Genomic DNA, 55,817 nt, shown 5'->3' with positions numbered 1-55,817 from the left:
CCCTTAATATCGTATCGGCTTGCCTTGGAAATCAAAAAGGCATCTGTCAAATGATCGATATGCTTGGAGATGGTTTTATTAGCATAAATCATCTGGCGCTCACTGGCAAAGGTATTGGCAATCTTTGAAGGGTTGGTCGGTGATGCAAGCACATCAACCAGAATCCCAATCTCATCCACGTTCTGAATCTTATTTCTTTCAATAACATCCTTCAGATAGACATTTGCAAAGATGTTCTTCAGATAGTCCGCTTTCTGTCGTTCGCTCTGGAAACTTACGATCTGCGGCAATCCTCCGTAGATCATGTAGTCATCCCAGGCATCATCATAATCGCCGTCATAGACAGAATAAAACTCTGCAAAGGAGAGAGGATAGATTCTAATCTCATCACCTCTGCCACGGAACTCGGTCACAATGTCGCTGGACAGAAACTTGGAATTACTTCCGGTGACATACACATCAATATTGCTCATGCGGAGCAGGCTGTTCAGCACTTCCTCAAATCGTGGCATGAACTGCACTTCATCCAAAAGGAGATAATACTTCCCGTCGTCTTTCATGGCATCCTTGATGTACTTGAAGCATACCTTGGGATCTCTTAATTCCTCGTTCTCAATACCATCCAATGCAATTTCAATAATATGATCAACATCAACGCCGTTCTCCAGTAAGTATCTCTTAAAGATGGTAAACAGCAAAAAGGATTTGCCACATCTACGAATGCCGGTAATCACCTTTATCATTCCATTATCTTTTCGCTCGATCAGCTGCTGTAGGTAAGCGTCTCTTTTAATCTCCATCGTTACACTCCCCATTTCCGTGTATCTACACACTTTTTAGTAATGAGATTCTATCACAGAACGACCTGATTTTCAATATGTATTCCCATTTTATGTGCATCTACACACTTTTATGTAATGCTGATAAATATAGTTTCAGATTTTTTTGATTGCAGTGTCTATAATCGATTACTCCAATCGTTATTATAGGTAGACAACAAAAAGAAGATGGTTCCGATGTTTCATTAAATATGTTCGTTAGTCTTTTACGCAAAGGATTCTATCTCCTCTGCGCCCTAATGCTTTTCGGATTCAGTTCAACAAACTGGATTTTGTTTTTTGATACTTATTACACTTTTGCTTTTTTTCTTAATCATACATATTGCTGCTAAAGTAACTATAACATAACCTAATAGTGCAATAATTGATGATTCAATTCCAAATTCTCCACCAGTGAAAACAAAGTCTTTTGAATCAAGTACATATGTCATAACCGAATATTCATCTGCCTTTTCGCTTATTGATAAACCGCCGCCAATAATTAAAATATTCCAAAGTGAATGGACAATTCCGCTGTTCCAAACAGAACCACTTTCAATAGCAACCATTGAGAACATTATTCCCACCATTGTTCCTACAATAAGAACCAACAGGCTAGTTATAATGGAAAAATCCATTCCTATAATATGTATTAATCCAAATAAAACTGATGGAATTAATACAGCTACTTTAATATTCCATTTCTCTTTTGTCCCATTTGCTTTGCAACTCTGGATGTCTGTCGTAAATCATTAGCGTGCTTTTCCCTTTTAAATATCCCATAAAATCTGAAATACTTTCTTTCGGCGGAATTGCTACGCTTAAATTTACATGATCCTTACATACTGCACCCGCTATAATATCCACTTTTCGGTACTTGCATAATGTACTTATGATTTCCTTCACATCTTCTCTTAATCTTCCATACAGAATTCTTTTTCTGTATTTCGGTATAAATACTATGTGATACTGGCATTTCCATCGGGTATGTGATAAACTTCTATTGTCCATTTGGACCGTCTCCACTTATTCCATTCTCCCCAGCATAGCTGGGGGATTAGACTTTTCATTCATATCCGATATATTTACAATTCCCATCCAACTGACTATAATAAAGAATGTCCGTTTGCCTGCAAAGGCGCGGAACTATATCCATCTGCATCAGGGCGATATGACAGAAAAATGAACTTAAAAGAATGGAAGAAAGAACAATGGATGTAATTGAAAAATTTGGAAATAGGGTGAGCAGCCAGGCGCTTAAGGATCCGGAAAAAGCGCGTCGGCTGCTTCTTGCGGGATACCGCCTGCAGGAAAAGAAGCTTCAGTTTTTGCCGGATCGGGGGCTGCCGTCGTCGGGACAGTATGTGGCGCGGGTGGTTATGAAAAATATCATTCAGTCGCTGTCGGAACCGGAGAATGCGGCGATGGTCAGCATATTTGTGCCGGGAGAGCTGGTGATGGCGGCAGGGCTGACGCCGTACTCAGTGGAGGCGATGTCCTGTTTTATGGCGGGAACGAAGTGTGAGCAGACGTTTCTTCGGAAAACGGAGGAAGAAGGATTTCCGGAGACGATGTGTTCGTACCACAGGGTGTTTCTGGGGGCGGCGCTGACGGGGATTCTGCCAAAACCGAACTGCATGATTTATACGAACCTTGCGTGTGATGGAAATATGATGACGTTTCCGTATTTAAAGGATAAATTTGAATGTCCAGGCTTTTATATTGATGTTCCGTATGAGAAAAACCGGGAATCGGTTCTGTATGTGGCGGATCAGCTGCGGAAATTAAAACGGTTTCTGGAGGAGACGACGGACAGACGGATTTCGGAGGAAACAGTGCGGAGTGCGGTAGATAACAGCCGGAAAGCGGCAGCGAATTATAAAAAACAGCTTGCCCTGCGGTGTGCGCATGACCCAGTGACCTCTCTGACGAATGAATTGTATGCGCTTTTTATGTGCCATCTGATGGCTGGCTCAGAGACGGCGGTTACCTATACGGAAAAACTTCTGCGCGATGTGCGGATGTCACCGAGGGGAGATGGTCTTTCGGTAATCTGGATGCACATCATGCCATTTTTACAGGAGCCGGTTAAGGATATTTTTAATTATAGTAAGAAAATGCACATCCGCGCTTGTGATTTCATCGCAGATGGTTTTCAGGAGATGCATGCGGAAGACCCGTATGAGGCGATGGCAGAGAAAATGGTCCACTGCATTTACAATGGCAGTGTGAAACAGAGAATTGAGGAAGCGGAACGACTTGCCAGAATCACGGAATCGGATGGTGCTGTTTTATTTGCCCACTGGGGCTGTAAGGGAACGATTGGTGCATCCAGCCTGATTAAGCAGTCCTTAGAAAAGACAGGACTTCCGACGATGATTCTCGACGGTGACGGCTGCAACCCCGCCAATACCAGCGACGGTCAAGTATCGACGCGGCTTCAGGCGTTTGTGGAAATGCTGGAAAAGGGCAAGGAGGAGAAACACGCATGATTTATTACGTCTGTAAGTACACCCCGATCGAGCTGTTCCGGGGGTTTGGAGAAGAATGTTCTGTTTTGGAGGAAATGCCGGAAAATTTCGAACAATCTGATCAAATTGCACATGCAAATCTGTGCGGCTTTGGAAAATCGGTCATTCAGGCAGTGCTGGAAGGAAAGGTTGAGCAGCTGGTGCTGGTAAACTGCTGCGATTCGATGCGGCGCGTTTACGATATCGTGGAGAGCACGGGAAAATGTAAGTTTTTATATATGCTGGATCTGCCGCATGATGATAATGAATGTGAAAAAGTGAAATTTGCGGGCACGATCCGGATGCTTAAAAAGGCATATGAGGCATATTCCGGGAAAGTGTTTGATAAACGCGCTTTTATCAAGTCCTTTATTACGCCGGAAATGAACACGGAGCCGTACATTGGTGTGCTGGGCGTGCGGGTCAGCGGCATTCTGGAGGATATGATCCGGGACAATATCCAGATGGATGTGGAAAATCTGACCTGTACGGGTGGTCGGAAACTGTCGGTCGTACAGGATGAAATGTGGAATATGGAGGAAGAGGAGCTGTTTCTTTCTTACGCGGACGTCCTGCTGGGACAGATGCCGTGTTTCCGCATGAACCGTTCGATCCGCAGAAACCGTCTGTATCTGGATCCGAATTTAAAGGGAATTATTTATCACACGATCAAGTTCTGTGATTATTATGGATTTGAGTATGCGAGTATCAAGCGGGATATCAAGGTTCCGCTCCTTAAGATTGAGACTGATTTTACGAGCCAGAGCGCGGGGCAGCTTTTGACGCGCATTCAGGCATTTGAGGAGACGATCGAGGGATCAGAGGATATGGATCCGGGAAAAGGTATCAGTGAGGAGGCAAGAAAGAAGATGGAGTCGGGCATTTTTTATGTAGCGGGAATCGACAGCGGTTCGACAAGTACTGATGTGGTCATACTGGATCAGGATGGAAAAATTAAATCGACGATGATTATTCCGACCGGCGGCGGTGCGATGATGAGCGCCGAGAAGAGTCTGGATCTGGCGATTGAGAAAGCGGGAATTAAGAAAGAGGAGATTGTGCGGATCGATACGACCGGATATGGACGATCCTACATTGACAGCGGGGATGACAGCATCACGGAGATTACCTGCCATGCCAAGGGCGCAAATTATCTGAATCCGAATGTCCGCACTATCATCGACATTGGCGGGCAGGATATCAAGGCGATCAGCATCGACGGGCAGGGAGCCGTGAAAAATTTCCTGATGAATGACAAATGTGCCGCCGGAACGGGACGTTTTCTGGAAATGATGGCGAAAACGCTGGGACTTTCCCTGGAGGAAATGAGCGTGAAAGGGCTGGAATGGAAGCATAATATCGTGATTTCCAGCATGTGTACGGTGTTTGCAGAGTCGGAGGTCGTGTCGCTGGTGGCACAGAATAAGGATGTGACAGATATTATCCACGGTTTAAATGTGTCAGTTGCCTCAAAAGTCGGCGCGTTGGCAGCCCGCCTTGGAAAGGATCATCCAGGCGAATATATGATGACCGGCGGTGTGGCGAAGAACCGGGGTATCATCCAGGCATTGGAAGAGAAGCTTGGTGCTAAACTTTATATCTGTGATGAGGCGCAGCTCTGCGGTGCGCTGGGAGCGGCGCTATTTGCTTATGAGAAATGTAAAGGCAGTGCGGAGGAAACGCGATGAAGCGGCAGGGTTAAAACACTTGTATCGACATTTTCGTCAGATATTCACTGGGAGAGGCTGTGGCCAATTCGTCGAGACTGTGAGAAAAAGTCTGTAAATAAGATTCTTCTATGATATGCAAGGGTGGCAAGCCTGAAAATCAGGCTTCTCACCCTTGTTTTATATATAACAGTTGTTGAATGGCATGTCAAGAGCAGGCGGTTTTCCGCCCGTCTTATTCGCCTGTTTATTCGTTACTCTGGGAGGCGTCCTTCGTACATAATACTCAGCTCACCATACACCTGTGCCCAGTTGCGGATCGTACTGGTCCATTTCTTCGTAGATTCAAATGTGGCAAGATACAGTGCCTTTAATAGAGCTGTATCGCTTGGAAATACGCTTCTCTGGCGATTCAGTTGCCGGTAGGTAGAATTCAGGGATTCAATAGCATTTGTAGTATAAATCACCGTTCTGACCGTCGTTGAAAATTTAAAGATCGGCGAGATTGCGTCCCAGTTATCCTTCCAGCGCTTCATGGAATTCGGATATTTCGGTGTCCATTTTTCTGTTACACGCTCTAAGGCTACCAGAGCTTTCTTTTCATCTGTGGCCTGATAAATGGTTTTCAGATCCGTAGCGAAGGCTTTTCTGTCTTTATCCGGGACATATTTCAACGTGTTTCTTACCTGGTGTACAATACAGCGCTGGTATTCCGTCTTTGGAAAAGCTGCTGCGATCGCTTCTTTGATTCCGGTTAAACCATCGGCACAGATGATTAATACATCTTTGACACCACGATTTTTCAGTTCATTCATAACGGAAAGCCAGTATTTTGCGCTTTCGTTATCGCCAACACTGATGGTTAAAACTTCTTTTTTTCCTTCCGTGTTGATTCCCAGAATCACGTAAGCAGCAAGCTTTCGGATCACGCCATTATCCCTTACAGAATAATGGATTGCATCAATGTAGAGAATGGGATAGACCTCGTCCAGTGGCCGGTTCTGCCAGTCTTCGATCTGTGGCAGGATCTTATCAGTCACATCAGAAATAAAGCTTTCAGAAGTTTCAAAGCCATAAATATCTTCGATGGTTTCGGAAATCTGCCGGGTAGTCATTCCTTTGGCATACATGGAAATGATCTTCTGATCAATATCGGAAATATCTTTCTGACGTTTTTTTACAACCTGTGGTTCAAACGTTGATTTGCGATCCTGTGGCACTTCGATTTCCATCGAGCCATACCGGCTGTTGACCTGTTTCCGCTTATAACCATTGCGATAATCATCATTATCTGAGCGTTCGGATTTTTCGTAACCAAGATGATCATCCATTTCAGCTTCCATCATTTCCTTAATGGTGCCGCCTAAAAGATCCTTGAGCGCATCCTGAATGTCTTCTGCAGACTGGATATCGTACTCTTCCAGGAGCTGATGGATGATGTTTCGTTTTCCTTCTGTCATTTGTACACGATGTACAGGTTTCTTTTGTCTTGCCATAATAAAAGGCCCTCCTAATGATATTTATTGTATCATAGAAGAACCTTATAAACATTATTTTACAGAAAAAGTTTCATACTCTCTTTTTCACGTCCCCTTATCATCTACTTGTTCACCGATTCATTTATCCATTTGCACACCTGTTCATATGCTGCATAAGATTCTGGAAATCCATAGAACATAAAATCATGTGGTACACCTTTATACACCACATATTCTACCGGAACTCCTGCTTCTTTTAATCTCATCACATACTCCATTCCCTGATCTACCAGACAGTCACATTGTGCAAAAATTATTTTACATGGCGGAAGGTCTTCCAATGATTCAGCCAATAATGGAGAAGCGTACGGATTGTAGATATCTTCTTCCTTTTCCACATAGGCAAGTGTATAGGATTCCATATGTTTCAAATCTAAATTGTAATGTTCTCCATATAATTTTTCAGATTCCCTATTCATGCCAATTCGATTGTCAACCACTGGATAAGCCAGTATCTGAAGCTTTGGCATCCGCACACCTCTGTCCCGACACATCATGGAAATAACTGTGGATAAATTACCTCCGGCACTGTCCCCTGTAACCACATCTTTTTCTGGATTCGCTTGGTATTCTTCTGCATGAGCTCTGGCCCATAACAAAGCCGCGTAACACTGTTCTACCTGAGTCGGGAACTTTTTCTCTGGTGCCAGATCATATTCCGGTGTAACAATCACTGCTGGTGTATGAATACAGTAATATTGACTGATAAACTCAAAACATTCGATATCACGAATTGCAAATCCACCCCCATGATAATGTAAAATCAATGGAAATGGACCTTCACCTTCCGGGATATAGACCCTTGCTTTTATATTTCCATATTCACACGGTATTTCAACATCCCTGGTTTCTGTGTGTAATTCCTCTCGGATTTCTTTTTGCAAGGCAAGAGATGCTGCTGTTAACTCATTTAAAATGTAGCCAGTTCCCCTCATGCGTTGATTTTACTGGGTTTAACTGTATACAAAACTGTGTTTACTGTTACTATCTTTCATTCTTTTCCAAAATAGCTTTGAAGCATAGGCCACATTATTTTCATATATGACACAAAGCTCAGCTCTACTTGTGCTTCATTAAACCATCCAACCATAAAGCTATTTATCTCTTCAAATAATACTTTTGAAAGTTTCTGAATAATAATTGTGTTATCCACTTCTTCAGTATAATCTTTCGCATACATTTTACATATAGAACGCACTCCAAAATAATTATATAGCACACCTACCGTTGTTTTTAATGCTTCAATATCTCTTGGAAAATCTGTTCTATTCATCATATTCACTACTAATTGATGTCTTGAGTTTAGGTAATTCCTAACTGTACTATTACCTATTTCAACATCAACTGTAAATGAAAAATCTTGAGTTTGTATACTATCTGCTCCTAACATTATCATCAATTCAACTTGTGCTGCATGATATTCTGTATAACCAGACAAAGCCATATATTTCCAAGAATCTTGCTTTGCATACATTTCCGTATCTAAAATATGCGTAAATTCATGAAACACAATATACCTTGGTATTTCCGAACTTTTGCATATCCTTAATATATGTTCATCTGTTTTCGTATTATAGTAAGCTTGGGCGGCTGAAGCGAATCCTGCTGCATCGCTTTCCTCAACATTAATTTCAAAAAAATCTATCTTATACTGTGGTAATTTCTCAATTTCCATAAACTCAATATATTCTTTTTCATATTCTTTAATTAAATTTTTAATTTGTATTTCTGTCATATTGTTTTATACCTCATATCAAAGTTAGCATTTCACTTTTAGTATACCATAAAACAATCCCATTCTCATTCTATATATTTTATCCTCAACGATGAAAAGATGTGTCTGCACACATCTCTTCCATCTTATTATTTTCAATGTTATAAGTTCTTAATAAAATTCAAATCCTGTTTCCGTAATGCCTTCTGTAACTTTTCGTTCTTTCTCTTCAGTTCCTTATTTTCTCTGCTCAGAGCTGCCACCTTCTGGTTCAACAGTTCAATCTGTTTTTCCATCGCCATGTTCAGAATTTCTCTTCTTGGATCTATCATTCCGGCCTGTTGCTCTACTGCTTGGTTCAATGTATCCCGGACGGTTGGATTTTTATAAAAGAATCCTCTCGACAATCCAGTTTTCTTCATCAGCTTTGGAACGCTGATACGTTCTTTATTTGCCAGCATATCTTGTATTGCTTGCAATGCCAGTTCAATTTTCTCTTTACTTTTTCTCTGATTTTCCTCAATCATCTTGTCGTATTTGCTCATATTCTTCACCCCATCTTGCCAGACTCATATATATGATGTCACTCATCCTCTGTCTTACTTCTCTGGTTTCGTCTGCCATTCTTTGATTGCTCATTTTCCGGTAATGCTGTACATTATTCAGTCTTTTATGCCCCAATAGTCTCGCTATCGTCCAGTCATCCAGATGCATTTCTGTAAGTTTGACGCCATAGTAGTGCCGGAACATGTGCGTTCCAAACCCGAATAATTCGCCATGATCATCTTTCAACTGCTTTTCCTGTATCATGGACATGACTTTTGTTTTTATAGCCATATACTGCATCGGGCGGTCAGGTTCTTTTTCATTAACAAATATGTATTCTGTATCACCGAACTTTTCCTGTGTATATTCAATAGAACTCTGTAACAGTTTTGCAAGTTCTTTACTGATCGGTTTTTTATATCTTTTAGTTTTAACTTGATATATTTCAATCATATCTTGGCCATTTTCTCTCGTCAGACAATCTGGTCTCAGTGTAAGGGTATCTGATATCCTAGTTCCAAGCATCTGATGTATCAGAAGACATCTTGCAATCTGTACATCCATCTGTGTAATTTCCGCATTCAGTCGTTTCATTTCATCATCAGAATACACTCTAAATTCTGCATTTACTTCCGGTGGAATATCCGTATTAATAAATAAATGCTCCAATCTTTCATAGCTGTAAATTTTTCCGATTGTCTCTAACTGTCGTCTTAATGAAATTACATAAGAACTATTCGCACTATGGGAAGTATCTTTTGTTGACAGATGTATCAAAAATTCTTCCAACACTTCTCTGTCTATTTCACTGCAGCTTTTTATTTTGGAATACTCTTTTTGGAGATATTCTGAGAATATCCTCATTATTGTCAATTCTCCCTGTACAGTTCCTATTGCTTCATACTGCAGATTCATATAAACAGCTTTCTTACATTCTTCCCTGATATCTGGCTGATATATTTTTCTGAAATCCAGTGTTTTTACATTATAAATTGGATTGGATCTGATTTTAATATCCAGATTTTTTAGTTCCCAAACATCTTTTTCTATCTCATCCCGTAAATCTTCTGGCCCTAAAAATTTCAGTACGTTTCTGAAATATAATATCGTCACTGCTTCGCCATAGCTTACTGTACCATACACACTCTTCTTTTCTTTTACAATAGTTATTCCCTGTTCTAACATCCAGCCTTTTAAAAGTGATATCCATTTTTCTGGATTTCTATCTCCAAGGCTTTTGATTCTCCGATTTATTCTGCTGTTCAAAAACTTTGCAATATGATTATAAGCTGTTCGATCCTGAATCAATGCTCTAAACGTTCCGTTTTTGCAGCGATACATAATATAACCTCGAAACTCTTCCTTTAATTCTTGCGTTGGAAGCAACGTTAAATCAAATTTTCCATTATCCTTACGTGTCCCTGTTTCTTGTAAATTGGGGAAATCGCTGAAGTATATAATATCATTTTCCATCTTTTTCCTCTTTCTTTAGCCATGATGCTAAACTACTTCCTTGCATTTCAAAGAACTCATCATTTGCTTTTGCAATCCTTTGCGGCATATAATCAATATACTGTCTTGTCATCTCTTCATAAGTATGTCCAAGATAATCCCTGATACTTTGCAGTGATACATGACTGTCATAAAACATAGTTGCTACTGTATGTCGATAATCGTGTGATTGAAATAAATATTCTCCATTTGCAATCTTATTTTCCCGGCACGCTTCTATCATCTGAGTTCGGAATGTACCATATAGACAAGCACCACCTCTGCTGTTTTTAAAAATGAATTCTTCAGGCTGAATTTCATGTTTTTTCAAGTATACTTTCATAATCTGATAAAGTGCCTGTGGGATTGGAATCCTTTTATAATTCTTCATTTTGACCTGATACACCTGAATCCAATAATCCTCGCCCTGCTGATAATAAGCATTTCCTTTCAATGTACACACTTCACTCGCCCGTAATCCTAGACACCACAGATGTAGGAACATACATCGTAATCGCTCTGGAAAAAGATATAATTTTTTCAAAATTTCCATATATACTGTTTCCTCAACGCTACGATCATGATGTACTATTACTTCTTTTTGTTGGAAATATTCAATTCGGAATGGCATTCTTGTAATATACTGTTTAACTTCCATGAATTTATAAAAATGACCGATACCGAAAATTCTTTCATTAAATCCCTTTGCCTGTATTCCCCGTTCTCGCAAGCCGTCTGCATACTTTTTTACTTCTGCGACAGTTGCATGAATCGCCAGTATCTTTTCTTGTTCCAGCAGTTCAATAAAATTTCTAATACATACAAATCTTCGTACAATCGTGCTGACTGCCTGTCCAGTAATTCCCAGTTCATATTTCATGTATGCCTGTAAAATTTCTCGATTCTGTATTTCCTTGACTTCCATAAAAGAAATGCTAATTAAGGATTTACTTTCGTCTATCCGATGTTTTCCAAGATGTAATCGTTCCAGATACCATACATTTGCTTCCCATTGGATCTGTTCCTGCTGCATAAACGCATCTCTTCTGCATTCACCTAAAATACTTCGTTGACTCGTTTCGGGAAAATTCTTTAAAATAGTTTCCACTTGTTCCATTTCCAGCAATCCAATATCCGTAATATTTAACTGAACACAAGAATCATAAAGAAGTTTTAAGGATTTTAACCTGACATTTCTATAAGCCTTAGACATTGAAGTATTGGCAATGATACGACTCAACGTATAAAAAATTTGTTTCTTTAAAACTTCTGAACAATTTTGTGTAAAATCCCACACCAATAGGTTTGTTTTATAAGAAGTTTCAAAGGTCTCAGCTATTTCCTTTTCCGGATAATACTTCAGAAAATAAATTTTATTTTGATATTTCCATTCATATATCCGCTTTCCATTTAGCGTCTGCATTTGTTGATAGATATGTTGTTGTTTTACCGTATCATATATTTTCAAATAGAAAGATACAATTTGTGATCGTATCTGTCCTCTTAAATATTGTTCATACGAATTTCGCAAAGGATAATCCATTTCTTCCAGATGCCAGATTTTTCTATCTGCCAAGAACTTTTTCAATTTGTTAATTCTTGAATCGCTTTTTATTCCAAGTGCATCAATTTCTGAATATAGTTCCTGCTTTTTCTTCTCAATATCTACTTCAGATTCTGTTATGTGTTCTGCCTGTTGCAATAAATATATAGGTATTTCTCACACCTCCCTACTCCAGCAGACGTTCCGCCCCATAAATAGCAGTGTGTTGTGCATAAAACTCATTACTTGCTTCTATCAGTTCATCATCCTGCCAGTCCAGATACTTTATAGTCGTATCCAAATGTTTATGCCCCAATGCCTGACTGATCATTTCCAGTTCCCATCCTGCCTGCTTTCGCATATTTGCAAAATAGTGACGTAACATGTGGGGTGTGATTTTAACTCCGGTTTTCTTTTCCATTCGGTCCAACATATCATATACACTGTCCACTCTTAATGGCTTTCCAATGTTCTCACCCATGATATTCACAAACAGGTAATCCTGATGTTGCAGGATTTTCCGATATTTTGCCAGATAATCCATGAGAAATTCAAACGTATCATTACTTATCTTGGCACTTCTGTATTCCGCATTTTTGGCTCTCGCTTCATTTTCATTATCTTCCCGGAAGCATACCCTTATCATGTGATTCCTATAATCAATATCTTTGACATATTTTACTCCCAGTAGTTCCCCAATTCTGTATCCGGTTTCTGCTAACATAAGTAACAGAAGCTGATCTCTTCGGTTCGTACAGGCCTGTAAAATTGTAATAATCTGATTTTCTTTTGCTGTTCTCCCACGATGTTCCTCTTCCTTCAGATAGGCTTTAAAAGAATGATTCCGCAGTACCTTTTTTACTCCCACCTGATTAACCGCTATAATCTGGTTATACGATAAGGTTTTGAGACTTCCGTACTGTTCATATTCTGCCTCTATAAATAAATAGAACCTGAACACATCTTTTAAGTATGCGTTGCAGGTTCCTTCATTCGGACACTTCTTTTCTCCAGCCGTTTGCTCTGTATGGTTTCCGGCTTTAAGCCAGTATAAAAATTCCACAAAGTGTTCTGTCTGTTTTTCATAATCTAACTGATAGACTTCTGTGAGTTCCATTTCTTTCTCTGCCATATATTTCATATAATAGCAGATTGAAAATGCTGTGCGTTTCACTGTATTTGGTGAACGTTTACATTTAATCTTATGCATTAGATATTTACTTGGCAGTTCTTCAATACTCATTGTTTCCAGATTTCTGATGAAAAAATATTTTTCTGTTCCATCTTTTATCGTTTCCACCTTGTATATCATAAGCTGCCTCCTTTCCTCTAACGCTATACACAGTATACCCACTTCATGCCGAAATAGCTATTCATCAATACCAACAATCCCACCGAAAACGCCCTTGAAATACCACCAAACTTTTCGTGCAAAATCTGCTTTTTCTGTAGCAGAACCACGAACGGTTACAGGTAGTATTCCACGCCTTTCCGGTTTCGAATAAAGTGCTGGACATCCTTGATATCTTTTGCCATCTTGCAGCTCGGAAGCGCACACATTACTTCCTCATGATACCTGCCACCTTCTCCTGCACGCTCGTCTAAAATGGACACGACACAAGTATCTGTCTCGGTGCGGAGAGCACGTCCGAATCCCTGTCTTAGTTTTTTCTGCATGTCTGGAACAATCACTGCCTGAATATAATCTTTCAGGCTGGCATATTCCTTCTTCTGTGCTTCACTGATGGGATCAGGAACAGCAAAGGGCAGTTTTACTATAATCAGCGAAGATACCATATCTCCAGGGAAGTCTACTCCTTCCCAACAGGAGCCGGCTGCAAAAAGGACAGCATTGTCCATCTGTTTAAATCTTGTGATCTCTTCCGGTGAATGTCTCCACACCTCTATCATCGGGAACGGAATTTCATCCCTTAACATCTGGTAAACGTTTCCCATCAAATGATAAGATGTAAACAGCACTAGCGTATGCCCGTAAGTCGAACAGATCAGTGAATGGATATGGCCTGCTATCATCTCTGCCTCTTCCTGACTTTCTCTTCTGCATGTCTTCAAATTCTTTGGCAGATATAACAGACAGTTCTTCTGATATTCAAACGGGGAGTCTGCCACATATTCCCGGGCTCTCCGCACTCTCTGTAATCCTGTCATTTTCCGAATGTGGGAAAATCCCTGTCCGGTTTTTAAAGTTCCGCTTGTCAGAATCGCTCCCATTCCTCTGCTCCATAACATCTGGTCCAGATACTGTGGAATCCGTCTGCTGGATGCACACAATATAATCCGGTGGTCATGGTCCTGCTTCAGATGCAGCACATACTTCTTATCCTGATGGAAAAAGCATTCCAGCACACTTTTGGTTTCTTCCAGCTTGTTTCTGATCCACTTTGGAATCTTCTTTTCTAATTTTTCTATGATCTTATTCATGGTCTGTATCCCCTCATATAAATACATTGCACACTCTTCTGTCATGTGGAATTCTTCTTTTATCCCATATCTGGTTCTGTGGTTTTCTCCTATGATGTCCAGCACCATCCGGATCGTCCCGGACAGTTTTCTTATCTCCGGGCCTTGGTACTCATTCCCAAGATAAAAGCAGATTTCTCGGATATCGTCATAACAGAGGCTCTTCCCAAACATCTGCTTTGCCGCATCCGGCAGCTTATGTGCTTCATCGACAATCAATGCTCGGTAGTCTTTTAATAACGGGCGGTAATCCTGCAGCCTGTGATAACCATCAGCCAGCAGATAATTGTGATTACAGATCTGAATGAACATTTCATGATCTCTGGAACGCTCCAGATACTGCTGATACCTGCATGAGCCTCTTTTCGGGCAGTCTCCCGAACAGAACTTCGGTACACTCACCATCCTTCTGTCAAACCCACTTAAGTTGGACACTTCGTCCATATCATAATGTTCTTTCAACGACAGCAGAGCTTCTTTCTGCAACGCATTTTTGTTTTTTTCTTCGATTGCAACGATTCGGTGCTCCAACCTCTCATCGCAGACAAAATGCTCTTTCCCTTTTCGTATCACAGCTTTAATAGGGGCCTGAATCGTCCCGTTCTCCTGAAGAATCCGGGAGAGAAAAGGGATATATTCTGTAAGAATTGCTTTCTGGAGTGCAATGCTGGAAGTGGATATCACGACCGGACGCTGCTCATAAGGGGAACATCCTTCTGCAAGGAGGGAATATTTTCTCATCAGAACACAGGCCACCAGATAGGCATACGTCTTGCCGATACCGACACCCGCGTCACACAGTGCTATGTTTCTTCCCAGCAGGTTATCCAGCATTTTGTGGCATAACATAATCTGTTCTTCCCTTACTGCCATTCCATGTTCCGGGAACAGCACTCGGAAAATAGTATCAATTTCTCGATGCGCTCTATTGAGATATTCTCTTGTGTAATACATAATTTGTTACCTGATATGCGTGCTGATATCACATCAATACGGCTGTAAAGGATTTCTCCCTACAGCCGTATGTATCTGATATCAACGACACATTCTTCCTTGATTTCTTATACTTTTGATTTTTGGCGTTGTATTTGTCCTCGACTCCCCCATTGCCTTACGGGAACATTACAGGCGGATGCTTGGCATTGCACCGCTCACGGATTTTCTAAAAGTCTTGCTGATTACAACCCAAAGTCCATCCTCTGCTCACTGGCAGTTCCTATGTATCATTATCCCCTCGTAAGTGATCCTCGCAAAAGACCGCCACGGTCCTGTTTCAGTTAAAGATGATTCGCTCGAAACGAAAACGCCACAAAAGAACTCTGCCTCTCACTTTCTGGTCTAATTTCTTCCATGCCCTTTTCATCTGTCCTCGCGTCTTCCTGCCACGCTTCTACTTACGGGAACGTACCTGTAATGCTGGTATGAGGTTGTCAAAGTACACTGGCAAAATTTACCTGCCTATTAAATAGCCGACGAAAAACGCCATAATTATTCAATTTTTGATAAATTTTTTAATTTTTTTCTCAAACGGTTTCTTTTGGTATAAATCGTCTGTTCTGCCATTCCCATAATCTTAGCAACTTCTCTTCCAGAATATCCCCATGTACTGAGTAAGAGGATTTCCAGTGTCTGATGCTCCGTTTCTTTCAATAGTTCATAGATTCGCTTATCACCTATGTGATCCAGAAGCTCCTTTACATCCCTTGCAAACAGCTCGCTGTCCTTTTCTTTTATGGAATCCATATCCTGCATCGTTTCATCCAGATGTTCCCGGTATCTGCGCTCTTCCAGAAAGTCTTCCCTGTCCATCTGGCGCAGCTTTTGGATCTTCTCTTCTTCCATTCCCAGTTCACGCAATTTCTTTTCTTCCTGTTCTTTCCAATAATTCCACTTTCGTTCTTCACTTGTCTTGTTATAAGCCATTTATCTTTCCTCCGATCTGATTTTTGATATAGAAATCAAATCGGAGCATGGCGGTGACCGGATAGGTACGTTATAATGTTCGAAAAATGTCGAAGAAAAAAATGCTGCAACCTCTTCGATTACAGCACTTTTTTCCATCTTACGTGAATATTTCTTGTTGGTTCATAGGAGATTCCTTCTTTTTCTCATAATGAATAAAAGACTCTTGTCATCCATTATTTATTATAATTTTTCTACTATTACAATAGCTTTTTTAACAAGTTTTCTTGTCTTGGAGTTTAAAAGAAAGCTACCAGTTTTTTTCCTCTGATAGCTTTCCATTCATTCTTATTCTGTTGGGAACATCGCTGCTTCCAACTTATTCATCTCTGTATCCAAAAGACCATATTTTCCTGAGTTATCTTTTTCCACGGATACGTTTACAGTAACAGCTTTTCCATATCTGTTCTTTTCAAGACTCTTCTGGACACTTTCTGTTAATACAGCTGCAAAGACTTCCGGATCATTTCCATCCAATCCCTGCTTTATTTTTTCATTGCTTACCTCTGTAGAGCTTTGTTGCAATGTCTGAAATACATTGGATGGTTCAACTTGTACACTTACTGTATAGACTCCATCCTCTTCTTTCACATCTTGTACTTTGTATTTTGCCAGTTTCTTTACTTCTGTCAGTTTTTCCGCATAATCAGCAATTCCTTTATCCGTAATGTTATCGGAATCATCAAATTGCTGTTGGATACTCTCATTAAAATCCTCTTCGATTTCTTTCTTGGCATCTTTTTCCGAGATTTCTAACAGATTCGCATAGTCCTTATATTCTCCATGATAGTGTGCATCAAGAGAACTTTGGACGTAGGATTTGGCATCAAAGTCTGGTTGTCTGGAGCAAGCTGATAACAATATACATACTATAATTCCTATACTTATGCACAAAACACAATTCTTCTTTTGCATATTCTCTCCTTCACGCTTTATTTATCTTCAATTTTTATCGAAAATAACATTTTTAAATACTGTTCTATTGACTCCTTTTGAACTTTTCTTTCAATATTATATGGAATGCACATAAAAAACTCCACATAACCATTATCAATAAAACTCAGCAATACTTCTCCATTTTCTGTTAAAAAATGTACATATTTTTTATTACATTTACTTTCAAATTTAATATTCGACATTTGCTTGTATATTTTTTTGTAATGATTTTTTATGCTTACTTCATCTGTACAATCAGTTCCATCACCTATCAAAAAAGAAATATACAACTTATCATAATCTTCATTTCTATATGTCATATAAGAATCTGTATGACCATCACCAATATTTTTATAATGCTCATTTGGAATCGAATAACTAATTATTTTCCCCTCTAATGTTTCAAATCTTTCTGTTTCATCAATTCTAATTTCACATGGTTCAAACATTTTTTTTATAAACAAGCCCAATTCATAATCCGACATTTCTATAAAATTAATATAATCTTTTTCTTCCGTTTTTCGCGAATATCCCCCTCTATTATTCCGTTCCCATCTTCTAATTTCTAATTCATCTCCATTTTGTTTCAAATCAATTCTTTGATAATTCTTGGAAAATGTTGGAAAACTTTTATATTTTGTTTGTTTCCAAAAATTGTTTAATTGAGATTCGTCTACTTTTGGGGAACTTTCTGCAATTTTTATTCCTTTTCTAATTGCACAGCCTATCTTATCTATTGTTTCTTCAGCCATAATTTCAATTGTAGGTTCGATAGAAATATAACATCCCATAAACCTTTCAATGGCATTAGGCACAATTAAGAAACCATATTTTTGATTATAATATACAGAAATCATATCCGTTTTCTCCTCTCTATTACTTAAGGGGAATAAAATATTCCCCTTAAGCTATTTACTTTGCTATTATTTTCCTACTGTAATAATGAGTTTAACACCTTTATCAATACCATGTTTTGTAGCATTATTAACTGCATTTATCTGAGCTTCGCTTAATGTTACATTTGGAACAACTACTTGTAATTGTCTACCCACTATTTCTTCCGCATTAACAAATTTACCATTAAATGTTTCTCCTATAAATCCTGAAACTTTATTAATGTCCTTGACAATTACCTTTTCCAATTTATTACCATTTTGATAAGTCTTTGCACCTAAGTCTCGGCTTTTAACACTAGTCACAACACCATTTTCTACTTTATCTATGGTCGGGAAATTGTGTCCCAAGTTATTTCCCATAGCTTTGTCAATAATATCTCCTCGCTCTAATGGTGGTTTTTCCCAAGTGCCTTCTGGCAATTTTGTTTCGGTTACTTCTGCAACCAATTTTTTAAACGATTTATCAATCCCATCATTATGGGTACTTCCTGCACTCCTTACTACATTCAAAAGTTTCCCAGCCCCATAACTAAGGCCACCCATAACGCCACCTGTCACTGCTCCTGCAATACCACCGACTAACGTATCTTTTGCTACTTGTTTCAGACTATTTCCAGACAAACCTGAATTCACTGCACTATATGAAGCTCCACCAATAGCTCCAATAACTGCTCCTGAAACCATCGCCGTTCCTAAGCCACCCATTGCTGGCAATGCTGCCAGAACTGCTCCTGCAGCCAAACCGCCTGTTGCAGCAACTACAAGACCAGAAACTGTAACCGCAGTTATACCAATGGCTACTTTTTTCACCGCATTCCAGTCTACTTTTCCAAGCTTATCTGTAATACGATTTGTTGTCGTACACATATGTCGTACCACTTCTGAGCGGATTTCTGCCGTTCTTTCTGAAACATAGGATTTGAAAGATGTATAAGTTTTTCCAATTTTCTGTACCCCATTGCTTACAGAACGAATAAACTGACTTCCTCTGGATGTGATCTTTTGATATGTACTGCTACTGGTTACACGATTTTTCACAGATTGATATGTCTGTTTTGCATGTTTAGCTGCATTTTTGGCAGTTTTTGCTACCCCCTTCACTGTGTTAACAATAGTTTTTGCTGCTTTCTTAGCTGTATTTACTACTGTTTTGACTACCTTTTTCGCAGTATTAACGATTTTCTTGCCGACACTCTTGACTGCTTTCGCTGCTTTTTTAGCTGTACTCTTAATCCTGCTCCACAATGAATGTCCTGTCGGATCACTGTAATTCAGCGGATTATTGGTCGTATAATCGTAGCGGTTTCTGGTCAATGGATTTTCTGTCGTTCCAAGGTCACTATCTTCAGTTGTAAAGGTTCCGTTCTCTGCGTTATAGTATCTTGCCCGCAGATACTGAAGTCCTGTTTTTACATTTGTGGACTCCCCATTGTAACCGTAGTAATTGACACCGTCTGCTGTTCCTGATGTAAGGTTACCGTATGAATCATACTGATAACTGTTCGTCAGATTAGCTGTTTCGGTCAGGATTCCGGTCACGCTGTTTCTTCCGTCATATAAATAATAACTGCTTTCTTCCGATTTATCAACGCTTACCCGTTCTCCGATTCCACTTTCTCCATAAGTATAAGCCTGACGTACTTTCTCGTCTGCTCCATACTCTGCAAGGACTTCTGTATTCTCGCGATTGATATCGTTGATATACTCTGTCAGTGTGTATCCTTTGGCATTGGAACCGCCTTTTACCAGAGAGGCAAGCTGCTCTTTCGGGCTGTTTCCATCTTCGGTACGCTGGTTCGCCGGGATCAGGACTTATCAAGGAATAACATATCGTAGGATTCTTCTTCCAGCCTGTTAAGAAGCTGCTCCGCAGAATAGTATATTTCTATAGATATCTGACAGTCATTCGCTTTCCCATAATGGAGCAGCTTCTGTTCTAACCAATTACATAGGATGATGTCATCATCACAGATTGCAAGTTCTAGCATATTTTCTTACCCTCAGTCTTTCGTAACACGACAAATGGGGAAAAGAATCCCCTTCAATTCTTTTCCCGAATGGACATCACTAATTTTGTGTCATTTTTCCGATGCAACAGCACCACTTCCTTTGCTGTCTTATTTTGTCCTCTATATAATAAACACTTGAACAAGAAAAAACTGTCGCCATTTTATAATTTATTTATATTTTTTATGTTTTATTTATATTTTATCCAAATATTACAGCGATAACTAATAATGTCACCCCCTGCATTATTCTTTTTATTTTTAGCGTCATTTGATAAAACATCAACGTTTTTGATGGCAAAAAGGGAACCTGCAAAACCAGATTCCCTTTAAAATACATGCTCTTCTCTAAAAGGATGATAAATCCACCATCCTCTGCTTATTTTTAAAAACTTTTTCCTTTTTTACAATACTTATAAATATTAAATGGTTTTTCTTTTTTTTCAAATAAAATCCCTGTTGTTTTAATAATTTTTATAAGTTCATCCGACTCCATATCTGTCGTTTTAAATATAAATATTTTCTTTTCATTTGTTATGAAAAAAAAGAAGTTTTTATATAAGAACATTCTATCAATATTTTTAAATTCATAAATTTGATCTTCATCTATTTTAATTGCGTTTTCATCGATATCCACCGTTTCATATCCTGATCTACCCCAGACAAATTCATGAACATTTTTTTCAAAATTTTTACCAATCATTTGATACCAAATAATCCAAGCCACACAAGCCACACAAGTTCCAATCCCTATTCCAAACATCAAATAACTTTCCGACAGATAACAATTAATCGACAGTAAAAATTCTACAGGTGTAAAAATATAGATAATCATTCTACTTTTCTGTCTTGTTTTAAATAATTGATTAGGAATTATAAACCCAAGCGAAAGCATTCTTTCTAATTCTTCCCTATCCTCATCTGACACAATTGATTTAATATGCATTCTTCTTAATCCCCCTTTTGCCAGAGGTCCTCTTTATAAAATCGAACCTCTGGCCATTGTCTCTTTTATTCTTTTACAATTTACAGCGCTTGAATCAACAAACCAAAAACAGTACCTGCTCCAGCTGAAAATAAAGCAATAATTGACGGAATTGCATTTACAACTAATGCACCCGCAAGAACTAATATTACGGCTCCTGCCAGTATATTACTATGCTCTTTTGTGAATTCTACAACATTAAATTCAAGACCACTATTAGAATTTAATGTCATTGTAAAAATCAAAGCAACCGATATTGTCCACTCTTTTTCCTCTTCTGGCAGCAAATCTGATGTACTAAATACAATGGAAAACTCTACACTATTGGCAAAAACATTATTTATTTCAAAAGCAATATTACCAGATTTAACCGATAAAGCAATTTTTTCTATCGTATTTCCAAAGTTATCTGCTCCCTCTATACCTGTATCTGATAAATTTGATGAAATCTCCATAATTTGATTTTTGCAAGTTTGTGTCAATTCTCCATCATTTCCTATATCCACTTTTATATTATAAATTTTACCAGTTGAACTTTCAAGCGATGTGGATATTTTAGTAGAAATATCAATTGCTCCTTGAGGACTCATCATTGTTCCCAGTGAAATTTCCTTATCATACTCCACACCCACATCCATAATTTTATTCAGATAACCAAGCGGCTCCATTACATTATAGACATATTGATTTCGTGCTATTTTTACCTTTGCCCGAAGATTTTCTTGCGCTATTTCCTCATCTGTTTTTGTCGATACGGCATCGAACTTTTTAAATCCAGTATCTCTCCCTGAATATGCATCTTTATCCAGTGGGAACGAAGGTGATGAAGAAAATGAGTTCAACTCACAAAATTGATCAAATGCCCAGTTCTTCGGCATCGAATATCCCAAATTACAGCTAAATCCAGTTGACATATCTGCCACAAATGATTTACTTGCCAATCCTGCTTCATAAACTTTAGTACATACATATCTTGGTGCATAAATGCCGACTTTATAATTTTTATCATTTGTCGAACTGAAAAAGATCATGTGAATCTGTTCAAAATAAGGTATAATAAATGTATCAATCTGATATGAATAACAATCAAAATCCACTGCAAAGTATATAGTCGTTCCACTTGGTATACCGATTCTCTCGGCTGCTAAAATTGCTGTCTGTGCATCAACACTTCCCTGGGACGGATCCTTAAAATAGTTTAATTCATATCCTCCATCCTGATATATCGGGAATACCGATAATCCTGCATTTTCAATGTTTTTCACTTCTGTTGATGTCAAATATTTCGGTGTATGTTCTTTTCCAACAGAACCTGTCAGATAACGTCCTACATGAGTATACCCTGCATTTTTTATATCTAATGCCTGTTGTTTATTTAATACTGTTGCACAGTCACACGCTTTTGCTGCCCTGTTTGTATCGCCTTTACTCGTAAGCAATGATTTCATAGTAGAAACATTTACTTTTCCTTTTGTTACAAGTCCAATTCCTGTCAGACCATAAAACTCCTGAAATTCTGACACCTTTGACTCTGTAGTCGAATCAAACACGCCATCGAATCTTCCCGGATTATATCCGTTAAAATATAGTCCGTATTGAGCAATCTTATTAAATGGAACATATTTCGTCGAGTTCTGTCCGTTCTGTAATGTACCCGGAAACGCATTTGTTGTTGCATCGCCAAAATTAACTGAATTCAAATCTGTAATTAATTCAGTTGTAACTCCTTCAGCCGCCTGCAATGCACCAACTAAAGACAAAATTGTCTGTCTTGAGGCAATTCCATCACAAGGTCCAACACCAATAACATCTGACCAGTCACTATTTAATTGCTGTTGAATAAGAACAATATTGGAATCCCCACCAGAAACCTTTGTAAACCAGTTTAGGGATAACAATCCAGACCAAACTTTCCAATCAATTTTGCCCGTAACTTCCAGTCCTGCATTTTCCTGCATCTTTTTAACTGCATTTACTCCTGATGTATAATAAATTCCAGTAATTCCTCCAGCAGCATATCCTTTGCAAAACAGAGCACACTGAATCAAGCATACATTAACCTGCGGAGTATCATTCGGATCCATTTTTGTAATAATGGCTAACTTCTTCATGGTATTAATAGTAAGTGGTCCAACCGTTCCTGTAATCGTTGAGATTCCATTCTGAATCTGAAATGCACGAATGATTCCCTGCATCACGGCTGTTCCGGTCTTTCCATCTTCATCCAGTTTTACCCAATCCTTATGTCCACCAAACATCGCATTTAAATATTTTTGTGCTGCTTTTACATTCTGATCACTCATATTCACTACCTCCTAATTCAAGTCAATTATAAAGATTTCTAACTCTTTATATGTCTATCACTAAAAGTTACAATAACAATTTATCAATCAACTGTGACTATTTTGTGACTATTTTCCAAAGGATTCATTAACTCCCTTATAAAATCCTTAACAAATTATGAAAGAAACCATCAATTTATCACCCCATATCCCATTATAGAACTGTAATCTACTGCATAATTTCTCTGCCGTACCTGATCACTGGAATTTCCCTCAATCGTGTAAACTCTTCCACCTTCACACTTTTCTACTATTCCTACATGATCCGATGTTCCATCATGATCCCAGTCAAAAAAGATGATCATTCCAGCTGTCGGAGTTGTTCCGCCACTCTGCCACTTATTCTTTCCCTGAAACCAGGACACTCCATCACTGCACAATGAGAATTTAGGAACATTCCCACTTGCAATCAGACCGCTCTGATCCGCACACCAGCTTACAAAACAGGCACACCATTCTACCCGACTGTCAAATCCGTACCAGCTCCAGAACTTCTGACCGCCACTGTTTCCAAGCTGCCCCATTGCAACCGACACAATCTGCTGATTACCAAACAAACCAGCAAACAGGCTGCCACCGGAATAATACCGCATCACATGGGGAACGTATTGGGGATCTCCGTAACTGCTCCATCCATGCGAAGCTGCCTGTTCCTGTGAAAACTGCAATGCATTGGCTTCTGTATAACCGCCTCTTTGCAATGCCCATCCTATGTAGCCATTTCCATAGTTATATCCCTGCCATGCAAGTTTCAGCTTGTCCAGATCCTGTGGACTGCTGCATCCTGCCTGTCTGATACAGTCTGCAAAGGTCTGTACTCCAACCTCTATCGAATAATCCGGATCAGTAATAGAACCAGGAGTGTGTGGGAATCTTGTATTATATGGACTTTCCGAACACTGCATCGGGTCTGTTCCCCTGCCTCCAGATTCCTGCATCATGATGGCCTGTATCGCAGACACATATTCCGGAATGCCGTATTGGGATGCATACTGCTGTATCACAGAAGTATACGCAAGCACTTCTTCACTTAGGGATTCGGAGCTTTCCGAATTACTGCTGAAAGCTGCTCCTGCAATGATTCCCACAATCAGAATAAATACCAGAAGAAATGCACTACCTCCGGCAGCAATCCATTTTCCCATTTTTTCAAGAGCTACTACCCCTTTTTGAATCGCTGCTGTAATTCCCTGTACGGATAACTTTGAACCCTTTCCAGTTACCTGAAGGACTGCTTTTCCACTTTCTGCCGATGCCTGTGCTGACTTTCTTGCCATCTGGGCTGCTCTTGCTTTCTGCATCGCCTGAAGACTTTTTTCCATCTGCTGTTTCTGCATGGATGCCTGTGTCTTTATTTTTTCTTGAGACAGACCGGATACTTTTACCACTCTCGGTGCTGCTTTCACCTGCCGTTTACCATTCTCCTTGGCAAGTGCTGCCTGCTCCGGTTTCAACTTGATTAATTTCTTTCCGCTTTCTGCCCCCTGCTCCATTGCTTCTTCGGCAGCTTTCGCTTCTTCCTGTCTGCTTTTTCTTTCTTTTATCTTCCTGTAGGTCACTCCGGCAAGTTTTTTCCCACCTCGATATGTGGTTTTCCCTATGGTTTTTCCTGTCACACTCGCCGCCCTGTACTGTACGGATTCTATTTTTTCAATGCCATACTGTGTTGGAGAGTCTGACTGACCACTGCTTTTCTCATGTAGTTCCCTTGGCTTTTCTTTTGCTTCCAGTACAGCCGAGCGAATCAGTTCTTTCGGAAGCCGGGCAGCCGGATTTCGAATCTTCGGATTCTTATCCCTTACCCGTTCCTTGATATCTTTCATCCGGTCACCCTCTTTCCGTAGTTTTTATCTCATCGGGCAACATCCCGATGTTTCTTTTTTTCCTGCTGTTTCTGTAACTTTTCCAACTGTCTGATTGCTTCATTTACCAACGGATGCTCGTTGTAATATGGCACAAGTTCCAAATCCCCCCTGTCTTTGGATGACAACGGCAATGGATATTCCATATCCGAATAAATAGAGTCCGGATCATGGATAGAAAATTCAATAGCCGGACACATATTGGCAGATGTTCTACAATACTTCTGGTACTTTTTATATGCCTCTTCCAGCGTTCTGCATTTTGTATATTCTCCTAAATCATGGAACTCACCGCACTCTGCAGCATAAAAAGTTATCGTTACTTCTTCTTTTTTCTTCATTATGATTCTCCCGGTTTTGTTGTCATTAGTTTATAAAGGTCTGTATTCTTTGGGAACGTATTCTCAAATGGTACGATATTTCCAGAGCAACGGATCAGACCACTGCCAACCGATACATTTGTAATATAGGACAGTTGGTTTTCGGAAATATTCAAAAGAGCTGCCAATTCTTCCCTGTCTGTACTTGCCTGATTCAAAAGAATCAAAAACTCACTGTTTGCCAACATCAGTCTTGCAGTGTCCGATTTCAGAAGTTCCTCAACATTTTGGGTTAAACCTGTCACGAATCCATTGTATTTTCTGATTCTCTTGTACAGTCGGTAGAAGAAATTTGCACTGTATTCATAGCGGAATAACAGATAGAACTCATCAGCAAATATCCATGTCGTTTTTCCTTCTTTCCAGTTCTGAATTACCCTGTTGAAAATACTGTCTAAGGTAACCAGCATTCCCAGTGGCATAAGCTGTTCCCCCAGTTCCCGGATATCATAATCCATGATCCTGTTCTTCTTATTCACATTGGTCGGCTGTGCAAAGGTGTTCAGGCTTCCATTGATAAAAAGTTCGGATGATAATGCCAGTCCTCTTGCCTCTTCTTCCGGCTGTAACATCAGCTGTCGGTACATATCTTTCAATGTCGGAACTTCTCCGGTATAACCACTTCGGATATAATCCCGGTACACATCTGCAGCACAGCGGTCCAGGATTGACTTTTCTTTTGCTGACAGGTTTCCTGCTCCAACCAACTGTTCAAATACAGACAGAATAAACTCCGATTTTTCAATCAGTGGATTCTTTTCATTGCCGTAGGCTGCGTCCATATCCATTGCATTCAGGTGATTGTCTGATGTCGCAGATACTTTTACAACCTGTCCACCCAGAGCCTCTACTAATTTTGTGAATTCGGACTCCGGATCAAGAATCAGGATATCGTCATCGGTACTCAATGCCAGATGCACAATCTCTTCTTTTGCCGAAAAGCTCTTTCCTGATCCACTGACGCCCAACCGGAAACTGTTTCCATTCATCAGTTTCTTCCGGTCGGCTACCAGAAGGTTCTTGCTGACTGCATTCTGCCCATAATAGATACCGCCCGGCTGCAGGATTTCCTGTGTATGGAACGGGATTAAAACAGCCGTTGATTCCGTTGTCAATGTACGCAGGGCATTGATCTTTCGCAGTCCGTAAGGAAGCACTGTATTGAGTCCGTCCACTTGCTGCCACTTTAATGTTGCCATCTGGCACAGATGCTTTCTTGCTATCGACAATAATAATTCCGTATCGGAATCCAACTGTTTTTTACTGTCTGCCAGATGTACCATTGTCAAAATTCCGAACATCATACGCTGGTCTCTGGTTGTCAGATCATCGAGCATTTCCTTGGTTTCTTTTCTCTGAAGTTCCATATCGTATGGTACGATTGCCGAGAAGTTATTATTAGCGTTCTGCCTTCTCTGCCAGTTGGTCACGTTGGTTTCCACACCAAGCAGTCGGTTCTGGATTTCCCTTACCGCTTCATCCGTAGGGACTGGCAGGATATCAATCGACAATATCAGATTCCGGCTGAAGTCACACAGTTCTGAAATCATGTCATCTTTAACATAACTTGCATAATCCTGCATATACAGGACTCTTCCGTACCTGTCACCGATTTTAAAATGGTCACGTTCAAATTCCATAGAATCCGGACACATCCAGTCCTTGAAACTTGTTCCCTTCTTGGCAAATTGTTTCAGATCAAACGGAAATGCCTGTGGGACATCTCCCTTGAAGAAGTCCCTGAAAATCTGGAGCCGGCTCTCTGCGTCCAGTCCTTCTGCTGTGGACGATAACTTTGCCAGATGTGTTACGATGTCTGTTCCGATACGTGCAAAATAGGTTCTTGCATCGTCAATCGATCTTTTATGTACACTGACAGTCAGATACCGTTCCTGATAGATGCTGTTGTTTGTTCCTGTAATCTTAGACAGGAGCATTTCGTTGTATTCTTCCCGGTAGTGGTCCAGTCCATCTTCCTTCATTGGAAGCAGGATTGATTTTTCAAATTCTTCTTTATTGATTCTCCGGTTATTGATGGTAATTTTGGCAGAAATGCCGGAATCCAGTGAATTTAAGAGTTCGGAATAATCCAGAAACATTTCTGTCTTATTGTCCTTACTCGCAATATAATAGTTGATATCTGTAAAACGATATGTTTTTGAGAATTTCGTTCCCTGTTGAAAAATTCCATCCGGCCAGATTCGCTGGATGGGAATTGCCTGTTGGACTGATTTCGGAACTTTGAAGCGTTCCTTATCCATCCGAAGTGCCTGACTTAAGGTTTTAATCAAAGGCATCACTCCTTCCCTTGCGTTTCTTTCTCTGTTTTGCTTCTGCTCTTTGCTCCCGCTCTTTTATGATTTCCGCTCCATCCTTTTGATTCTTTTCTCCCAGCGAGATGGTCTCCTGCATGCAGGAGTAGTGGATATCTTCCGACTGAAACACCAGTTTCTTCGGATACAGCAATTCGGATTTGATCACTGCCCATAAAAACTGTTCGGCTGTCATACCATGATATTTGAAAAAGCCACAGGCAGCAAATGGAGTAGCACCAAGCACACACAGCCATCCGGTTATTTCCTGTCCGGTAATTTCACGCATTCCAAAGTAAATTCCGATTGCTGTAAGAATCGCAAGAACAGAACACACACATTGTCTCAGGTCCAGTCCCATAAACATGGATTCCTGATAGTCCCGGATTTCTTTATTCATCTTGACTTCCATAACTTATCGCTCCTTTCCTCTGCTTTGTTTCTTCGTTTTCTGTGGTTTTTCTTTCGGTACTTCTATCCCGGCAAATCTACAGTGTTCTGCAACGCCTTCCGGATCAAATTCCGCAAGTCTTGCTAGATCAAACGCTACCTTCTGATAGGTTGCATATCCTGATCTTCCTGTTTCATTCAACACTTTTCCTAGTTTATGTTCCTTGATAAAATGAAGCATATCCTTGGTAAAATCTCCTGTTATAAAAGCCTCATTTGGCTCTAAGAACTGATAGGGCAGATTAATGGTTACATCTCCAAAATCTTCCCATTCTCTCCCTTCCTTATGGCAGAGTCCTACATATAAATTTCCATTGTTCCGATAAGAGCTCACTCGTATTGCTACTGTCTCACGTCCAAATTCCCAGTTATATCTTAATGTTTTCTTTATATCCATATTTTTAACCTCCAAGTCCCATCATTTCTCTGACAATACGGTCAGATGCCTTAATTGCTCCAACCAGCACCAGTAAATTAAATACCAGTTCTCCGACATAGTTCCACACGATTGTAACTGCACTCAACTCCGTATCTCCGACAGCCGGAGGGCTTGCTGCATAAGCAGAAAAGATAATACATGCCAGTGCAATAATTGCCCCTTCCAGACATACGCCTACATAAGAACGGATAAAGTTCTTTCCAATGGACTGCGTGGGTTCTCCTGCAAATGAGGAAATCGGAATCGGGGCGATTGCCGTATACATATAGATTTTGAACATTCTGCCATACACTGTCAGGATCATTACAAATGACAATACAGTGATCAGCAGACTGCCAAGCAGTGTAACAATCCACAACGGAATGGATTCCAGCATTCCCACGCTCTCAATCTTATCTACAATCTCCGTTGGCAGTTCCGTCACGCTTCCTGCCATACTGGAGCCACTCATTACGGTTGTCACGATTCCCTGCACAATGGAAAACAGTGCCTGCATAAGTTCCATCCCGTATGTAATTGCTCCCTGAGCAAGTGCAAACCGGATAAATGCTTTTAGCACATGTTCCGGCTTTTTCAGATCTGTAAAACTGCCACACGTTTTAATGATTCCGGCTGCGAAAAATAATACCAGTAATCCATAAGCAATGGCTGTCAGTGCATCATTAATATTTACCATAATCCGCCAGATGCCGCCGCCCTTAAAAGTTGCCGGATTTTCGGTCAGCAGAGTCCACAGTTCTGCCATCTTTTCACTCCATGTGGATAGTGCTGAGTTTAGATTCTGTACAATCCAGTTATCACTCAAAAACTCTCACCTCCTTAAACATATTTTTGAATACAGGAGTACCTTCCGGCACTCCTGCTGTTTCCTGATATATTTTTTCAAAGAGGCTTACGCCATAATCAAATCGAGGATTTCTTTGGCGAACGTAATAATTACCCCTCCGGCCAGTGTCAGAAATCCATTTGCCCTCTGGCTTGGATCATGGCTTTTTAAAGACAGACCAACCTGCACAACACCAAATCCAAGCAAAATCAAACCGATCGCACGAATCAGAGAAAAAATAAAGGTAGACAGGTTATTGATAACGGACAACGGATCTCCGGCTGCGAATGCGGTCGTTGCTCCAACCGTTACGGTCAGTACCAGTGCCATATAAAGGCTCATCCACTTTTTCTGTTTTCTCCCCATCGGCATCGGGGTTATCATTTTTTCAGTTGTATTCTTTTTTGTTCTATTTTTTTCTCCTGTGAGAAGTTTCTTCAATACACATCACTCCAATCCATCAAAAAACTGCTATTCACCAAGGATGTCCTCGGTAGACAGCAGTTCGTAATCGTCTAATCTGTTAATGTCAATCTTTAGGTCGTCGTGAGCCAGTGGTGTTTTCGCATAATCATAAGGCGATGCACCACCGTCCTCTGTGTATCTGAAATTCACATGCTTTTTTAAATCATATTTATCGTCCATGATCGGACGCTCCCCACGAATAAACAAAATCGCTTTGCGGTTATCTAAAAGCCGTATTTCATCCGGTGTTAAAAGTTCCCTTCCTGTCTGCTGATAATTCACCGAATAGCTGCCGCTACGCCCTTTTGTCTGTCCGTAGGTATTGGTATCCAATGTCTCTTTTCCCAATAATTCCGAGACATACTTATGTCCTTCTTTTTCATTTCCACCCAGATATAAAAATTCATCGCAGTTGCCGATCAGACTCTCATACGAGTCTTTAAATAAGGCTTTCATCTGTGCAATGTTCTGGATGATGATACTGCAGGAAATCCCTCTGGAACGCATGGTTGCCAGAATCTTGTCAAAATCATCCGGCAAGGCTACGTTTGGCCATTCATCCATAATGCAGTGTACCGGAATCGGAAGCCTTCCTCCGTACTTCCGATCTGCCACATAATACAGTGTCTGAAACAGATTACTGTAAATCATGCCGACCAGATAATTCATGCTGGTGTCTGCATCCGGAATACAGCAAAACAGTGCTACTTTTTTCTCCCCAATACTGTATAAGTCCAGTTCGTCCGTACAGGTCAGGTTGGCGATTTGTTTCAGATTGAACGCTGCCAGACGGACACCAACCGATATCAAAATAGACTTTGCGGTCTTTCCGGCCGCCTGCTTATAAATGGCATACTGCTTGACCGCAATACTCTCTGGGTCCCGCATTTCCAGTCTTTCAAACAAAATGTCCAATGGTGACTGGTAATCCTCATCATCTTCTTTGACCTGTGCGCTTCCAAGCATTTCCATAATCATCGGGAAGTTCTGTTCTTCCGGTGGAGCTTCATGCAGTAAATACAGCATAAGTGCCTGTAAAAGTGCAGTCTCTGACTTTTCCCAGAACGGGTCCGAGCTTTGTGCACCTTTCGGTGTCGTGTTGCGGATCAGGTTGTTAATTAGTTTCAGCACATCCTTGTCATCCCGGACATACGCAAACGGATTATAACACCAGGAAGTCTCCGGATTGATCAAATCAAAAACCCGGACTTCATATCCATTCCGTTCCAGAACACCTCCTGTTTTGCGCAGAAGTTCCGCTTTCGGATCTGTGATCACCATCGAGCAGTTGCACTGCATGATGTTCGGAATCGCATAGGTCCGGCTCTTTCCTGCCCCGGAACCTCCGACTACCAGCACATTTAAATTTCGTTTATGCTTATATCCATCCAGTCCCATGCGGAAATGCTGTGTCAGAAGCAGATTATTCGTGTACTGCTTTTCGCAGTAACGTCTGCAGATTTCGGACACGTTGCCCCATTTTGCGGAACCATGTTCCACGCCTCTTCTATAATTTCTTTTTTGGGATTCATAAATACCAATGCCTAAGAAATAGGCTGCTGTGAATATCAGAATACATTTGAACGTATACGGTGTATACGTGATAAAAAACGGCTGTTCGAGTTTTTCGCTCAGCGTTTCTAAGATTTGAATAAAATTCTTATCCGGTGTAATGGCACAAGCGGTAATCGCTGCCGCCCACCAGACAAATGGCAGAAAGACAAGATACAGAACCCAGTCCTGCTTTTTTGTACTTATCTCTGCAAGTCAGATTCTCTTTTCTTGCGTGGCTTTTCTTCTGGATGTCCCTGTCCTTCTTTCTTATGAAAGGAATCCACTCCCGGTATCAGTGAGAGACTTCTGCCGTTGTCCCACTTAACACCAAGCTGGCCTGCATCATCCACATACTGCACAGTTCCTTCCAGTCCCTGCGGCATACCCGCTTCTCCATCCATCGAATTCAGACAGATTCTTGTTCCTGCCGGATACTGTTCTCTAAGTCTTGCCACTTTTTCTCTTGAATAAATGACCAATCAACCACTCCTTTCTCTACCAGAACATGTGTCTGCTAGTATTCGGTTTTGCAACCTGAATAATAACTTTATCTATTCCATCACTGTATCTTCCGGCTGCAAGATATTTACTTCTGAGTCTGTTCAGTGCCTTACGGATCTGCCTTTGTTCCCCGGCTGTAATCTGCAGTCGTTTCTGAGCGAGGTCGTATTCACTTACTTTTTTCAGAAGAGCTTTCGTTTCTTCCAAACATTCATCCTGCTCACTCTGCGCCTGTAGCTCATCATTCAGTGCCACCACGAACATATTTTTCATAATGTTATCCATCTTCAAATAGTATTTTGTCATCTGGCTGACCTCCTTTTTTGTTACACCAACCATATCACAAGACCTCCGTAATAGCTACTCCAACCGTCCAACTTTTTCACTTTTATCGTTCCGGCTGGTTCTTTGCTTTTTTCTCTTTTCCAGATGCTTTTTCATCCTTGGTTTCCGGTGTTTTTACAGGGTCTCCGATTGCGAACTCATCGGTTACATACTCCTGTTCCTTTGCACCAAAATTCCGTTCGATATGGTTTCGGATACTATAGGAAGCCTGACGGACATCATTTAAAAAGTCTCTCAGTTCCTGTGGATCTTTCTTTCCACATTCATTTCTCTGTGCAATATACTCCAGATTGAATCCGGTAACATCCACACCATAACGTTTCGCAATCACATAGGCTGCACAATAAGCCTGTGCACTGACTTTCTGTCGGCTGTAGGTTCCGGTATGCTGGTCCAGTGCTGCACACGCCAGTTCTCTGTTCAGTGCATGGAATGTCGTTACTTCACTCATTCCGTTGCGGATATAAATGGTACGGTATCTCGGATTGTACTGGGCCTGCACTTTGTCTGGCAGATCATCCTCAATCTGCACACGTACCGACTGGTCTTTTAAGACAGTTCCTATCAGTTCTGTCAGACTTCGCTGAGGGCGTTCTTCCAATGGCTTTCCAGACATCTGACTGATGTCAAATCCTTTTCCAATCGTATACCCTCTCCGCATTTCTCCGTCTTTTTCGTATTCAGTGGAAATCATATAAGTAATGCCATGTTCCCCGACTTTGACCGAACGGTGTTCTTCTCTCCAGCGTTCATAAGACCTTACCACCTTAAAATCTGGATGCTGTCCGTAAATCAAAAGCAGATTCGGTGTTCTCTGGGTATTACACTCTGCCATAAAGTCCAGAAAGCCTTTCAGTTTTTCTCCATCCTGAAAAACTCCCTGTGCCTGTGAATCTACTTCAGCCCATACCTCTTCTCTTTCCTGCTGTTTTTTGGCTGCATATTCTTCTTTCGTCAATTTCTGTTCAGGAACCTGCTGTTCTTCCGTTCCCCCTGAAATCATATCTGTTAAATCCATATACATTACCTGCCTTTCGTTTTCATATTCTTACGTTTCTTCCGGCTCTCTCTGGCATTTTTCCGTCTGTCCGGCCTCTTACGTTTCTCTTCCTGTTCCTTGCGGATATCTCCGAGTTCTTTCCGCACAGATGGTTTTTCATTCTTTTCTTTCCAGCTAATTTCCCGATCGGAAGAAGTATTTCTGTTGCGCGAGAAAGGTTCGGATGGATTCTTTTCTTCCCCCTCCTGCGCCTGTGTAAAATTTCCTTCCGGGAAAGCCTCATCCCCGATCTGGAACATTTCTTCCGCATCGTCCAGTTCAAATTCTATCTTGCCTTCCGGCAGGACAACGGTCTCTGTCCGTACATTCTCCCCGGTTTCTTTTTCCATCTGGTTTTCTGCCTTTTCCGGTGCAGTCTCTTTTTCCACTGCTTCCGTAACCATAGAGCCTGATTCTGCTTTTACAAAATCCAGATTCATCCGGTCTAATACCCGATTCATCTTCGCTGCATCATCTGCAAATACCATGACCTCTGTCTGGTCCGGATTCACCTTATCTTTGATGACTACATATAAGATACCTCTCGCCTTGGCTTCTTTTGCAAATTCTTTTAAACGGTCACCCGGAACGGTAAAAAATTTCATCGGGCGCTGTTCCTTTAACATTCTGGTAAGTCTTGTTTTCCCTCTTGTCTTTTTCTGGTCCTTCAAGGCGGCAGCAATAAAGACTGCCACATGCTTTGCTACATTCCCGGTGATCTTCAGCGAATACTCCATCCCTTCCAGACTGTACCGTACCACCTGATCTGCCGGTTCTGCTCCGTAATTCATACTTATCTCACCTCCTGACTTTTCTGCATTCTTTCTTTATCTTCCACACGTTTTTCATTCTGGCTCTGTTCTTCCGCTTCCTGAAGTCTCGCTTCGATTTCCAAGGAATGTTTCTCAATCTGAACGGTCATACGAACTTCCTTACGGAGTCGCTTCAATTCCTCATTGATTTCGGACAATCGTTCTTCCCCAGTCTCCCTGCCCCCATTCCGATACAATCTTCTGCGTTCTTTCATAAGTTCCGCAATCTGCTTTTGCAATGGCTCTCGGTACGCGGCAAGCTGCTCTCTGGTTATGATGTCATGTTTCAGTAGAAATTCAATCTGTTCAATCCTGCGGTCCAGTTTCCGGATATCCTCTCTGACAGCGTATGGACTCCTTTTCGGTCTTTTTGGCAGTACCCCCATTTGATATAAATAGGAATAATACAGTGCCTGAATCCCGGTCAGTTTCTTTTTGGGATGAATCTGTACTGCCTTTTGATAGACTCGTTTCACCTTTGGCTGTAGTATCTGCCCACGTATTTCCTCTTCGGAATAGTTTTTTCCGAGAGAACGCAGACGGATATACCGCTCCATTCCCGGAGCTTTTAAAGAAATGTATTTCCTGTTCAGTTTCCATGTATAACCCCGCTTTTCCATCTCTTTTAGGAATTGTAACCAGGAGTAGCTTTCCTGTACCGATTCCCTGATATCCAAACGGATCGCCATTCTCCATGTCGGTTTTCCTTCCTGTTCTGCTTTCCACTGTACATAAGGGATTGATTTTTTCTGATTGGATTCAATGATAGACAGACCATATTTTCTGCACAAGTCATCGGAAATCTTACGGATCTCCGTATAATAACTCTTAGCATTACTATGGTACTTATGTCCGTCCACCATGCTTACAGAATTCCAGACAATATGATTATGATAGTGTCTGGTATTAAGATGTGTTGTTATGACTACTTCAAACTGTCCTTTTAAGAGCCGGTCTGCCAGTTCCTGCCCGATGAGATGTGCCAGTTCCGGTGTCACCTCACCTTCTGCAAAACTCTGTACCAGATGGTATCCTTCCACACCGCCCATCTTATGGAATCTCTTTTTCGTTGTCAGCATATCTTCATACGCATTTTCATTGGTGCATCCGATGGTATCTTCGAAGACCGCTTGTTCCGTCTTTGTCCGGTTCATGGCATAATCAATGGCAGCCTCCAGAGAGTCTGCTTTCTGTGTGGTTTTTTCTTTGTCTTTCACATATTCGATGGAACGGTCCAGGCGGTGGACGGGGATAACACTTGTATAAGCCATCTGTCATTACCACTCTTCCTTTACCAGATGCCATGTCTCTTTGGTAAGCCGGAGCATTTCCTGTACACTCTGCTCACTTGCCATTCCCGAAGCATTCGCAACATGGGCAAGCTGGTTCGCATTATTGCACAGACCCGCTATCTTCCTAAGCAGTTCCGGGTGATGTTCACAAGGTTTTGCGTGTACCTGTGCTCCTAAGATCAGCGAACGCATAAACTCTTCCCGACTCAGTCCGCTTTTTTCCACCTGTTCCTCCAATTCCCTGAGTTCCCTTGCATTTAACCGCACCGGGATCACATGGTTTCGTTTTCGCATTGCATCACCGTCCCTTCTCTTTTCTCTTTCATCATATCGCCAAGCTCCTCATCGGATTTTTTCGCTGCAACCATGCAACAGGTCACTATCACTCCTATAAATCCTCCGCTCATCAATGCGATTACAATCATTACTCCATTTCTTAACATGACTTGATCCTTCCTTTCCATTTCCGTCTGTGTCCGGGGGATTGGGGTTCTCCCCAAAGTGCGTTTGGATATCCAAACGCTATGCTTGCAAAACGAGTACCGCCAGTTTCTGTAGAACTGGATTGACTCGATTCTGATTTATTTTGATTCTTTGATCTGTACCAATCCATCAAGTGTCGTACAAATGATATGGAGTCTGTCTGCCATACTGATTTCGGTATTCATTGTTCCTGTCACTTCTTTTCCACATACGACTACCATCCGGCATCTCCGCAAAAGGATATGTGACATTCTTCCATATCCCTGCATATCTTCTGCATCGGACTCTTCCAAGAATGGTGAGAATACAAATCTCGGACAGATTGGTACATACCCAAGTTCATAGATTTTTCTGCAATATTTCTGCACTTTTACCCGGCTTTCTTCTGCTGAACAGCACACATAAGCCAGCGCCTGTTCCATACGCTCCATCTCCTTCCTGCATCCAGTTGGATGCCATTCATTTTCTCTATAAAAAACAAGATGTCCTATTGGACATCCCGACTACTTTTCATCCTCTTTCTGCGCTGCTTCTAATGCAATTCTCACTCTGTCACTTCCCAGTTTGTAGTAGGCATCTGTTACCTCAATTCCCACTGCACGATAACCTGTCATAACCGCTGCAAGGACAGTTGTTCCTGCTCCGGCAAACGGGTCCAGGATCAGTCCTCCCGGTTCACAAATCTGGATGACATCTTTCATAAGCTGCAACGGTTTCTCTGTCACATGAATCCGGTTCTGCGGATTTCCATATCGGAAGACGCCCGGCAGACAAGATACCGGACGGTTGATCGGCATCGGTCCGTTACTGCCCCACACAATGTATTCAGCCTGCTGGCGAAAACGGCCTTTCTGTGGACGGGAGTTTCCCTTATCCCACACCGCTGTTCCTCTCCAGATCCATCCTGCCCACTGCAATGCATCGGTAATCGATGGATACTGACGCCAGTCAATGAACAGACAGATCGGAGCACCTTTCTTGCAGGCTTTCCGCACATCGTAAAGCCACTCAGCCATCCAGTGAGTCCATGATCTCTGATCTTTATTATCGCCATCAAAATCCGGAAGTGCATTTGCAGCACTCATACTGCTGTATTTCTGGTTTGTAGTACGATTTCTTTCATTCTGCTTTGTTCCACCGGACGCATACGGTGGATCGGTAATGACTGCATCAAAGATTCCCGGCTGGAATGCTTTGACCAGTTTTAATGTATCTCCATGTAATATTTTCCAGTTTTCCCCTTCAGCATATTCCTCTGGGTATGTTCCCTCTTTCATAAGTTCTTCCAAACTCAGGCCATTTGTCATAGGCATCATCCTTTCTTTTCTCAGCGTTCCGGCTGATTTTTCTTCTTTGTCTTTTTATTTTCTTTTTGTGGCGGACTCAACTCGGTTTCCACGTATTCGCTGATAATCAAAAGTGCTTTGTAATAATCCCCACTTTCCAATACTCTTTTACACATTTCTTTTGCTTCTGCTGTCTGTTTATTCTTTTTCAAAAGAGTTGAGGCATCGCCCATAATGGAAAAAATATTCCCATCATGTCCAAGGAGCTGTAACTTGGGACGTTGTTTCTCAGGCTTTGTCGGAATCTGCTCTGTTTTCTTTTCATACATTTTCGGCTGTTCCATATCTGGATGCCAGAAATGCACATTCAGCGTTCCACCATCCACCTTTATATCCCTCTGCTCAAATCCTTCACCCCAACCGTCACTGTACTGTCCTGTAATGTATTCGGTGAATTCCTGTAGTTCTTCCTGACTTAAAAATTCATTTAATTCCAGTTTGGTACAGCCGTACAGGATTCCGTCTTTGTTTTCTATCGTAACAACTGCACTTTGTATCTTTCCCTGAATGGACTCACTTCCATCAAAATACTGCATGAGATCATCTTCCCCATAACGTTCCAGTTCTTCTCGGATGACTTCTTCATAATCGGCAAGTTCTGTTCCATCTAACGGCATTCCATATTCATCACTCTCCGACCAATCTTCTTCCCATTCGGATTCTTCTGAATAAAGATTTCCAGTCAGCTCTGTCAACAGATGTACGTGCAGCGTTCCTTTTTCTTCCATTCTCTATCACCTTCTTTCTAATGGTCTGTCCCTGCATTTATTTGTCTGCTTTTTTTCTTTCGCAAGGTCTGCATAATCTGCACCTTCTTTTTCCGGCAGATTGCAAATAATCTGATACGTTCCCTCATAATGTTTTTTCATCTGTTCTTTCGCCCATCTTCCTGCAAAGTCATTATCGGTACAGATTTCAATTTCTTTGATTTCCGGATGGTTCTTCAGAAACTCTTCCAGTGCGTCCGGCGGCTTTTTAAAACGTTCACTCTGTATCTGTGCGTTTTCTTTCGGAGCAGCGATTCCCCCAAGGGAAAGACGATATTTATCCCTTTTTCCCTCTTCCAGTGTCATGTGTGCCAGTGCATCAATACACGCTTCATATACGGCAACTCGTTTTGTTTCTCTTTCAGGTGGAATACAAAAGCTGTACTTTTTTTCACTCCCGGTCTGCTCCATCTTGAATCCCTTCCCGTTTTTTTCATAGATTCCTCGCAGGAATGCATATCTTGCTTTTCCGGATTCATCTTTCCCAACAAAAACAGCGTTATGATACGGGACACTTTCATAAAGGATTTCATGCAACATACAATACGTGATCACTTCATCGCTGATTCCTCTGTGGTTTAAATAAGCCCTGATTCGTCTGCAATTACAATACCTCTCCGGCAGTTTAAATAGTGGTTTTTCCTTTTCGGCAGACTGTGTCGGAATAAAAGACGGACTCTCTTCGCACAGCAGTTTTACGGCATCTGTAAATTTCATTCCATCTACTTCAATCAGGAACCGCAGTGCGGACACACCACCGATATCTCTGGATTTCCAATGCCATTTGCTGGACAGTTCATTAATTTTAAAACTGTCATGGTCCGTCAACTGCCATTCATTTCTGGTTCTTGTCTTTTGCAGTCGCTGTGCCTGATGCGTCCGCAAATACTCATACGCAGTCATATTTTTTGCCGCCTGAATCTCTTCTTCCGTTACCCAGGGCATTACAGAATCGCATCCTGAAGAGCCAGTACCTTATCCGTCCGCTCCCAAGGAAACTCCTTTCTTCCAAAATGACCAAAAACTGCCGTCTGCCGGAAAATCGGACGATTCAGTCGAAGGGATTCCATGATCTGAACGGGTGTCACTCCAAACACCAGTGGGATTGCTGCCGCCAGACAATCATCTGCACACACTTTTCCTGTACCAAAGGTATCTACCTCAATCATAACCGGTTCTGCTACTCCGATTGCATAAGCCAGCGACACCTGACACTTGCTTGCAAACTCAGCTGCTACTATATTTTTTGCGATATACCTTGCCATATAAGCCGCCGAACGGTCTACTTTCGAACAGTCCTTTCCTGAAAATGCACCGCCGCCATGCGGAACCACACTGCCATAAGTATCCACCATCAGCTTTCTTCCGGTCAGTCCGGTATCTGCATCAAACCCTCCGCACACAAATCTTCCTGACGGATTAATCAGAATCTTCGTATCCTCATCCGGCGGCAATAATCTGAGTGCCGGGCGAAGCACCTTCTCTCTGATCTCAGCATCTAACTTTTTCAGACTCTTTTCTGTACCATGCTGGCAGGAAACAACAACACTTTCCAATCTCACTGGTTTTCCATCTTCATATTCTACGGTTACCTGTGCTTTTCCATCAGAAAAGATATCTTTGATATATCCACTTCTTCTGCAAGCCGAAAGTTCACGTGTGATCCGGTGTGCCAGAACAGTCGGCATTGGCATAAGCTGCGGAGTATCATCGCACGCATATCCGACCATAACACCCTGATCTCCAGCTCCCCTGCTTCTGTCTCTTATCTTTGCACCAATATTATCCCGAAATTCTTTCGACACACTCACTGCTTTCGCAATATCTGGACTCTGCTGGTGTACAAACGTATCCATTTCTATTCCATCTGTACAATATCCGCATTCTTCCAGAACTTTTCGGATCACATCAAACACTGGCGGCTCATATCCGCTGGTGATTTCTCCTGCTACAAACACATTTCCTCTTGTAGCAAGGACTTCACACGCCACTCTCGAAGATGGATCGTAACGCAGACATTCATCTAAGATTGCATCTGCTATCTGATCGCATACTTTGTCTGGGTGTCCTTCTGTTACTGATTCTGCTGTATAAAAACGTCTCATCATTCTTCTCCTTATATACAGACAGGGCCGAAGCTGCTTTATGCACATCTCCTGCCCTGTCAGATTGGTTTATCCTGTAATTCTTATTTTATTTTTCTTCTGTTTCTTCTTTGTTGTCTGTCATTTTTGACTTCTTTCTGCGGTATACAGTCACTCCCGTAGCTGTTCCGGCAGATGCCAGTGCAAGCAGAACAAACGCCCATACTTTCTGGTTGTCACCTGTTTTTGGTGCATTTGTTTTTTCTGTTGTTTTCTCCGGTGTTCTGGCATCTTTCATTTCTACTTTCTGGACTTCCATTGTATCTTTCAATGTGAATGTAACATCTTCCGCAATCTCGTAACCATCTGGCGCTGTAATCTCACGCAGAGTAAGTTCTTCATTAACCGGGAGCTTTGCAACGGAATGTGGCTTTCCATCCGTAATCCACTCTTCCAAAACAGTTCCATCTTTGCGGATGATCTGAAGCTTTGCCCCTTCCAGTTCTTTTCCGGTTGTTAGGTCTGTTTTGGAAATTTCCACTTTTGAATATTCATCTTTCATCTCAACCTTTGTCACACTTCCATCTTCTTTGACTTCAAACGTCACATCGCTGGCAGACACATAGCCATCTTCATAAGGAGCCAGTTCCTCATGTAAGGTATAACTTCCTTCCGGCAGTCCGTAAATGACATGTTCTTCCTTCGTACTAATCCACTCTTCCACAACAGTTCCGTCTTTATCAATGACCTGCAGTTTTGCTCCTTCCAGCTCATTTCCGGTTGTTGCATCTGTTTTGGTAATACGTGTTTCTGTCGGCTGATTCTCAACTTCTTTGTTCAGTTCAATCTTTGCAAGATTCTGATTTTCATAGGTTGCGTCTACATTCCATACTTCCTCATTTGGAAGATATCCGGCTTTTCTGACTTCCTCTTTGACATAGTATTTTCCATGTGGAAGATCGCTGTCGAAAGTAAGTGTTCCCTTTGCATCCGTTGCTTTCTTTTCCAGCAGGGTATCTTTCTCTACGAGAACCTCTCCCTGATTAGAAAGAATATCTTCCGCAGCATACAGTCCAAAAATAACACCTTCCAGCTTTTCGCCTGTGACAGAATCTTTCTTTTCTACTGATACAGAAACTTTCTGTCTTTCATTTTTATAGGTAACGCCTTCATAAACAACTGCCTGTGTATCATCCTCTGCTGTCAGGGTAAATTCTTTCTGTTCTGTATTCAGGACAAAATTCTCTCCTGCTACAACTTCTTTCAGATAATACGTTCCCAGTGGCAGATTGTTGATAACTGCTGTTCCATTTTCATCTGTAGTCAGTTTGGCTACCAGGTCATCTTTCTCATAACGGACAACTGGATTTCCTGCTTCATCCTTTGCTCCGTCCGGTGAATAGATGGTATCTTTGGCATATACTTCGAATTCAGCACCTTCTACTCCGGTTTCTTCATATTTAAAGCCTTTATAAATACCTGTTTCTTCTTTACCAGATACGGCATTTCTTACTTTAGAAACCAGTGCTTTTACTTTTGCCAGAACAGAATCTCCGGTTACTTCGGTAAGCTGTTCTCCCTTTTTCGTCAGGAGCAGGCTTCCTACCTGTTCGTCATTTTTCTGTTCTACTTCTACAATCGCAGCTCCTGTATCCGGATCAATCTGATGTGCAGTATTTGAGGATACTGTAATTACAATACCGCTCTGTGGATTTTCTTTATATGTTCCTTTTGTAGTCTGTTCTACTGGTGAAATAATCGTTGTTCCATCATACAGGGACTCTTCACTTCCCTGTCTTACAAATCCTTCCGGTGCTTTTACTTCTTCGATTCGGTAGGTAGCGCACTTCAGTTCCTGCGGTGTAATCAGATATCCTTCCTCGTTTGTTTTGAATACACTGATCTTTTCTTTCTTCGGATACTGAACAACCTGTTCCACATATTTCTTATTTGTCACATCGTAAATCTTATAAGAGGCTCCGGCCTTTAAAACCGTATTTCCAGTCTGTGCATCCTTCTTTACGATTTTCAGCAAAAATTCAAACGGACGGTCATCAAATACTCTCCACTGCATTGGCTCTCTGCTGTCATTTTCCACATTTACAACAAATGGATCAATGGTTTTCAGATTCTCAGGGGTAGTGCTTTCCACTACAACATAACTTCCATACGGCAGTTCCGGGCTGACTGCATATCCTTTTGTATCAGTAATTAGTTCCGGTACTGGTACGGCTGTTCCGTTCTCATAAGTAACTGCAACCTGCTCTTTGCTGAAGTCATAATTTTTGAAATCGTTTGCTGTATAGCTTTCTCCATTGGCAGGTTTCAGTTTCCCATTTTTTACCTGTGTCAGGTCGCTGATCAGATATACCTTAAATCCTGCTCCTGCAACCAGGTCTGTTTCTGTCTGCTCTCCATCTTCACTGATTTTGATCAACTGGAATGCCTGTTTCTTTACCTGCTCTTTTACCGTAAGGTCTCTTGTCACTTCCGCAACATCCTGACCTTCATAAGTTACTGATACCTCATATTTTGTAGTATCCAGCGTATATCCTTCCGGTGGAGTGATTTCTTTTACATACATTTCTCCAAGGTATAATTCTGAAAATTCCAGTGTTCCGTCATCTCCGATGACTCCCTGTGCAATCAGGCTGTCCTGTTTATACAGAACTCCTGTTGTACCATCCGGATGCACGATGTCCTCTTTTGCATACAGACCATAGACTGCACCACGAAGAGCACTGTCACCCTGTGCTTTAAATGCAAGTGTTTCTTTATCGATCTTTGCGATTTTTACTTTTCCTGTGACTCTCTCATCGGTTGCAGTTACAGACAATGTCTTTCCGGCTGCAACATCCACTTTATATACTTCTGTATTCAGTTTGTATCCTGTCGGGGCAGTAACTTCTTTTACATACACAGTTTTCAGTGCTGAATCAAAATAATCGCTGACTGCTTTTCCATCTGTTCCGGTTGCTGACATTGTCATAAGCAGGTTTTCACACTTCTTATCGGTATAAATACCATAAACTGCTCCAGACAGTGGATTCTGTGTATTGACATCTTTCTTCATAAGTTCAATGCGTGTCATATTCAGCCACTGTACACTAAAACTTACCGGAGCTGCTGTTTCACTTTCAAATACACCGATATCCTGCTTGGAATTTCCGGTTGTCAGCACCAGTGTTCTCCATGTCTTTCCGACAGAACCATATAAGTTGCCGGAAGCATAACTGCCTGTCAGTAATAAATCCGCAGATAGATAGAATGTATCTCCACCATAAATCTGGATTTTTCCATTTGTAACACTTGTTCCTTTGGAAAGATTATGTGCTGTCACATTTTCCGGTACACTCAATGTCACATAGTTTCTGTGATCTCCAGACAGTGTGATATTTGGTGTTTTCTGGATGTTTCCATCCCGTACTGCATTCAGCTTTGTGCTTGAAAGGCTCAGTTCACCTTTTGGCGATTCTTCCTGTCCAAACAGATAATTGATATATGCGATAACCCCTGCATTTACAAGGTCATTATAATTACACCCTGTAAATCCGGCATCTCCTGCATAAGCGTAGCTGGCTGCAATGTGTGTATACACATACTTTTCATCTTCCGTTTTTCCAGACAGATAACTTCCTGTCAGATCTCCTGCCCCGCCATAACCATAATAAAGGACTTTCTGTAGATTTTTATTGCTGTCCAGTACCTGTGCTACATAACTTCCACTCGGTGGGGATGCTTTCTGGGACTGAAGGCAGTATGCAATTTTCCCATTGACTGTAAACAGGCAAGTAAGATAATTTCCAATATAACTTGGATAATAAATGGTTCGCCCCTTTGTCAATGTAACTGTGGAACCGCTGCTTGTAGCTCTTTCAGCCGCAGACAATACCATCACATTTCCCTCTTCGATGTCCTCTTTCAGTTCTTTGACTGCCTGTGCAGATGCATCTTCTTCGGATGTTTCAATTTCTACATCTGTATAGTTCTGCACAGGCGAATCCGAATCATCTTCAGATTCTGTATCTGACTTCTGTTTCTCTCCACCATTTTCTTTAGAATGTGCCTGACCTTCTGTATCCGTCAGAGTCACTTTCCGGGTGATGGTATAGCTGTCACTCTTATCTTTTGGAACGACCATATAAGTGGCAATATATGTTCCTGCTTTGTCAGAATGATACTCTCCACCATTCTCATCTTTGATACTTACAAGCATAACATCTTCTTTTTCTGCCTCATAATGGATTCCTTCCATACAGGTTTCCACTGCAAATGTTTCATCCGAAACCGCTTTTGTGATATCATCTGCTGTAACCGATGTATCTTTCTGGCTTGTTACCGCCTGTACTTCCGTCTGCTGTTCCGAGCCTGTCCGTTCGGCCGCAAACGCATTCGCACTGCTCAAGGTACTGACGCCCATCAGGACAGCCAGTCCAAAAGCAGCAATTCTGGTCTTTAATTTTCTAACCTTCATGTGCTTTTCCTTCCTATTATAAATAGATTTTTTCATTAAAATACCGCAGAAGATGTTTCCTCTGCGGTACGTTTTATCTTGCATATCGATTTTTTTCTTTTTTTACTTCCTGTCTGGTACGTTTTACCGCTTCCATGACAGACTCCGTTGGAATCTGGTTATCCTTACATCCTTCCAGAATTCCATCCAGATAAAATTTCGACGGCCTTGCCGGAACATCTTTGTGCGGAGCGTTCATCATATATACAAACACTTCTTTCTCCACACCATCCCGATTTTTTACACGAATTGATTCTTTCCCATAAAAACTTGGAAATCCTTCATAAAAATCCAGACTCTTCTCACACGCTTCTGTGATTTTCCATAAGACTCCTTCGACATAGCTTCCTTTTTCCGGCAGTACCGTTGCTACTCCGTTACCCGGAGCCCTTCCTCGAAATGCCAGCCGATAATCTTCAAGCCGGACATTTTCCACAACTTCCGCAGCCGGACACCTGTACTTCATCTGCTCCAGATTCATGTTGCTGCCATAAGCGAAGTAATATCTATCTTCCATTCTTTCTCACCTCTATCTGACTCCTTCTGTCCTTTGATTTTTCTTCAAACACTCATACGTGCTTTTATCATATCTCCACGCAAGATCACCATCCAGATTTGCCAGCAGATGTTTTCGGACATTTTTATATTCATCTCCAATTAACCCAAGTCTCAATAAAAATGTACGAAATGTAAATGCCGGATTTTCTGATATCAGTGTCTTTTTCATCTGTGTAGATCTCTGATTGATCGCCTGTGCGGAAATGGCTAATGCCAATGTAATGTTTGCTCTTACCTTTCCTGCATGTAGTGTGCTTTCAAAACAGCGCCATTCCAAAGTTCCCTTGGAAAACACAGCATGAAGATTTAGAGCATAATAACGGGTATCATCATAATGGATATGACTTCTATCCCTGCCTCCATACCAGACATTTCTTACTCGGTCCATAGTGATTGACCTATTTGGTATTTTTCGGATTTTCTCCAATACCTCCGGTTGCACTCTCTGACAATAACTATTTGCTCTTCTCTCCTGCACTTTCAGAGCCTTGAACAGGATATCTTCCTTTGCATACATAATTGTCAATGCATTTTTCAGGCTTTGCGGTGTATGATTCGATGCATCTACATGAACATGCTGACCACAGGACTCATTTACAAAACCTCCATGCTGTCGCAGACAGCGTACTACTTCCTGTAACTTTCCCATTTCATCATAGGATAATTTCGGAGATACCATTTCTGTTGAATATTCTCCACTTGCATCTACAATTCGACCGTATACTTTCCGTTGTGTATAAATGCTTCCATCAGACATAAATTTCCACTTTTTTCCTTCCAAATCTATCACTGACCAGATTCCGTAAGTCGTGCCGTCATAATATGCTTCTGTTCCAAACATTTCAGCAACAACTTCTGCAGCACGTTGTCTGGTAATCCCTGTCATTTCGATTTCTGTTCCAAAGTATTGATCTTTTATACCGATCATGCCTAATGGATTCCTTTCTCAGACACTTCCTGTTCGTTGAGTCCGGAGTCTGCCTTTTGTAATAGTTTGCCAATTGCCTCGATAACATTGACAGTCACCCCGTTTCCAGCCTGTTTATAAAGCTGTGCGTCAGAAGTGCTGTCTATGATCTTATCAATCTGCCAGTCATAATACCCCTGCAGACGCAAACATTCCCTCGGAACTAACCTTCTTATTCTGCCGTGATACAAGATGCCATGACGATCGGTTGCAGTAATTGTGAACATCGGTTCTTCTGGTTCTTTCATGCGTCTGCCATTCTGACGGACATTTTCTTTTGCTGGTGTAAGGACTGCTCTTGCCCCTTCTTCCCTTAATACACCGGAACATTCTCCTTTGTATTTGTGGATTCCGCATTGTCTGGTATTAAGGCTTCTGCATTCTTCAGTAACCAGTGGCGGCGGAGACAAATCTACGAAATGAAGTGTTCCCTGTTGGATACCTGTGGTCAGGATGTGTGCTATCTGATATCCGACTCTTCCTCTCCTGCTGTTGAGATTCGCATAGCCCAAATCGATGCTGTCACCCTCTCTTGCAAGTTTGTAGCCGAGCTTTGTATTTTCTTTAATTGGAACACCCACATCATATAATCCTGTCTTTCCACCCATTCCTCCGGCTTGTGATGTCAGGGTACAGCTTAATCCTTTTGGACTGTAGACTCTTTTCCCCTGACTTCCTGCCCGGATTTGAACAAGAGCTGCTCCATTTGTTTCTGGTTCAGGTAATACTTTTCCGGCACATCGGAAATCAAGATATCCGACAATATACACCCGTTTTCTTGCTTGGGGGACTCCGAAATCCTTGCTGTTAAGCACTTTCCATTCGACATGGTACCCCAGTTCAGAAAGCGTACTGAGGATGGTGCAAAACGTCCGGCCTTTGTCATGCGATAACAAACCGGGAACATTTTCAAGGATAAAATACGAGGGTCTTTTAGCTTCAAGAATCCGGGCAATTTCAAAAAAGAGAGTTCCTCTAGCATCTGCAAATCCTTCTCGCTTTCCGGCGATAGAGAATGCCTGGCAAGGAAATCCTGCACAGAGTAAATCAAAATCTGGCATTCGTTCTGGTTCGATTGTTCTTGCGTCATTACAATACCACTCCCCTTCTGTATCAAACAGCAATCGGTAGTTCTTATCCGCATAAGTATCCACCTCGCAATGTCCGACACAGACAAAGTTTCCTGCCCGTCTTAGGCCTTCACGGAATCCCCCGATTCCGCTAAAGAGATCAAAAAATTGAATGGTTGCGGCTATCAACCTCCTTTTTGCTGATAAAAACAAGCGGCATGATTTCTCATACCGCCCTTCGTTATTCTGTATCAATTACTTACCATTCTGTTGGTTCTTCTGCTTTGGTTTCTTTTTCCAGATCAGTTTCTCTTTCTGGTTCAGTTTCCTCTTCCGGTTCGCTTTCCCCTTCTGGTTCGTTTTCCTCTTTCAGTTCTCTCTCTCCATCCAGTTCGTTTTCCTCTTTCGGTTCGCTCTCTCCATCTGGTTCGCTTTCTACTTCTGGCTCGCTTTCCTCTTCTGGTTCGCTTTCCCTTTCCGGCTCAGTGCTTTCTTCCGGTTGAGTTTCTTCTGTTCCCGATTCTTCGGTTGTCTGTTCGGATTCTTCAGGCTGATCTTTGCTTTGCCATTCGGCCTCTGCCTTTTCCAGTGCTTCTTCTATAATCTGAATTAAGAAGTCTTTCTGTTTCATGTGTTTCTGCCCGATGACTACTTTTAATCTCTGGAATAATTCCTCTGATACCTGTACTGCTACTGTTCTTACTGCTCCCATGCTTATTTCTCCTTTTCCTTCCAGTCTGTTGAAATGTTCTTCAATGACCTGTTGTAAAAATTTTTGTGTGCTGCTTTCTGTGAGTTCAATCTCTTCTCTTACTTTTTCATGTAAGTCCATCGGGATCTTTCCGCAGATATTTTTCATCTCTGCCATAACTTTTCTCCTTTCTCTTTCGCTACACACAACATACTCCAAAGCCGCATGGAAAGCTATTCACAATACCCACCAAAGATAACGATGCATTTCTTGCCTTACCCCTAGCAGATCCAACAATGTATGTATCGTGCAATCATAGGCCTCACCCCCTTTACAAATTTTCCATTTGAGATAAAAAATCCATCATCTGAGCTGGTATTTCTTCCGATGATGGTTTCGTTTTCAATTGTTCCGTAGTGCCACATATTCCTAATTCCCGAACACTTTCTTTTATCGTCTTTTGAATAACTTCTTCCAGCCATTTTCGATCCTCTTTTTCCAGAATTGCCTGAACCAGATACTGGCTTTTCTGCCCTTCTGGAACACTTTGAAATTTCTCCCATGCCCTCTGGTGTTCTGGATTTTTCAGGTTTGGGCGGAACGAATATACCGGACGTGTCATCTCGCCCACATCTGCTCTACAATCCGTTCATACCCTGTTGCGTTGGCATGGACGTCCTCTATAAAAACGGGGCGGCAAATCGCGTCCTGTGCGGTCACGTGGCGTTTTAAAATTGCGGAGCCTCCACCCATAAATACGGTTGGTACTGCCCGGAGATCAAACCCAGATTCTGTCACCGCAGACAGTATTTTTTCTATATATTTCCGTCCGCTTTCCTGTATGATCCGTCTGGCCTCCTCTGCCATACTGCAAGATTCCCCCCGAAGCACACGCTCAATTTGAGTTTCTGTTACAGACAGTCCGGTATTTCTACGCACCTGTTCTGCTGTCTCATCAATACATCGGATCACTCCAAGCTCCAGACTCCTGCACGTTGCTGCATTCGGAACAGCATTGTCCAGCCTCATAAGGTCAACGGTCCAGCCACCAATATCAACAAGCAGAACAGACGGTTCATTCTTCAGATACTCTGGATGCAGAGCAAGCGCAGAGTATCCCTGTGGGAACAGTTTCACATCTTTTATTGTTATCTCATATAACTCACTTTCATATAAAAATCGCACTGGCTGCTCTTTCCGCAACAGATACTCCCTGAATCCCTGTTTCTCTCTTCCAAAACTTGAAAGTGGAAGTCCGACAGCCAGAATTACCTCTGTCTTTCGTTCTGCTTTCCGGTGCTTGATTTCTTCTGCAATGGCTGTCAACGTCAGCAGATAATAATTATCATTGGACGTTTTATTTTTTACCAGCGTCTGTCTTCCCGTACCGCAGACATAATACTTTCCCTGATACTGCAGAACATTCTGCATGGTATACGGCTCGTAATCATACCTGATAATTCCACTTGGGAAAGACACTTGTCTTGTTTTTATTGCATAATAGCCATGATCAATTCCTATGATTATCGCAATCACATCCTTTCATTTTTCTGTTTAACGTAATGTCAAAAATGCTTTCACTGCTGCAACGGATCGTTGCAAAAGTGCCATTCGTGAACACTTTTCTATGTTCCAGTGTCCCAAAACCTGCGGAAAATCTGGCTTTTTTATACCACTATCGCCAGAGGAACACTACTGTTCCTTCCCAGCCGGTTATAAAAGATCCCTCTCCCGGCGGCGGTTCGGCCTGTCCGGGGGAGGGATATATCGCAAGTTTCCTTTTTGAACAATTGCCTGTCTTTTTATTTTTATGAGATGTTTTTCCTGCTTTTGTAAAATGGGAAGATACTCCGGTTCTGACAAAAACTTCCGTATATAATTCCCCTTTTCTCCCAGCCTGTTATCATTTTCTAACAGCTCCATTTCCACCATGTAATGGGTATCTGGATGAAATCTCTTCTCACACAAAATGCTGTCCCCTTTTATATAATCAGATTTAGCCGATTCTCTTGCTGCCGCCAAGAGTTCATAAATACTTACTTCCACCTCTTATCACCTCCCAAAAGACCAGAAAAAAGCAGACCTCTTAATCGAAGTCTGCTCCTGTCGGATATGGTAATCCTCTTTCTTCATATTTTTTATCGATATAATTTCGAATCCATTCCCTGTATTCTTCCGTTAATGCCAGTTCCTGAAATTCTAACAACCACTTTTCCCCTTTTGCTTCGTCATCAAGCCATCGATCTTCTATGCACTCCGGCTCATCTAACATTTTCATCATCGCTTCAAATGGCTCTTTTACATCATCACCAAATTCTTTCCATAAGGCGATTCCATAGTTCTCCAGTTCAAAAAATTCTGTCAGATATGTCAATCGTTCCATATCCCCCAATGTCATTCTTTTTTCACCTGACAATAATGCTCGATCTCTTTTGCCACATAGATTTAAAAATTTTCTCTTTTCCATCTCCACATCCATTATACTTTTACCTCTTCCTGTTAAAAATAATTCCTTATTACGAAACATTATAAAATTTAAATTCTTTAGAATCAATATATATGTTTCTGTATTACGAAACTTTTTATTTTATAAGGGGAGTTCATCATTATGCAAAAGATTAGACCAGATATGGATATTGGTAAAAATATCCAAGCAATTCGATATAAAAACAACATGACTCAAGACCAAGTAGTTGCAAAATTAAATCTTATTGGTATCTCCATCACCAAAAGTACCTATGCCAAACTGGAAACAAATCGAATGAATATTAAGGTATCTGAATTAGTTGCACTTGCAAAAATCTTTCATACCGATATCAATGCATTCTTTTCCGGCTTGCTATAGTTCGACATTCCCCGACTCCCTGTGTATATAATAGCATATAAAAAATAAGAACCAGTCTATATTCTTGTCGGATATAAACCAGTTCTTTTTTCTTATCAAATAATATAAAAGTGACAGGGAATTCAGATTCTTATCTTCTGTCACTCATGTAATTATTATTCTATTTTAAATTTAATGAATTTACCCATTCTTGAATTCCTTTTTTCAATGTTATTTTCTATATAAACGTCATACACATTTTTCCACATTATCTGTGTATACTGTTATTTTCAACCTCATAATTATAACTTGATACACGCTATACACTACTATAAACTGTACTCCATTTTAGGGAATCCCAAAAGGATTTCATCATAAGAACTCATATCTATCTCTTTCTTCATAATCTCTGGTCTGTATTTCTTATCACTCATTTCCACACTGCTCCGGGATTTTTTATTCATCCAGTCAAGATCAGCCTTTGTATATGTAACTTTTGGCTCAATCTCAAATAAATCAGCTTTTGCTTCCTCTGCAATCATCTCTGCTACTTTTTTTGTTGTTCCGCTTGCACTAAAAAATGCCACTAATTTTTTACTCATAATAAAAAGCCCCTTTCTTTGCAAATTTCTTGTATAAAAATAGATGTATAAGATTTGAATTTCTCTTATACGTCTATTTTATACCTGATATTTTTATTATGTCTAATGCTTATATTGAATTCCATTCTATGCCTGAAAAGCATTTATTTCTTCTATCATTTTACTGACCGCCAGAGAATATGGAATGTTTCGTCTCCAGGCAATCACAGTACTTGTTGTGATTTCAGGAGAAATTCTTCGCTGTACAAGAATATCCTCCCGCCAATACTTTGCAGCACCTTCGATGGATACCGGATAGCCCAGTCCATTTGCTGCCATAACTCCGGCATTCGTTCCAAGATTACTTGTAAAAGCAATCTGCAGTTTCGAAAAGTCTTTTCCAAACCAATTGGCAAGTTCACTTTGAACATTTACTCTTTCCGGCAGGATCAATGGTTTTCCAATAAGATCTTCTTTTCTTATAAACTCTTTTTCTGCCAGCGGATCATCCGGCCGCATTCCAACACACCAGTGATCGCAATCTGTGATCCGGATATAATCCAGCCCTTCGGTGTCCACCGGCTCCATGAATAATGCAATATCTACAAGTCCTTTGTTCATCATCTCATACACTGCATCTGCTGTTGCAGTATGCAATACAATCTGAACCAGCGGGTATTTTTCTTTATATGTTTTACATATCTCCGCCAATGTCTCCACCGCTGCAAATTCACCGCATCCAATGGTTATATTTCCCTCTACAACATCTTCTTTTCCTTTCAGTTCCTCAAGTGTTTTTTCCTCAAGATTAAGGATCTCCAGGGCACGCCTTTTTAATAAAATCCCCTCTTCAGTAAGCGAAATTTTCTTCCCGCTTCGAATAAATAATGTTACTCCAAGCTCCTCTTCAAATGCCGCCATTTGTCTGGATAGCGTTGGCTGGGTAATATGCAATTGTTCTGCCGCTTTTGTAAAGCTCTGTTCTTTTGCCACCGTCAGAAAATAGCGCAATAGTCTTAATTCCATATTTTTTATTCCCACAACTTCCGATTGTTCGAGCTTTTCAAATACTAACGTACTTAATTCTGTTCAATAAGTGATTTATAGTAGTTACCAAAGTCAGCAAGTGAATTAACAATTGGAAGCATTTTTGTTCCGAGTTCCGTTAATCCGTATTCGACTCTCGGTGGCTGCTCATGGTAATCGTGGCGATATGCCAGTCCATCACTCATCATTTGCCTTAAACTATCCGTCAAAACCTTTTGTGAAATACCATCTATACTTCGTTGTAGCTCATTGAATCTCCATGGACGCTCTTTCAAGTTACGCAAAATCAGCAGTTTCCATTTTCCTCCGATAAGAGATACTGCTGTTGCAACTGGGCATTCCGGTAATTCTTCTTTTGCTCGCATAATTCTCACCTCCAAGTCGATTGTAACACATTCAATTTTGAGTGTACAGTTACAAAAAGGTGCGTACTTGTTTTTGTATGTGTCTCACACTATACTAATACCAAGCAACCAGAAACTACAAATCAACTATGGAGGTATTATTATGACAAATTACACAAAAACAACTATTGGAAAGGAAAACCGAATTGAACTGCATGAAAAGTTGTCTTTAACAGGTGCAGAAATCAGTTTAAACGAACTACCTGCAGGAGCAAATGTCCCATTTGTTCATTCTCATAAAGAAAATGAGGAAATCTATGGAATTCTTTCAGGTAACGGCAAAGCCATAATTGATGGAGAAGAAATCAGCCTTTCAACTGGAGACTGGCTAAAAATCGCACCTGCTGCAAAGCGTCAGTTTTTTGCATCCGATATTTCCGGAATTACTTATATCTGCATTCAGGTAAAAGAAAATTCTCTGGAACATTTTACAGCAGAGGATGCCGTAATCGGCTAATTAAAAGTATTTATTTACAAAAATGCACAGTTCCCGATAAGCTAAGAACTGTGCATTTCTTTTTTCTTCAATTTTACAATTTCTCGATTTTTCAAACAAGAATTTCTCGATTTCAAATGGTGATAAATAAATCTCTCCACCATCATCAGTTTAATTTTCGTTTAGATTAACGATTTCTTTTTCCTGTATTCTCTGTCCCTCGGATTTCCTCATGATAGAAATAATCTACGATCACCGGATGTCCCTGCGGGACTCTGCCATAAGGCATTTCATTATCCACAAAGGCACAATCATACTTCTTAGCCATTTTCTCAGCTTTTACTTCAAGTGCTTCAAAGTAGCTGCGGTTATGCTTGTTATAGATCTCGTCGTAAAGTGGTACAAGATCAAGATATTTTCCGGCGATATAATCCATAATTATCTTTTTGAAACCGCCTCGAAGATTGAGATTTTCGAGCCAGAACAGATCGCACTGATCCTTTACCCGCTCAAAGATTGCTTCAAAATCCGTGATACCGGGGAATACCGGGGATACGAAACAGACTGTACGGATACCTGCCTCATATACCTGCTTCATAGCAGCGATACGGTGCTCAATGCTCGAAGCAGAATCCATATCGTTCTTGAAATTTTCATCTAGTGTGTTGATCGACCATGAAACGGTTACACGTCCAAGCTTCTTCAACAGATCAATATCCCGTACCACAAGATCCGACTTTGTGCAGATCAGAATATCTGCGTCACTGCCGATCAGCTGCTCCAGAAGTTTTCTGGTATTCCCGAATTGCTCCTCCTGTGGATTGTAGCCATCTGTCACAGAACCGATGACCACCCGCTGTCCGGCATATTTCTTCGGATTTTTAATTTCTGGCCAATGCTTCACATCAAGGAAAGTGCCCCATTCCTCCTTGTGCCCGGTAAAGCGCTTCATAAAAGAAGCATAGCAATACTTGCAGGCATGTGTACAGCCCACATAGGGATTGACCGAGTAACCGCCTACCGGCAGACTAGACTTAGTCATGATGTTCTTTGTTTCCACCTCACGAATGAGGATTCCATTCATTACTTCTTCCATGATTTCTGTACCTCTAACACTTTATTAAATTCTTCCGGCATTTCCTGAATCATATTTTCATCCCCTATGATAGGGACAAGGTCTTCCTTCATAAACACCGGAATGCCGAGCTTATGTGCCTGGTCCGTCAGAGACCATGCCCATTCCGGCTCCGTATGAATCTTCCTGCTCTGAGCTCCGGTCATGGTGCCGACAACGATCCAATTGATTCCGAAAAGGTCAACTGTGCCGGGATCATCGAATAACGGCTCAAAGGTAACATGGTAATGTTTTGCTCTGACGTTTTTCCGAAGGGCATCGATACGCCACAGTTCTGCTTTCCTCGTCACCGTAACGCCAAACCATGCGTTTTCCAGATCGGTATCAAAATCCAGCAAATCAGGTCGCTTGGTAAGGAACAGGAACTGATGCTGTGGATTTTCACGGATCTTTGCAAATACCTCGTCTCTCCATTCCGGCTTCCATCCGGAGAGATCGCTCATGCCGGTAAGAAGAAAGTTCTGCGGACGTTTCTTTTCCATCATCTTGAGCTTACCCGGAAAGAATTCAGGGTCAGCGAAGTCATCAATCATATGCCAGCGTTTCACGTTGTTGCGGGCATAGCAATATGCACACCCCACTGTGCAGCCAATGACGATATTCATGTTCTGAATCTGATCTTTGATACAAATACTCATGACTTCTGCCACTCCTCAAGATTCTTTCTGATGCGGTCGAGGCATTCCTCAAACCGGGTAATTTCTTCCTCTGAAAAACCTTTGTAGTAAATACTGCCCATCTCATCAGATACAGAATCGTACTCGCCCTTTAAGGCATGTGCTTTCTCAGTCAGAAACAGGAGTGTTTTCCTTTTGTCCGTTTCAGACTGAACACGGCTTATCAGCCCTTGTTTTTCCATTCTTTCCAGCATCGTAGTAAGAGAAGTTATCGCTAATCCACATTTAATCGAGAGTGACCTGATTGAGATTCCATCTTCCTGCCACAGTACATAAAGAATACGCCCTTGGGCTCCGTTAAACGCATCAATATTCTTTTCGCTGAGAATCTTCTCAAAGATTCGATCTCCAAGTTGTTTTATTTTGGTAACAAGAAATCCTCCATTCATTTCCATACAAAAGCTCCTATATAGTAATTTATTAAAAACATACTATATAGGAGCTTTATTGTCAACAGTTTATATGTCTTAATAAGTAAATTCCGTTTTTTCAATTCTCAAAACTGTTAAGGAAACAATCGGA

55 protein-coding genes and 2 pseudogenes are annotated in these 55,817 nt (G+C 41.1%); 4 read left to right on the top strand and 53 right to left on the bottom strand.

The window, feature by feature from the left end:
- The 3 genes and pseudogenes from PGQ38_RS13590 to tnpA form a co-directional block, all read right to left on the bottom strand.
- The coding region (locus PGQ38_RS13590) for an ATP-binding protein (RefSeq protein ID WP_270432119.1) at positions 1-800 on the bottom strand (800 nt) is incomplete at its 3' end.
- 296 nt (positions 801-1,096) lie between these two features.
- Positions 1,097-1,462, bottom strand: coding sequence for a hypothetical protein (locus tag PGQ38_RS13585; RefSeq protein ID WP_270432122.1), 366 nt, complete (start codon positions 1,460-1,462; stop codon positions 1,097-1,099).
- A gap of 64 nt (positions 1,463-1,526) precedes the next feature.
- Positions 1,527-1,829: pseudogene (gene tnpA / locus PGQ38_RS13580) on the bottom strand (IS200/IS605 family transposase); the annotation flags it as partial.
- Positions 1,830-2,014: 185 nt separating this feature from the next.
- Here tnpA and PGQ38_RS13575 point away from each other — a divergent pair.
- Together PGQ38_RS13575 and PGQ38_RS13570 are read left to right on the top strand one after the other, a co-directional pair.
- Entirely contained in the window at positions 2,015-3,310 is a 1,296-nt protein-coding gene (locus PGQ38_RS13575; protein WP_270432113.1) for a 2-hydroxyacyl-CoA dehydratase family protein, read from the top strand.
- Positions 3,307-5,016: an acyl-CoA dehydratase activase gene (locus tag PGQ38_RS13570; RefSeq protein WP_204454922.1), complete on the top strand. Its 1,710-nt coding sequence runs from the start codon at positions 3,307-3,309 to the stop codon at positions 5,014-5,016. Before PGQ38_RS13575 ends, PGQ38_RS13570 begins: the two co-directional genes overlap by 4 nt.
- Positions 5,017-5,249: 233 nt before the next feature.
- On the opposite strand, the gene PGQ38_RS13565 is transcribed toward PGQ38_RS13570, so the two are convergent.
- The 44 genes from PGQ38_RS13565 to PGQ38_RS13350 all read right to left on the bottom strand — a co-directional run bounded on the left by PGQ38_RS13565 (position 5,250) and on the right by PGQ38_RS13350 (position 50,670).
- Positions 5,250-6,491, bottom strand: a complete 1,242-nt coding sequence (locus PGQ38_RS13565) for an IS256 family transposase (protein ID WP_270432111.1) — start codon at positions 6,489-6,491, stop codon at positions 5,250-5,252.
- 104 nt (positions 6,492-6,595) lie between these two features.
- Positions 6,596-7,417 (bottom strand): alpha/beta hydrolase, encoded by an 822-nt coding sequence (locus tag PGQ38_RS13560; RefSeq protein ID WP_270432109.1) that lies wholly within the window; start codon positions 7,415-7,417, stop codon positions 6,596-6,598.
- A gap of 107 nt (positions 7,418-7,524) precedes the next feature.
- Entirely contained in the window at positions 7,525-8,268 is a 744-nt protein-coding gene (locus tag PGQ38_RS13555) for a hypothetical protein (protein ID WP_006426953.1), read from the bottom strand.
- A 140-nt stretch (positions 8,269-8,408) separates the two neighbouring features.
- On the bottom strand, positions 8,409-8,792 hold the full coding sequence (locus PGQ38_RS13550) for a DUF6262 family protein (protein ID WP_015513361.1): 384 nt from the start codon (positions 8,790-8,792) through the stop codon (positions 8,409-8,411).
- Positions 8,767-10,266, bottom strand: a complete 1,500-nt coding sequence (locus tag PGQ38_RS13545) for a tyrosine-type recombinase/integrase (protein ID WP_006426955.1) — start codon at positions 10,264-10,266, stop codon at positions 8,767-8,769. The genes PGQ38_RS13550 and PGQ38_RS13545 overlap by 26 nt, the downstream gene beginning before the upstream one ends.
- Positions 10,256-11,986, bottom strand: coding sequence for a tyrosine-type recombinase/integrase (locus PGQ38_RS13540; protein WP_007886448.1), 1,731 nt, complete (start codon positions 11,984-11,986; stop codon positions 10,256-10,258). Before PGQ38_RS13540 ends, PGQ38_RS13545 begins: the two co-directional genes overlap by 11 nt.
- 28 nt (positions 11,987-12,014) lie before the next feature.
- Positions 12,015-13,139 carry a tyrosine-type recombinase/integrase gene (locus PGQ38_RS13535; RefSeq protein ID WP_270432107.1) on the bottom strand — a complete coding sequence of 375 codons (1,125 nt, stop codon included), beginning with the start codon at positions 13,137-13,139 and terminating at the stop codon, positions 12,015-12,017.
- Between the two features lie 155 nt (positions 13,140-13,294).
- Positions 13,295-15,262, bottom strand: a complete 1,968-nt coding sequence (locus tag PGQ38_RS13530) for an ATP-dependent DNA helicase (RefSeq protein WP_101885229.1) — start codon at positions 15,260-15,262, stop codon at positions 13,295-13,297.
- 534 nt (positions 15,263-15,796) lie between these two features.
- The gene (locus PGQ38_RS13525) at positions 15,797-16,231 is read right to left on the bottom strand and encodes a helix-turn-helix transcriptional regulator (protein ID WP_007886453.1); all 435 of its coding nucleotides are present in this window, start codon (positions 16,229-16,231) and stop codon (positions 15,797-15,799) included.
- Between the two features lie 327 nt (positions 16,232-16,558).
- Complete coding sequence (locus PGQ38_RS13520) at positions 16,559-17,185, bottom strand: hypothetical protein (RefSeq protein WP_007884654.1); 627 nt, start codon at positions 17,183-17,185, stop codon at positions 16,559-16,561.
- Between the two features lie 17 nt (positions 17,186-17,202).
- On the bottom strand, positions 17,203-18,063 hold the full coding sequence (locus tag PGQ38_RS13515; RefSeq protein ID WP_007884653.1) for a contact-dependent growth inhibition system immunity protein: 861 nt from the start codon (positions 18,061-18,063) through the stop codon (positions 17,203-17,205).
- Positions 18,064-18,129: 66 nt separating this feature from the next.
- On the bottom strand, positions 18,130-19,641 hold the full coding sequence (locus tag PGQ38_RS13510; RefSeq protein ID WP_242972160.1) for an RHS repeat-associated core domain-containing protein: 1,512 nt from the start codon (positions 19,639-19,641) through the stop codon (positions 18,130-18,132).
- Between the two features lie 266 nt (positions 19,642-19,907).
- Positions 19,908-20,090: a hypothetical protein gene (locus tag PGQ38_RS13505; protein ID WP_225877016.1), complete on the bottom strand. Its 183-nt coding sequence runs from the start codon at positions 20,088-20,090 to the stop codon at positions 19,908-19,910.
- A 403-nt stretch (positions 20,091-20,493) separates the two neighbouring features.
- Positions 20,494-21,054: a hypothetical protein gene (locus tag PGQ38_RS13500; RefSeq protein ID WP_006426967.1), complete on the bottom strand. Its 561-nt coding sequence runs from the start codon at positions 21,052-21,054 to the stop codon at positions 20,494-20,496.
- 80 nt (positions 21,055-21,134) lie between these two features.
- Entirely contained in the window at positions 21,135-23,396 is a 2,262-nt protein-coding gene (locus PGQ38_RS13495) for a glycoside hydrolase domain-containing protein (protein ID WP_007884642.1), read from the bottom strand.
- Between the two features lie 170 nt (positions 23,397-23,566).
- Positions 23,567-25,258, bottom strand: a complete 1,692-nt coding sequence (locus PGQ38_RS13490; protein ID WP_117482323.1) for a lysozyme family protein — start codon at positions 25,256-25,258, stop codon at positions 23,567-23,569.
- Between the two features lie 29 nt (positions 25,259-25,287).
- Complete coding sequence (locus PGQ38_RS13485) at positions 25,288-25,638, bottom strand: hypothetical protein (protein WP_117482322.1); 351 nt, start codon at positions 25,636-25,638, stop codon at positions 25,288-25,290.
- On the bottom strand, positions 25,638-27,968 hold the full coding sequence (locus tag PGQ38_RS13480) for a VirB4-like conjugal transfer ATPase, CD1110 family (protein WP_199596345.1): 2,331 nt from the start codon (positions 27,966-27,968) through the stop codon (positions 25,638-25,640). Before PGQ38_RS13480 ends, PGQ38_RS13485 begins: the two co-directional genes overlap by 1 nt.
- Positions 27,961-28,401 carry a PrgI family protein gene (locus PGQ38_RS13475; RefSeq protein WP_007884640.1) on the bottom strand — a complete coding sequence of 147 codons (441 nt, stop codon included), beginning with the start codon at positions 28,399-28,401 and terminating at the stop codon, positions 27,961-27,963. Before PGQ38_RS13475 ends, PGQ38_RS13480 begins: the two co-directional genes overlap by 8 nt.
- A gap of 3 nt (positions 28,402-28,404) precedes the next feature.
- Complete coding sequence (locus tag PGQ38_RS13470) at positions 28,405-28,836, bottom strand: DUF4313 domain-containing protein (protein ID WP_007884639.1); 432 nt, start codon at positions 28,834-28,836, stop codon at positions 28,405-28,407.
- A 4-nt stretch (positions 28,837-28,840) separates the two neighbouring features.
- A complete protein-coding gene (locus tag PGQ38_RS13465; protein WP_172590441.1) occupies positions 28,841-29,683 on the bottom strand; it encodes a VirB6/TrbL-like conjugal transfer protein, CD1112 family in 843 nt (280 codons plus the stop codon).
- Between the two features lie 87 nt (positions 29,684-29,770).
- Positions 29,771-30,088: a glutamyl-tRNA amidotransferase gene (locus tag PGQ38_RS13460; protein WP_044927371.1), complete on the bottom strand. Its 318-nt coding sequence runs from the start codon at positions 30,086-30,088 to the stop codon at positions 29,771-29,773.
- An 87-nt stretch (positions 30,089-30,175) separates the two neighbouring features.
- Positions 30,176-31,900, bottom strand: coding sequence for a VirD4-like conjugal transfer protein, CD1115 family (locus tag PGQ38_RS13455; protein WP_154301185.1), 1,725 nt, complete (start codon positions 31,898-31,900; stop codon positions 30,176-30,178).
- Positions 31,901-31,923: 23 nt separating this feature from the next.
- Positions 31,924-32,202, bottom strand: coding sequence for a DUF4314 domain-containing protein (locus PGQ38_RS13450; protein WP_024852684.1), 279 nt, complete (start codon positions 32,200-32,202; stop codon positions 31,924-31,926).
- A gap of 16 nt (positions 32,203-32,218) precedes the next feature.
- Positions 32,219-32,563, bottom strand: coding sequence for a hypothetical protein (locus tag PGQ38_RS13445; RefSeq protein WP_007884627.1), 345 nt, complete (start codon positions 32,561-32,563; stop codon positions 32,219-32,221).
- A 49-nt stretch (positions 32,564-32,612) separates the two neighbouring features.
- Complete coding sequence (locus PGQ38_RS13440) at positions 32,613-33,587, bottom strand: ArdC family protein (RefSeq protein WP_044927355.1); 975 nt, start codon at positions 33,585-33,587, stop codon at positions 32,613-32,615.
- 5 nt (positions 33,588-33,592) lie between these two features.
- Positions 33,593-34,399: a PcfB family protein gene (locus PGQ38_RS13435; protein WP_007884625.1), complete on the bottom strand. Its 807-nt coding sequence runs from the start codon at positions 34,397-34,399 to the stop codon at positions 33,593-33,595.
- 2 nt (positions 34,400-34,401) lie between these two features.
- Positions 34,402-35,691, bottom strand: coding sequence for a relaxase/mobilization nuclease domain-containing protein (locus PGQ38_RS13430; protein ID WP_007884624.1), 1,290 nt, complete (start codon positions 35,689-35,691; stop codon positions 34,402-34,404).
- Positions 35,692-35,697: 6 nt separating this feature from the next.
- Positions 35,698-36,006: a plasmid mobilization protein gene (locus PGQ38_RS13425; protein ID WP_024852688.1), complete on the bottom strand. Its 309-nt coding sequence runs from the start codon at positions 36,004-36,006 to the stop codon at positions 35,698-35,700.
- On the bottom strand, positions 35,985-36,155 hold the full coding sequence (locus PGQ38_RS13420) for a DUF3789 domain-containing protein (RefSeq protein WP_117482321.1): 171 nt from the start codon (positions 36,153-36,155) through the stop codon (positions 35,985-35,987). Before PGQ38_RS13420 ends, PGQ38_RS13425 begins: the two co-directional genes overlap by 22 nt.
- A gap of 138 nt (positions 36,156-36,293) precedes the next feature.
- Positions 36,294-36,617 (bottom strand): DUF7768 domain-containing protein, encoded by a 324-nt coding sequence (locus PGQ38_RS13415; RefSeq protein WP_015513330.1) that lies wholly within the window; start codon positions 36,615-36,617, stop codon positions 36,294-36,296.
- Between the two features lie 81 nt (positions 36,618-36,698).
- Positions 36,699-37,502 carry a DNA-methyltransferase gene (locus PGQ38_RS13410; protein ID WP_330670071.1) on the bottom strand — a complete coding sequence of 268 codons (804 nt, stop codon included), beginning with the start codon at positions 37,500-37,502 and terminating at the stop codon, positions 36,699-36,701.
- Positions 37,503-37,522: 20 nt separating this feature from the next.
- Positions 37,523-38,269, bottom strand: coding sequence for a hypothetical protein (locus PGQ38_RS13405; protein WP_270248143.1), 747 nt, complete (start codon positions 38,267-38,269; stop codon positions 37,523-37,525).
- A 6-nt stretch (positions 38,270-38,275) separates the two neighbouring features.
- Positions 38,276-39,253, bottom strand: coding sequence for a DUF3991 and TOPRIM domain-containing protein (locus tag PGQ38_RS13400; RefSeq protein WP_270248145.1), 978 nt, complete (start codon positions 39,251-39,253; stop codon positions 38,276-38,278).
- Complete coding sequence (metK, locus tag PGQ38_RS13395; protein WP_270248148.1) at positions 39,253-40,413, bottom strand: methionine adenosyltransferase; 1,161 nt, start codon at positions 40,411-40,413, stop codon at positions 39,253-39,255. Before metK ends, PGQ38_RS13400 begins: the two co-directional genes overlap by 1 nt.
- An 88-nt stretch (positions 40,414-40,501) precedes the next feature.
- Positions 40,502-44,866 (bottom strand): SpaA isopeptide-forming pilin-related protein, encoded by a 4,365-nt coding sequence (locus PGQ38_RS13390; RefSeq protein WP_270248149.1) that lies wholly within the window; start codon positions 44,864-44,866, stop codon positions 40,502-40,504.
- A 73-nt stretch (positions 44,867-44,939) separates the two neighbouring features.
- Positions 44,940-45,422, bottom strand: coding sequence for a gamma-glutamylcyclotransferase family protein (locus PGQ38_RS13385; RefSeq protein WP_226853954.1), 483 nt, complete (start codon positions 45,420-45,422; stop codon positions 44,940-44,942).
- A 12-nt stretch (positions 45,423-45,434) separates the two neighbouring features.
- The gene (locus PGQ38_RS13380; RefSeq protein WP_118626981.1) at positions 45,435-46,391 is read right to left on the bottom strand and encodes an amidoligase family protein; all 957 of its coding nucleotides are present in this window, start codon (positions 46,389-46,391) and stop codon (positions 45,435-45,437) included.
- 2 nt (positions 46,392-46,393) lie between these two features.
- The gene (gene dcm, locus PGQ38_RS13375; RefSeq protein ID WP_270432099.1) at positions 46,394-47,689 is read right to left on the bottom strand and encodes a DNA (cytosine-5-)-methyltransferase; all 1,296 of its coding nucleotides are present in this window, start codon (positions 47,687-47,689) and stop codon (positions 46,394-46,396) included.
- A 70-nt stretch (positions 47,690-47,759) separates the two neighbouring features.
- Positions 47,760-48,368, bottom strand: coding sequence for a hypothetical protein (locus PGQ38_RS13370; protein ID WP_118626983.1), 609 nt, complete (start codon positions 48,366-48,368; stop codon positions 47,760-47,762).
- Positions 48,369-48,522: 154 nt separating this feature from the next.
- On the bottom strand, positions 48,523-48,813 hold the full coding sequence (locus PGQ38_RS13365) for a plasmid segregation centromere-binding protein ParR (protein WP_118626984.1): 291 nt from the start codon (positions 48,811-48,813) through the stop codon (positions 48,523-48,525).
- Positions 48,810-49,718, bottom strand: a complete 909-nt coding sequence (locus PGQ38_RS13360; protein WP_270248188.1) for a ParM/StbA family protein — start codon at positions 49,716-49,718, stop codon at positions 48,810-48,812. The genes PGQ38_RS13365 and PGQ38_RS13360 overlap by 4 nt, the downstream gene beginning before the upstream one ends.
- Positions 49,719-49,904: 186 nt before the next feature.
- Positions 49,905-50,237 carry a DUF5720 family protein gene (locus PGQ38_RS13355; RefSeq protein ID WP_118357214.1) on the bottom strand — a complete coding sequence of 111 codons (333 nt, stop codon included), beginning with the start codon at positions 50,235-50,237 and terminating at the stop codon, positions 49,905-49,907.
- 40 nt (positions 50,238-50,277) lie between these two features.
- Positions 50,278-50,670 (bottom strand): hypothetical protein, encoded by a 393-nt coding sequence (locus PGQ38_RS13350; RefSeq protein WP_005341389.1) that lies wholly within the window; start codon positions 50,668-50,670, stop codon positions 50,278-50,280.
- 129 nt (positions 50,671-50,799) lie between these two features.
- On the opposite strand from PGQ38_RS13350, the gene PGQ38_RS13345 reads away from it, so the two are divergent.
- Positions 50,800-51,036 (top strand): helix-turn-helix domain-containing protein, encoded by a 237-nt coding sequence (locus PGQ38_RS13345; RefSeq protein ID WP_055246992.1) that lies wholly within the window; start codon positions 50,800-50,802, stop codon positions 51,034-51,036.
- A gap of 329 nt (positions 51,037-51,365) precedes the next feature.
- On the opposite strand, the pseudogene PGQ38_RS13340 reads toward PGQ38_RS13345, so the two are convergent.
- The 3 genes and pseudogenes from PGQ38_RS13340 to PGQ38_RS13330 all read right to left on the bottom strand — a co-directional run.
- Positions 51,366-51,617: pseudogene (locus PGQ38_RS13340) on the bottom strand (flavodoxin); the annotation flags it as partial.
- Positions 51,618-51,743: 126 nt separating this feature from the next.
- Entirely contained in the window at positions 51,744-52,622 is an 879-nt protein-coding gene (locus PGQ38_RS13335) for a LysR family transcriptional regulator (protein ID WP_021650153.1), read from the bottom strand.
- A gap of 53 nt (positions 52,623-52,675) precedes the next feature.
- A complete protein-coding gene (locus PGQ38_RS13330) occupies positions 52,676-53,008 on the bottom strand; it encodes a winged helix-turn-helix transcriptional regulator (protein ID WP_072522465.1) in 333 nt (110 codons plus the stop codon).
- Between the two features lie 142 nt (positions 53,009-53,150).
- On the opposite strand from PGQ38_RS13330, the gene PGQ38_RS13325 reads away from it, so the two are divergent.
- Complete coding sequence (locus PGQ38_RS13325) at positions 53,151-53,504, top strand: cupin domain-containing protein (RefSeq protein WP_117495883.1); 354 nt, start codon at positions 53,151-53,153, stop codon at positions 53,502-53,504.
- A 166-nt stretch (positions 53,505-53,670) separates the two neighbouring features.
- Here PGQ38_RS13325 and PGQ38_RS13320 read toward each other — a convergent pair whose 3' ends face one another.
- The 3 genes from PGQ38_RS13320 to PGQ38_RS13310 are packed head-to-tail and all read right to left on the bottom strand — an operon-like array spanning position 53,671 to position 55,690.
- A complete protein-coding gene (locus PGQ38_RS13320; protein WP_195409972.1) occupies positions 53,671-54,579 on the bottom strand; it encodes a radical SAM mobile pair protein B in 909 nt (302 codons plus the stop codon).
- Positions 54,567-55,256 (bottom strand): radical SAM mobile pair protein A, encoded by a 690-nt coding sequence (locus PGQ38_RS13315; RefSeq protein ID WP_270432096.1) that lies wholly within the window; start codon positions 55,254-55,256, stop codon positions 54,567-54,569. The genes PGQ38_RS13320 and PGQ38_RS13315 overlap by 13 nt, the downstream gene beginning before the upstream one ends.
- Positions 55,253-55,690: a radical SAM mobile pair system MarR family transcriptional regulator gene (locus tag PGQ38_RS13310; protein ID WP_270432095.1), complete on the bottom strand. Its 438-nt coding sequence runs from the start codon at positions 55,688-55,690 to the stop codon at positions 55,253-55,255. Before PGQ38_RS13310 ends, PGQ38_RS13315 begins: the two co-directional genes overlap by 4 nt.
- Positions 55,691-55,817 lie beyond the last annotated feature (127 nt).

Source organism: Blautia faecis, assembly GCF_027662325.1.
In the GTDB taxonomy this organism is placed as follows: domain Bacteria; phylum Bacillota; class Clostridia; order Lachnospirales; family Lachnospiraceae; genus Blautia_A; species Blautia_A faecis.
Note: the sequence above shows the minus strand (reverse complement) of the source record. Positions and strands in the feature narration are given on the sequence as shown.

Bases quoted from the DNA above. Each gene is read 5' to 3' on its own strand.
- PGQ38_RS13490 (WP_117482323.1), bottom strand. From the start codon at position 25,258: ATGAAAGATATCAAGGAACGGGTAAGGGATAAGAATCCGAAGATTCGA.
- PGQ38_RS13445 (WP_007884627.1), bottom strand. From the start codon at position 32,563: ATGGTTGGTGTAACAAAAAAGGAGGTCAGCCAGATGACAAAATACTAT.
- PGQ38_RS13475 (WP_007884640.1), bottom strand. From the start codon at position 28,401: ATGGAAGTCAAGATGAATAAAGAAATCCGGGACTATCAGGAATCCATG.
- PGQ38_RS13575 (WP_270432113.1), top strand. From the start codon at position 2,015: ATGGAAGAAAGAACAATGGATGTAATTGAAAAATTTGGAAATAGGGTG.
- PGQ38_RS13545 (WP_006426955.1), bottom strand. From the start codon at position 10,266: ATGGAAAATGATATTATATACTTCAGCGATTTCCCCAATTTACAAGAA.
- PGQ38_RS13555 (WP_006426953.1), bottom strand. From the start codon at position 8,268: ATGACAGAAATACAAATTAAAAATTTAATTAAAGAATATGAAAAAGAA.
- PGQ38_RS13365 (WP_118626984.1), bottom strand. From the start codon at position 48,813: ATGACACGTCCGGTATATTCGTTCCGCCCAAACCTGAAAAATCCAGAA.
- PGQ38_RS13405 (WP_270248143.1), bottom strand. From the start codon at position 38,269: ATGGAAGAAAAAGGAACGCTGCACGTACATCTGTTGACAGAGCTGACT.
- PGQ38_RS13425 (WP_024852688.1), bottom strand. From the start codon at position 36,006: ATGCGAAAACGAAACCATGTGATCCCGGTGCGGTTAAATGCAAGGGAA.
- PGQ38_RS13500 (WP_006426967.1), bottom strand. From the start codon at position 21,054: ATGCATATTAAATCAATTGTGTCAGATGAGGATAGGGAAGAATTAGAA.
- PGQ38_RS13315 (WP_270432096.1), bottom strand. From the start codon at position 55,256: ATGAGTATTTGTATCAAAGATCAGATTCAGAACATGAATATCGTCATT.
- PGQ38_RS13470 (WP_007884639.1), bottom strand. From the start codon at position 28,836: ATGGATATAAAGAAAACATTAAGATATAACTGGGAATTTGGACGTGAG.
- PGQ38_RS13525 (WP_007886453.1), bottom strand. From the start codon at position 16,231: ATGGCTTATAACAAGACAAGTGAAGAACGAAAGTGGAATTATTGGAAA.
- PGQ38_RS13325 (WP_117495883.1), top strand. From the start codon at position 53,151: ATGACAAATTACACAAAAACAACTATTGGAAAGGAAAACCGAATTGAA.
- PGQ38_RS13515 (WP_007884653.1), bottom strand. From the start codon at position 18,063: ATGATTTCTGTATATTATAATCAAAAATATGGTTTCTTAATTGTGCCT.
- PGQ38_RS13520 (WP_007884654.1), bottom strand. From the start codon at position 17,185: ATGCAAAAGAAGAATTGTGTTTTGTGCATAAGTATAGGAATTATAGTA.
- PGQ38_RS13385 (WP_226853954.1), bottom strand. From the start codon at position 45,422: ATGGAAGATAGATATTACTTCGCTTATGGCAGCAACATGAATCTGGAG.
- PGQ38_RS13350 (WP_005341389.1), bottom strand. From the start codon at position 50,670: ATGGATGTGGAGATGGAAAAGAGAAAATTTTTAAATCTATGTGGCAAA.
- PGQ38_RS13420 (WP_117482321.1), bottom strand. From the start codon at position 36,155: ATGTTAAGAAATGGAGTAATGATTGTAATCGCATTGATGAGCGGAGGA.
- PGQ38_RS13565 (WP_270432111.1), bottom strand. From the start codon at position 6,491: ATGGCAAGACAAAAGAAACCTGTACATCGTGTACAAATGACAGAAGGA.
- PGQ38_RS13435 (WP_007884625.1), bottom strand. From the start codon at position 34,399: ATGAATTACGGAGCAGAACCGGCAGATCAGGTGGTACGGTACAGTCTG.
- PGQ38_RS13505 (WP_225877016.1), bottom strand. From the start codon at position 20,090: ATGCTAGAACTTGCAATCTGTGATGATGACATCATCCTATGTAATTGG.
- PGQ38_RS13530 (WP_101885229.1), bottom strand. From the start codon at position 15,262: ATGTATTACACAAGAGAATATCTCAATAGAGCGCATCGAGAAATTGAT.
- PGQ38_RS13380 (WP_118626981.1), bottom strand. From the start codon at position 46,391: ATGATCGGTATAAAAGATCAATACTTTGGAACAGAAATCGAAATGACA.
- PGQ38_RS13330 (WP_072522465.1), bottom strand. From the start codon at position 53,008: ATGCGAGCAAAAGAAGAATTACCGGAATGCCCAGTTGCAACAGCAGTA.
- metK (WP_270248148.1), bottom strand. From the start codon at position 40,413: ATGAGACGTTTTTATACAGCAGAATCAGTAACAGAAGGACACCCAGAC.
- PGQ38_RS13335 (WP_021650153.1), bottom strand. From the start codon at position 52,622: ATGGAATTAAGACTATTGCGCTATTTTCTGACGGTGGCAAAAGAACAG.
- PGQ38_RS13460 (WP_044927371.1), bottom strand. From the start codon at position 30,088: ATGATAACCCCGATGCCGATGGGGAGAAAACAGAAAAAGTGGATGAGC.
- PGQ38_RS13535 (WP_270432107.1), bottom strand. From the start codon at position 13,139: ATGATATACAAGGTGGAAACGATAAAAGATGGAACAGAAAAATATTTT.
- PGQ38_RS13370 (WP_118626983.1), bottom strand. From the start codon at position 48,368: ATGGCAGAGATGAAAAATATCTGCGGAAAGATCCCGATGGACTTACAT.
- PGQ38_RS13440 (WP_044927355.1), bottom strand. From the start codon at position 33,587: ATGGATTTAACAGATATGATTTCAGGGGGAACGGAAGAACAGCAGGTT.
- PGQ38_RS13495 (WP_007884642.1), bottom strand. From the start codon at position 23,396: ATGAGTGATCAGAATGTAAAAGCAGCACAAAAATATTTAAATGCGATG.
- PGQ38_RS13415 (WP_015513330.1), bottom strand. From the start codon at position 36,617: ATGGAACAGGCGCTGGCTTATGTGTGCTGTTCAGCAGAAGAAAGCCGG.
- PGQ38_RS13400 (WP_270248145.1), bottom strand. From the start codon at position 39,253: ATGCCCTGGGTAACGGAAGAAGAGATTCAGGCGGCAAAAAATATGACT.
- PGQ38_RS13570 (WP_204454922.1), top strand. From the start codon at position 3,307: ATGATTTATTACGTCTGTAAGTACACCCCGATCGAGCTGTTCCGGGGG.
- PGQ38_RS13345 (WP_055246992.1), top strand. From the start codon at position 50,800: ATGCAAAAGATTAGACCAGATATGGATATTGGTAAAAATATCCAAGCA.
- PGQ38_RS13430 (WP_007884624.1), bottom strand. From the start codon at position 35,691: ATGGCTTATACAAGTGTTATCCCCGTCCACCGCCTGGACCGTTCCATC.
- PGQ38_RS13320 (WP_195409972.1), bottom strand. From the start codon at position 54,579: ATGGAAGAAGTAATGAATGGAATCCTCATTCGTGAGGTGGAAACAAAG.
- PGQ38_RS13390 (WP_270248149.1), bottom strand. From the start codon at position 44,866: ATGAAGGTTAGAAAATTAAAGACCAGAATTGCTGCTTTTGGACTGGCT.
- PGQ38_RS13310 (WP_270432095.1), bottom strand. From the start codon at position 55,690: ATGGAAATGAATGGAGGATTTCTTGTTACCAAAATAAAACAACTTGGA.
- PGQ38_RS13550 (WP_015513361.1), bottom strand. From the start codon at position 8,792: ATGAGCAAATACGACAAGATGATTGAGGAAAATCAGAGAAAAAGTAAA.
- PGQ38_RS13485 (WP_117482322.1), bottom strand. From the start codon at position 25,638: ATGAAGAAAAAAGAAGAAGTAACGATAACTTTTTATGCTGCAGAGTGC.
- PGQ38_RS13410 (WP_330670071.1), bottom strand. From the start codon at position 37,502: ATGACAAATGGCCTGAGTTTGGAAGAACTTATGAAAGAGGGAACATAC.